This is a genomic window from Hyphobacterium vulgare (genome assembly GCF_042643335.1).
GTDB classification, from domain to species: Bacteria; Pseudomonadota; Alphaproteobacteria; order Caulobacterales; family Maricaulaceae; genus Hyphobacterium; species Hyphobacterium vulgare.
Window position 1 is genome coordinate 1 of the sequence record NZ_JBHRSV010000015.1, and the last position, 43,983, is coordinate 43,983.

The window sequence follows — 43,983 nt, forward strand, 5'->3', positions numbered from 1 at the left end:
ATGACGCCTCGCCCCCAAATACACACCGAGATCCAGGGCGATCGTCTCGTCGTTCGGGTCCCTGTCAGTTTTCGAAAATCCGGTGGCCGCAGGCAGATCATTGCGCCGCCACAAGGCAGCGCATTGCCGGCATCACACCAGCCCGACCAGACTCTCCTCAAGGCGATCGCTCGCGGACACCGCTGGCGTGATCTTCTTGAGAATGGCGACTGCTCGACCGTGAAGGCCCTGGCGCGCAAGGAACGGATCGCACCGTCCTACCTCTCTCGCGTGCTGCGGCTTACCCTCCTGTCGCCTGCAATCGTCGAAGCCGTCGTTGAGGGACGCCCTCCCGCCGGCTTGACCCTGACGAAGGCCCTCGCGCCCTTCCCACTCGATTGGGCTGCCCAGATGGACTGGTTTGCCTAACCCAAGCCTCCAGTTTTCGAGCCGGGTTTTCTCAGAAAGCCGTAGTGCCCTGAAATCGAACCAATCAGGCTGAATTCACCAGCGCTACGAATTATCGAGCGAAAACAGATCGCTATCCCGATCACCACAGACCGCGACACTATATTCTCCGAGTCCTCAGGTTTTGAGAATTTCGGCGAATTTCGCCTCTAAGCCCGAGCTTGTCGGGGTGATGTGAGTCCTTAGCCTGACCCGCGAAAGCCCGCGTGGCTTGGGGCCCGGCCTAGCGGTCGGTGATCTGTGAGACAGTTTAGGGGCGTCTAATGGCGGTGGATCGGAAACGGAAGTCGAACTTGTCCCTAGCGTCATGGCTTCGCTGAGCAAGCGTTTAGAACGCATAGCCCAGCGTTAGCCAGATGCGAGTGCGGTCGGCAGGACCGGCGGGTCCACCTTCGAAGAATGCTGCCGTTGCTTCGAGACTAAGCCCGCCGCCCAGCGGCATTGCGGCCGAAAAGTCGAGTTCGCGGCCGAAATTGAGATCGCCATCGTCCGAGGCGAAGTCGTGAACTGCACCGCTGACCGTGAACCCGTCGATCAAGGTGACAGGATAGCTGGCGCGCAGATAGACATCGCGCAGACCGGCAGCCGGCGTGGTCAAGAAGGCGTCGGCCCAGCCCTGGAATTTGTGCAGCGTGGCAAGCGGCGTCTGGAAGCTGGCCGAACCGTCTCCACCGAGCACTTCCATCCCGCCGGTCAGCTGGCCGGGACCAATCTGACGGCCGAGTTCCAGCCTTACGTAGTCGAGATCGAAATCTCCCGGCTGGTTGGCGTAATCGCTTTGCCGCGCATACTCCGCGCGCCACGACCAGCTGCTCTCCCCACCCGTCAGCCGCACGCCGAGCGTCTGCGACGACAGGCCCGGCGCGTTGCCGAAATTGAGCCACAGACCGTAAACGGCGATCGTACCGATACCGGTCCGTGAGCGAATCTCGGCGAGATGGGAATGACTTTCGAAATGCCCGAGCGGATGATCGGCGCCGAACACCCGGTTCACCCGGCCAATCCACGCATAGTCGAAGCCAACACGGCCCTCGCCGCCGAGTGTGAGACGAACCCCGTCATAGCTCTGGCTGTTCTGGCGGAAGCCGACCGTGCCGACGAAGCGTTGGTCGTCGATATTGATCCACTGCCGACCGAGTATGACCACTTGAGCATTCTCGCCTTGCCAGGACAGCTGCAGCCGGTTCAGCTCCGCCGCGTCTGGATCGGCGATGACCGGATAGCCCGGTCTTGCCGTGATCGTGTCGGAATAGGTGCCCGCGAGCCCGGCGATGAATTCGCCCTCGGCGAGCAGGTTCCACCCCGCGCGTTGTGGCGTCTCGAAACCCGCCCGGGCGCGCAGCGTCAGCGCATCGGCGGTATGCGCAAGCCCGTCCTGATCGGCCAATTCGTAGCGAAGGCGAAGATCGAGAATGATCGCGTCCTCCAGGGCAGGCGAGCCTGGATCGTCGGCGGCAAAAAGCGCGAGAGCGGAAACCAGAGGAAGCGCGAGCATGGGGAGTGTCCTTTTGTCCTGTTGGCATGAGCGATAACGCCGGTCAGTCAGGCGCATGTTGCGCTGGCGCAAAAGCGCTGCAGCCGGGCTGTGGCAATCGCATCGCCAGACGCAGTGAAAAGGACGAAGGCAATGATCGAAGACGGCAGTTCGGGTCCCAAGGCCTATTTCCCGGGACCCCGGTCGGAGAACGAGTCCTGGGTCCGGTCGGAATTCCAGGCCATTGTCGATGACTGGTTCGACTGGCGGCGCAACAGCTTGCCGGGCGACCCTGCGGCGATCGGCGCGGAGGAGCGGCTGACCCCGGGCTTCCTCGTCGAGCGCGAGCGGACCGCGCAGGCGCTGGCCGAGCTGATGGCTCTCCTGCGCCGGGAAACCCCGACCTATTCGCCGCGCTATGCCGGGCACATGGTGTCCGAACTCTCCCTGCCGGCCCTGTTCGGCCACTTCACGGCATTGCTGCACAACCCGAACAACACGTCGCGGGAGGTGTCGAAGATCGGCACGGTGATCGAGGCCGAGGCGATCGCCATGCTCGCGGAGATGGTGGGCTTCGATCCGGCGGTCGCGCGCGGGCATTTCACCTCGGGCGGGACGATGGCGAATTTCGAGGGCGTCTGGCGCGCCCGCTACCGGCTGGATCACTGGCTCGCCCTGGCGCTGTGGATCGCCGAGACGACGGGCGAGACGCTCGATCTCTTCGCGGCCGCCCATATGGGCTGGGCACGCTTCGCCGAACTGGTGTCACGCTACGAACCGCCCGCCGCCGAATTACGCCAGGCGAGCGCCGTGGCCGGAAATCCCGCCGACGTTTTCCGGCGGATCGGCGTGGCCTGCGGCCGGGATTATTCCGGCCCGGTGGTGCTCGTGCCGGGCAACAAGCATTTCTCCTGGCAGAAGGCGGCCAATGTCTTCGGTCTCGGCGAGGAGGCTTTCTGGAGCGCCGGGCTCGATGCGGAAGGCCGTCTTGACGTCGCCGATCTCGAACGGCGGCTTGAGGACGCCGCAACTGCCGGCCGGCCCGTCCTTGCCGTCGTCTCCGTGGCGGGCACGACCGAGACGGGCGAGATCGACCCGGTTGACCGGGTCTGCGATCTTCTCGAAAACCTGCAAGCCGGACGCGGCTGGCGCATCTGGCACCATGTCGATGCGGCCTATGGCGGCTTTCTCTGCACCATCCCGGACGGCCGCCACGAAGCCGTTCTCTCGCCGCGCGTACGCAAGGCGCTCAAGGCGGTTGGCCGCGCGGATTCAGTGACCATCGACCCGCACAAGCTCGGCTATACGCCCTATGCCTGCGGCACCTTCCTGGCGCGAGATGCCGACCGCTACACAGTCTCGGTGTTCGACGCGCCCTATCTTGAGCGGCCCCACCTGGCGCAGGATCTGTGGTCGGCGACGCTGGAGGGCTCGCGCCCGGCCTCGGGCGCAGCGGCGATGTGGCTGACCGGCCGCACGATCGGTTTCCGCCCGGACCGGTTCGGCGCCATCCTCGCCGGCACGGTGCGGGCGCGGCAGGTCTTCCAGGATGCCGTCCGCGCCGCCCTTCCCGATCTTCGTTTCCTCGAGCCTGCCGACAGCAATATCGCCTGCTTCTCGCTGGCTTCGGACGGTGAGGCCCTGTCATCCGCGAACCGCCGAACGGCGGCGCTCTACGACGCGGTGCGCGAGGACGGCGATTTCCACCTGTCGATGACGACGCTCCGCCGCCCCGGTCAGGCCGCGCAGATCGCGGCCCACGCCGCACGCTACGGTCTTGAGGACGACGACGACCGGCTGGTGCTGATGCGCGGCGTCTTCATGAACCCCTACTGGTCGAGCGCGTCCGTCAGCGAGCGCCTGGTCCCCGAATTCGTCGCGGCCCTGCGGCGCAGCATCGAAACCGTGGGAGCCTGATCCGGAGAAAAAGGGCCGCGGTTCGCACCGCGGCCCCTCAGTTCCGGATTGGCGGGCCAGTCAGAACCCCGCGCTGATCCGCGCATAGAGGCCGCGCCCCGCACCAGGGAGGCGGTCGCCCACCGCCACATCCCCGCCCGCGACACGGTTGTATCCGGCAAGATGGCGTTCGTAGTCCGTGTCGAGAATGTTTTCGATGCCCAGCGTTACGAGCACATTGTCCCGCGCATACCAGTCGAAATTGGCACCGAAGACCGCATAGCCGTCGGTCGGCTGCTCGTCATTGGTCAGCGAGACACGGGTTTGTTCGGCCACGAACTGCCCTTCCAGCGAGACGCTCCAGTCCGCCTGCTCATAGGTCAAATCGAGCAGGAGCCGCGCCGGAGCCATACGGTAGAGCGCATCGTCGATGTCGCGCCGTTCACCGCGCACCACGGAAGCCACCCCGTCGATCGTCCAGGAAGGCGACAGCCGCCATCCGAAATCGGCATCGATGCCGTAGAAGTCCGCATCGATATTGGCAAGGCGCAGCGGGGTCGGGTCACCATTCATCGCCGCGACCATCTCCACCGGGCTATCGATCACGCCAGGTGTGGCATCATAGGGCACGCCCTGGATGAAGCCGTCGACACGGCGTGCGAAGACGGTGGGGCGGAGGTAGACATCGCCCGTCCGGTAGTCGAAACCGGCTTCGATCGACCATGCGACTTCCGGATCGAGATGGAGATCCCCGACATAGACATTGCCGTCGGCGAGCCCGCCGCTGGCCTCGGTCGGCAACCACGCGAACCGTTCGACATAGCCCGGGACGCGGGTCTTCCGCGCCAGCGTCAGCCGCCAGGTGAGTTCGTCACCGGTCTCGCGCCAGAAACGCGCAACACCATCAACCGTCGACTCGTCGATGTCGCGGTCAGCGGCGTTGAAGGCATTGGCCAGCATGCGCGGTCCGGCGGGAAGCGCGGCACCGAGCACGGCCTGACCAGCCTCGTCGGAGTGACGGTCGGCGCGCAGGCCAAGCTCGCTGTCGATCCCGGCAATGACGCCCGTCCATTCGGCAAAGGCGCCGATCCTCTGGACCGTAACGTCTGGGAGGCTGGTGACCGAGAAGGCGGCATTGTTCGGATTGGTAATCAGCACGTCGTGCGCGCTGCGCTCGGCGTCGCCGCCCAAGCTCAGCGTGCCGCCGAAGGCGGGCAGGTCCGCTGCAGCTTCGAAGGCAAACCCGTCCGCCTCGGCCTGCGTGTAGCGGTGACGCATCAGGTCCGCGTTCGGGCGCTGACTGAAATTGTCCATTCCGTGGGAGACGGTGTTCCAGCCGGCACGGAGATCGAGCGTGATGTCGTTGAACGTACCGGCATAAGTCGCCTCCGCAACATCGTGTTCGACATAGTCGATATCCATCGCGAAGGGTGCGTTGCCAGTCTCGCCAACCTCGACCCGCCGCAGCGACAGACCGAAGGCGTGATTGCCTGAAGCGAGACCACCGCCCAGACCGTAGAGCGTGCGCTCGTGATGCGAGTTCGGGATCTGCCCGCCGGAAAAGGCGAGATCGCCACCTTGTTCGCGCGAGAAAAACAGTTCGAACCGGCGGCTCTCGGTCGCGCCGCCGGCAATGCCGCCGACTGCGTAGGAGCCATCTACGCTGCGCACCGCGGCGAAGCCTTCGGCCGTCGTGGACCAGTTATGCGATCCGGTGAAATCGATGCGGCGCAGCACGACATTCGTGCCGCCGCCGAGGCCTGGACCTTCGCTGACCGGGGCCACGCCGCGATCAACCTCGATGCGGGAAATCAGCGGCAGCGGTGCGCCCTGAAGCGGCGGATCCATCAGATTGGGGCCGCCGGAAAGGGTACGGGCGCCGTCGATCGTGACCGGGGCACGCGGACCGAAGAGGCCGCGATACTGCACCTGTCCGGAGATCGACCCGTTGTCGATCAGGGCGGCGCCGGGAAGACGAGCAACGAGACCGGCAGCGTCCACACCCGTCAGCGGGGCGGTTTCCGGCGTGATCGAGTCCTCGATCGCGATTTCGGTCGCCAGCCGGTAGCCAGTGACGACGATGATGTCGGTGATGGCTTCCGCGGGCGCGGCTTCCGGGCGGCGCTGAACGTGGTCGGTGGCTACGGCGGGAGCCGAGGTCGCGGCGAGGGCAAGCAGGGATGCTGCCCCCAGCAGCATTGCGCGTGAGGTGATCATGGGTCTTGTCCGCATTTTTAAAAGAAGGGATGCGGCGGCACGCGGGAGGGAGAAACGCGCCGCCGCGGCCGGTTATTCCTGCACCTGGGAGAGCAGTTCCGGCATTCTCTGGTTCGCCCGGGCGGGGTGGCGCACGGCGCGCGCCGCCTCGAGATTGGCCGTGTCGTCGCCGACCTGGATCACAGCGACCATGCCCAGCCCGTAGTGCGGCAGGCATTTGATCCCGTAGATCCCTTCCTGATCGAAGGTCACAGTCACCTCCCGGTTCATCGCACCGCGGAAGGTTTCCGCGCCTTCCGGCATCATGCTCGGAATGCTCTCGGCATTGTGGCTCGGGTTGGTCGGCAGGAAGGTTACGGTGTCGCCGGGTTCGACCTGCAGGAAGGCCGGCTCAAAGACCATCATCTGGCCGTCGGCCCCGCGATTGAGCATGTGGACCTGATGGTCCTCGGCGAAGCCCGCGGCCGGCACGGTGATCGCAATGGCGGCGGCGGTGAGAAGGGTCTGGAGTTTCATTGTTCTTGTCCGTTTGTCTGCTTGCTGAGTTTGCTTATTGGGGGAGGTGAGCGGTGCGGCCACCCGGAGGCTGACCCGCACCGCCAGGGGAGTTGGTCAGTGCCCGCTGCCTTCCACCTCGCCGTCCGGCGCGTGGTAGACATCCGGGTTCGGATCACCCTCGACATGGAGGACGCCGGCGAGACCGCGTTCGGCGCGCGACAGGGCGTGGTCGACGAGGATGTAATTACCCGGAACCTCGAGTTCGAAGTCGACGGCCACGGCGCCGCCGGGGGCGACCGTCACCGTCTGAACGTCGTAGATATTCTCCGAGGTCAGCGAACCGTACGGGTAGACGGTGTCGAATATCTCGCCGATCACGTGGAAGGACGAGGTCTTGTTGGGGCCGCCGACGCCGAAGAAGATACGGACGGTCTCGCCGACCTCGGCCTGCATCGGCCGGTCGCGGAGCGCGAAAGCGGAGCCGTTGAACACATAGTATTGCGGCTGTTCGTCGAGCAGCGCGGTCAGGCTCTCGGTCGCATGACCGGGCGTGCCAAAGGCTTCCTCGGTGTAGATCTCGCCCTGCATCACGTAGAATTCGCGATCGACTTCCGGCAGGCCGTCTTCCGGCTCGACCACGATCAGCCCGTACATGCCGTTGGCGATGTGCTGGGCCACCATCGGAGTGGCGCAGTGATATACATAGACGCCGGGATTGAGTGCCGTGAAGGTGAAGCTGCGCGTCTCGCCCGGGCCGGCCAGGGTCGCGGCAGCGCCGCCGCCGGGACCGGTCACGGCGTGGAAGTCGACATTGTGCATCATCATGCTGTCGGGCGCGTTGGTCAGGCGAACCTCGACCGTGTCGCCGACACGGACGCGCAGCATCGGACCGGGTACCTGGCCGTTGAAGGTCCAGTATGTGAAGGTCGTGCCGTCGGCGAGCTGGCCGACGAGTTCGACCGTCTCAAGCTCAACCACATGGTGCTGCGGTGCCGTCGCAGTGACCGGCGGGGGAAGGTCCGTCGGGTTCCGGACGATATCGGCCACCTCGGCGGCCTCCTGAGCCAGGGCCGCGGGCTGGAAGGCCATCGCGGCGGCACCGGCGACCACGGCGGTCGCGATACCGGCCAAGAGTTCGATGCGGAGTTTGCGGATATTCATGGTGCTCTCCTTGGATGAGCGGTTGTGATGACCCGTGACTAGACCCGGGCCGGACCGATCGAATTGCGCTGGCTCAAAAGCGCTGCGCTTTTTGCGGGATCAGGCGGCGAGACACCCGGCGATGCGGTAGGTCCGCCGCCCCGTGGCCACCAGCCGGCGTTCGCGCAGCCAGCGCGAAAACAGGCGCGACACGGTCTCGATGGTGAGGCCGGTATAGTCGGCGATTTCCTGCCGGCTCATCGGCAGTTCGATATCGCCCAGCGGGGTGGTCAGGCGGTCGGACAGGAGAAACAGGAACTCCGCCAGCCGCTCGGCCGCCGATTTCTGCCCGAGGAGGGCGACGTGCCGGCGTTCCCGGTCGAGCCGGTCGCGCATCTGGTCGAACACGAACTCGGTCCAGGCGCGGTTCTGCGTGAGTTCGGAGACCGGAATGGAGATGACCTCGATATCGGTCAGCGCCTCGGCGTGATGATCCAGTTCACCCTCGATCTGGAAATGCACCAGTTCGCCGGCGGTGACGATATCCAGCACCTGACGCCGGCCGTCCTCGAAGATCTGGAACACCATGACGACGCCCGAGACGAGCTTGACGAGATCCCGTGCGGGATCGCCGGCATGGTAGAGCGGCGTGCGGGCCTTGAGGCGGCGGGGGGTCTGAAGCGTCATGTCCGGGCTCCCGGGATGGTGTGTCCTTGGAGCTCACAAATGCCGCTTTATCCCGGTGCGCGAAATTCGGGTGAACGCGTACGGGAAAATCCCTATGCGCTCTCGGCAGCCGGTTTTGCAGGACCGGCAATCGCCGCGTCCAACTCCTCGACCCGGATCGGCTTCGCCAGAATGACGATGCCTGTCGCCCCGGCACTCAGTGCCGCGGCGAACCCGGTCTCAAGGCTGGTCACGATGATGGTTCTTGGCATCAGCGCCAGACGCCCGAGCCAGCCAAGAAAACCGCGAACATCATCGGGACGATCAAGATCAGCGATCAGGACATCGTCGGCAAGCGGCAGGAAATCGATCGCTGCGGACCAGTCCGTGTCATGGCGCAGCAGCGTGAATCCGCGCGCGGCGGCGAACGCCTCGAAGGCGTCGGCGACCGTGCCGGTCGTCTCGATCAGGTGCAACACGCGGCGTTTCATACCGGCCAAAATAGTCCGGCCGGCCGATCCGTGCATTGCGTTCGATCAAACCCGGCCGGGCCCGTCCGCGATCAATCTGACGAGGCCTGCGACATTGCGCACACCAAGCTTTCCGAACACCCGCGCACGGTGGATCTCGACAGTGCGCGGGCTGATGTCGAACTCGCGCGCGATTTCCTTGTTGGTCAGACCCCGGTTCAATGCTCGGGCGATTTCCGTTTCGCGCTCGGTCAGGGTGATGAAGGCCTCCTGCGAACTCACGTCGCTGTCCTGGGACAGGGCGCGCTCCAAGGCCGTTTCGATCACATCGGGCGTGAAGGGTTTCTCGACGAAGTCATAAGCGCCAAGCCGGACCGCCTCGACCGCTGTCGCGATATCGCCGTGGGCGCTGACCATGATGATCGGGAACGGGACGCGTCCAATCCGCCGGAGCACGTCGAGACCAGTCAGTACCGGCATTTTCAGGTCGAGAAAGGCCGCATCCGGCGTGAATTCGTCGAGTGATTCGATGAAGGCCAGACCGTGCGCGTGAGTGCGAATAGTCCGTCCCGGCGCTTCGAGCACGGCGGCGAGTGCATCCCTGACGGCGTCGTCGTCATCCGTTACGGCAATATGCAGCGTCTTTTGGGACATCCGTCAGCTCATCGGCAGTGCGAGACGGAAGCGTGCGCCGGACAGCGCCCCCGGTTCTGGTTCATCGAGCAGTTCCAGCGAGCCGCCATGCGACTCAGCGATCGTGCGGCAGATCGAAAGGCCGATCCCGAGACCGTCCTTCTTGCTCGTCACAAAGGGGGAGAACAGCCGCGGCCGGACCTGCGGGTCGATCCCCGGTCCATTATCCTCGACGTCGATCTCCGTCATGTCCTCTCTCAAACGCGTGCGCACGCGCACGGTTCGGTTTCCCTGTCCTGCAGTCGCATCCATGGCGTTGCGGATGAGGTTCACCAGAACCTGGCGGATCTGGGTCGCATCGGCATGGATCGTGATCCGCGATTGCGCCCGCGAAATGTCGATCGCGGTCCGCCCATCGACATCGGCGACGCTGCACAATTCCGCAGCGCCGGTGATGAGGTCGGCCAAGTCGATGTCGCGGCGCTCGTCATCGCCGCGTTCGACCATCTGGCGGATCCGCCGGACGATGTCGCCCGCCCGCTGCGATTCCTGCTGCGCGCGCGCGAAGAGAGAACGCGCCTTGGCCGGGTCGGATTCAAGCGCCTTGTCCGAGGCCGCAAGGAAGAGCGCGATCGCGGTCAGCGGCTGGTTCAGTTCGTGCGCGAGGGCCGTGCCCATTTCGGCGACGGCGCTGACCCGGCCCATGTGGGAGAGCTGCGCCTGTAATTCGCGCAGGCGGCGTTCGGCGGCCACGCGTTCGGTCAGGTCACGGACGATACCGACAAAGCGCCGGTCGCCGCCGGTCTCGAATTCGCCGACGCTGAGATCCATCGGGAATTCGGACCCGTCCTTGCGGAGGCCTTCGACCTCGCGACCGATCCCGATGATGCGTGCGTCGCCTGTCTCGATATAGCGTTCAAGAAAGCCGTCATGCCGGTGCGCATAGCGCGGCGGCATCAGCATCGAGACATTGCGGCCGATCACCTCGCCCGGCGCCCATCCGAAAATCCGTTCGCAGGCCGGGTTGTAGAGATCGACAATACCGCGCCGGTCGATGCTCATAATGCCATCGACGGCCGTCCCGATCAGGGCCTGAAGCTGGCCCTCGGCATGTGTTCCGCTGAATGGCATTCCGGCTGCACCTGCGCTTCGGCAATCTCCGCGCGCGCAGTTTTAACTTGTGTTGCCAGACGCGGTCCACTCCGCTTTCTTCAGACGCGGTCCTCCCATCTCTCGTTCGCCATGACCCTGGCAAGATCTGTGGCCAGCCCATCTTCCGGGATTCCATACTCCGCAGCGACTTCCCGCACCGTCATGAAGGGGGCCATCACGCAGCCCGGACAGGCCATGTGGTGTTTCACGAAAACCGGTACGGTTTCCGGCCAGCCCTGCATCAGGTCGGACACATTCATGAATTTCAGATCGTCAAGCATGCCTGTCTCCCATTTCGAGTGACGGCATGGCTAGCGCAACTTTTCCGGGCGCGACTTGATCTTGCGCAAATTCCGTTCACGCCTGTTCGGAAATTTCCACCAGACGGTGCGGGCGCAGGATGACGAGATGGCTCGATCGCCGCCCTTCCAGCAGACCTTCCTCGATCCAGGCCGAAAGCGTGCGGCTGACCGTGTGCAGCGTCGTGCCGGTCATCTCCGCGAGATCCTGGCGGGAGAGCGCGAAGGGGATTTCCACGCCCTCGGCGGTTCTGCGGCCCGACTGCCCGGCGATGCGCAATATGGTCGCGGCGATACGGCGTTCGACCTGCTGCGTCGCGATCTCCTGCAACCGGGCCTGCAATTCCTCGATCCGACCGCCCATCATCCCCATCGCCCGCATGGCGAGCGGCGGGTTTTCCTGCATCAGGACCATCATCCGGGCCGCGCTCCAGCTGAGAAGGGCGGTCTCCTCCACCGCGACGGGCGTGGCCGGATAGGGCATGCCCCGAAAGACAGCCACAGAGCCCAACAGATCGCCCGGCCCCATGAAGCGCAGGACGATATTCTTCCCATCAGGCGTTGCCTGATCGAGCCGCAATCGCCCCCACACCACGACATAATGGTGCGTGGCTTCGTCGCCCTGCTGGAAAAGCACATCCTGCTTCGCGAGCTTGCGCTCCTGCGCTTCCTGCGCCGAAAGCTCGATCAATCGAGGATCCAGCTCGCGGAAGAAGGGCGAGCGCGAGAGTACCGAGGTGCGTGATTGCGTGTCCAAACGTTCCTCCTTTCGAAGGCGGTGCTGATAGCTGCATTCCGGTCTGCAAAGTTTGCGTCAACGCAAATTTGATCCCGGTCCGGTCGGCTATCCGAAGAGGATGAGAACCGACACGATCCTGAAATTCGCGACCGAGCGGGTGCCGCGGTATACCAGCTACCCGACAGCGCCGCATTTCTCTTCGACAATTGATGCGCCGACCTATGGCCGCTGGCTCGCCGAACTCGACCCGGGCGAACCCGTTTCACTCTATCTCCACGTGCCGTTCTGCCGCTCGATGTGCTGGTATTGCGGCTGCCACACGAGGGCGACCCGTCAGAATGATCCGGTCGAGCGCTACGCCGATACCCTTCTGAGGGAGATCGACATTGTGGCGGCCACCGCCGGATGCCGACTTAAAGTCTCGCACATCCATTGGGGTGGCGGCAGTCCGACCTACCTGCCGGCCGACCGGTTTGCGACGTTGATGGACCGCATCCGTCAGCGCTTCGATGTGCTAAGCGATGCGGAAATTGCCGTCGAGGTGGATCCGCGGATATTCGACCACGCGATGCAGGACGCCTTCATCGCGGCGGGAGTTACTCGCGCCAGTCTCGGGATTCAGACGTTCGATGATGCGGTTCAGCGAGCCGTAAACCGGATTCAGCCGCCGGAAGTGGTAGAGGAATGCGTGGACATGCTGCGCGATGCCGGCGTGAGCGGGCTCAACTTCGACCTGATCTACGGCCTTCCTCTGCAATCGGTAGAGAACTGTATTTCGACGGCCCGGACTGCGCTTCAGTTCAACCCCGATCGCTTCTCGGTGTTCGGCTATGCGCATGTGCCGCACATGAAGCCGCACCAGAAGATGATCGCCGAGGCCGACCTGCCCGGCGCCGCCGCCCGTCTTGCCCAGGCCGACGCCATCGCAGACGTGCTGACAGCCCATGATCACGTTGCCGTAGGCATGGATCATTTTGCCCGCTCCGGAGACGCGTTGGCAAAAGCTCAGCGTGACGGCACGCTGCGCAGGAATTTTCAGGGCTACACCACGGACACCGCATCCGCGATCATCGGCCTGGGCGCTTCTGCGATCGGTCGGCTTCCGCAAGGCTATGTGCAGCATACTTCGAGCACGCATGAATGGGAGCGCCGTGTGGGTGAAGGCGAACTGCCAACCGCTCGCGGCTACCGCCTCACTGCCGAGGATCGGCTGCGCAGCGACATCATCGAGGAATTGATGTGCACAATGTCGGTCGATCCCGAACGGCACGCAGTCCGGCACGGGCGCGAATTGCCTCAACCTGATCTGGAGGCATTCGAAGCCGCCGGGATTGTGGTCCGCGACGGAAATCGGATTGCCGTTCTGCCTGAGTATCGCGCGCTTGTCCGGAGTGTCGCGGCAGCGTTCGACGGCTATCTGGCGAATTCGACCGCCCGCCACAGCGTGGCTATCTAGATAACGCTGAGGCGCTACGGCCGGGAGTGCGGACTCCCGGTCAAACCTCATCCCTCCGACCCGATTTGATTTGGCGCAAATCGCCCTTCCAGGCGGCGGTGTACAGCCCTGACATGAGACGGGTCACCCGGCCCGTCTTCTTGCATTCCAATGGAGGGAGACACCCCATGCAGGACCGCTCAATGCGCAAACTTTGGGCAATCCTGGCGCTGATCCTCATCGTTTCGTTCAGCTGGCTCGGGCTGATCGGACGTGAAATCCACCGTCAGGCACCGCCCATGCCGTCAGCCGTCGCTACGGCGGAAGGCGACGTCCTCTACACGCGCGAGGACATCGAGACCGGCCGCCAGGTCTATCAGTCGATGGGCGGCCAGCAGGTCGGTTCGATCTGGGGTCACGGCGGATATCTGGCGCCCGACTGGTCGGCCGACTGGCTGCACCGCGAGTCGATGGCCATGCTCGACGCCCGCGCCGAAGAACTTTACGGCGTCTCCTACGACGAACTAGACGACGGACGTCAGGCCGACATGCGCGTGCGTCTCCAGGAAGAACTGAACGCCAACACGTATGACGCCGAAACCGGTCAGATCATCATCTCCGGGGAACGCGTCGCGGCCGCGCGGCAGGTGGCCCGGCATTATGTCGATCTCTTTGGGGATGCGCATGAGCTCGAGGCGCTGCGCGAGGACTACGCCATCGCCAATGGTGCCATTCCGGACCTCGAACGCCGGCAAAAGCTGACCGCATTCTTCTTCTGGGCCTCCTGGGCGACGGTCACGCACCGGCCCGAAGGTGGCGTCACCTACACCAACAACTGGCCACACGAACCGCTGGTCGGGAACGCCCCGTCGGCGGGTAATATCATGTGGTCGATCGCCAGCATCATTCTTCTGATCGCCGGCATCGGTGCCCTCACCTGGTGGCACTCCGGACGCAAGGAAGAAGCCGCTCCGGTCCCGCCGGCCAGCGATCCGCTGACCGCGGTTGCCCCGACCGCCTCGATGAAGGCCGCCCGGAAGTATTTCTGGACCGTCATCGCCCTCTTCCTCGCGCAGATCCTGCTCGGCGCGGTGACCGCGCACTATGCCGTCGAGGGCCACGACTTCTACGGCATCCCGCTGTCCGACATCATCCCCTACGCCGTGACCCGAACCTGGCACACCCAGCTCGCCATCTTCTGGATCGCGACCGCCTGGCTCGCCACGGGTCTCTATCTCGCTCCGATCCTTGGCGGGAAGGAGCCGAAATTCCAGGCGCTCGGAGTCAACGTACTCTACGGCGCGCTTCTGGTCGTCGTCGTGGGCTCAATGGCGGGCGAATGGCTCGGCGTTCAGCAGGTCTTCGATCTCGACATGAATTTCTGGTTCGGCCACCAGGGCTGGGAATATGTCGATCTCGGCCGCTTCTGGCAGCTCCTGTTGTTTGCCGGCCTGATGATCTGGCTGGCCCTTGTCGGCCGCGCCCTGTGGCCGGCGCTGCGGGCGCCAGGCGAGGGACGGCCGCTGACCGTCATCCTCTTCCTGTCGACCATCGCCATCGGCCTGTTCTACGGCGCGGGCCTGACCTGGGGTCAGCACACCCATCTGTCGATGATCGAATACTGGCGCTGGTGGGTGGTCCACCTGTGGGTCGAAGGCTTCTTCGAGGTCTTCGCGACGGCGGCCATCGCCCTCCTCCTCGTCAAGCTGGGTCTCGTGCGTGCCCGTACTGCCAATCACGGCGTGCTGTTCGCCACGGTGATCTTCCTGACGGGCGGCGTGCTCGGCACGCTGCACCACCTCTACTTCGCCGGCGCGACCACCTCGGTCATCGCCGTCGGCGCGGTCTTCTCCGCACTGGAAGTGGTGCCGCTCGCCCTGATCGGTCACGAGGCCTATGAGAACTACCGCATGACGAAGGCGGCGAAGTGGGTACAGACCTACAAATGGCCGATCTTCTTCTTCGTCGCGGTGGCCTTCTGGAACCTCGTCGGTGCCGGCCTTCTGGGCTTCCTCATCAACCCGCCGATCTCGCTCTACTTCGTGCAGGGCCTCAACCTGACCGCCACGCACGGCCACGCCGCCCTGTTCGGGGTCTACGGCCTGCTCGGCATCGGACTGATGCTGTTCTGCTTCCGCGGCCTGTTCCCGAAATTCGCCTGGTCCGACCGGATGATCGGGACGAGCTTCTGGCTGCTCAATGGCGGACTGGCGATGATGGTGTTCATGAGCCTCTTCCCGGTCGGCGTGCTCCAGGCACATGCCAGCATCACGGAAGGGCTCTGGTACGCCCGCTCCGCGGAATTCCTGCAACAGCCGATTATCCACTTCCTCGTCTGGATGCGGGTGCCGGGAGACATCGTCTTCTCGATCGGTGCGGGGGTTCTGGCCCTGTTCGCAGGACAACTGGCCTGGGCGGGCTTCCGCCAGGGCCGCGCGAAACCGACGGCGCATCCCGCGCCGGCGGAATAGAGAACCGGGACCGGCCCTCCCCCCTTGTCCGCGGGCCGGTCACGGACACGTCACCCCCGGAGCGCCAACCCCGCTCCGGGGGTGATGCCCTTCAGGAGGTCATTCAATGACGGCCTTGAGGCTCACTTTCGGATTGGCAGGCGCAGTGCTGCTGCCGATCGGTATGGCGGGCGTTGTCCTCCCCCTCCTACCCGGAACGCCGCTCCTCATCCTGTCCGCCTTCTGCTTCGCCCGTTCATTTCCCGGGCTCGAGCGCAAGCTAGTCGACCATGCGCAAATCGGCCCGCCGATCCGGGCCTGGCGCCAACGCGGTGCCATTCCGCGGCCCGCCAAGGCTCTGGCCTGTGTCGCCCTGTCCGTCTCGATCCTTGCGATCGCGGTAACGCCGTCGCCCCAGCCGCTGAAAGCCGCGCTGACGGCCGGCCTGATGCTGGTCATGGCCTGGCTCCTCACCCGTCCGGAGCGCTGACGCGCCGGACGCGCACAATTTGCGCTGGTGCAAATCGCGGGCCCGTCCGCCGCTGCAGTCTTGGCCGTCTGATTCCCTCAGCCGGAGACCCGCGATGACCGAACTGCAGCAAATCTCGACCGATATCTGGGACATGAAATACCGCTTCCAGTGTCCCGACACGGGGGAGGCGGACCAGACGATCGAGGACACCTGGGACCGTGTGGCGAAAGCACTCGCGCGCTGCGAGGGGCGTGACGCCGCCCGCTGGCAGCGCGCCTTCCGCACCATCCTCGACGATTTCCGCTTCCTGCCCGCCGGCCGCATCCTGTCGGGCGCCGGGACCGGGCGAACCGTGACGCTGTTCAACTGCTTCGTGATGGGCACCATCCCCGACGATCTCGGCGGCATCTTCGACATGCTGAAGGAAGCCGCGCTGACCATGCAGCAAGGTGGCGGGATCGGCTACGACTTCTCCACCCTGCGCCCCAAGGGCAGCCTCGTCGCCGGTGTCGGCGCCGATGCCAGCGGCCCTTTGAGCTTCATGGACGTGTGGGACGCGATGTGCCGCACCATCATGAGCGCCGGCTCGCGGCGCGGTGCGATGATGGGCGTGATGCGCGACCATCATCCCGACATCCTCGCCTTCATCGACGCCAAGCGTGACGCGGCGCGTCTGCGAAACTTCAATCTCTCCGTCCTCGTCAGCGACGCCCTGATCGAGGCGGTCGACAAGGACGCCGACTGGCCGCTGCATTTCGGCGGCCGCGTCCACACGACGCTCAAGGCGCGCGAGTTGTGGGACGCCATCATGCGGGCGACCTACGACTTCGCCGAGCCGGGCGTGATCTTCATTGACCGGATCAACACCGCCAACAATCTTTCCTGGCTGGAGGAGATCGCGGCGACCAATCCGTGCGGCGAACAGCCGCTGCCGCCCTACGGGGCCTGCCTCCTCGGCTCGGTCAATCTCAGTCGCTTTGTGGTCGATCCGTTCCTCCCGGACGCGCGTCTCGACCTCGACGCGATCCGGACCTGCGTGGCGACCGCCGTGCGGCTGATGGACAATGTGATCGACACCAGCAATTTCCCGCTCGATCAGCAGCGCGAGGAAGCGATTTCCAAGCGGCGGCTGGGCCTCGGCATCACCGGTCTCGGCGATGCGCTGGCCATGTGCGGCATCCGCTACGGCTCGCCCCGCGCCGTCGAAGCGGTCGACACGTGGTTGGGCCGGATCGCCAACGAGGCTTACCGCGCCAGTGCGCTACTCGCCGCGGAAAAGGGGGCCTTCCCCCTTTACGACGCCGGCGAATATCTCAAGGCTCCGATGGTGCAGGCGCTCGACGAGGACGTGCGGGCCCTGATCGCCGAACACGGCATCCGGAACAGCCACCTCACCTCGATCGCGCCGACCGGGACGATCTCGCTCTTCGCGAACAACACCAGCGGCGGCGTCGAGCCCGTCTTCGGACACACCTTCAACCGGAAGGTCAGGCAGAAGGACGGCAGCCAGGTCGAGGAGGAAATCCAGGACTATGCCTACCGCACCTTCCGCGCGCAGTTCGGGCCGGTGGCGGCGCTGCCGGACTGTTTCGTAGAGGCCGACCAACTGACGCCGCGCGAACATGTCGTCATGCAGGCTGCCGCGCAGAAATGGGTCGACAGTTCGATTAGCAAGACGATCAACCTTCCGGCCGACATCCCCTTCGACGATTTCAAGGACGTCTATCGCCTCGCCTACGACCTTGGCTGCAAGGGCTGTACGACCTACCGGCCAAACGCCACGACCGGCTCGGTCCTGTCGAAGCCGAGCGAGACGCAGGCCGAAGCGCCGTCCCCGGCCGAAGCGTCGGCCCGCCTCGGCGACCGCCCGGTCGAACTGCCCGGGCAGACCTACAAGCTGCGCTGGCCGCACAGCGAACACGCCATCTATGTCACGATCAACGATCTGATCGAGGACAGCGGGGACAGGTCAGGCGGGCGCACACGCCGCCCGTTCGAGATCTTCATCAACTCGAAGAATATGGACCACTACGCCTGGACGCTGGCGCTGACCCGGATGATCTCGGCGGTCTTCCGGCGCGGAGGAGATGTCCGCTTCGTGGCCGAGGAGTTGGGTGCGGTGTTCGACCCGCAGGGCGGGGCCTTCGTGGGCGGACGCTATGCCCCGAGCCTTCTTGCCGTGATCGGCGGCGTCATCGAGCGGCACCTTGATGCGATTGATGGCAAGCCGGGTCCGGCCGCACCCAGCGGTGATCCTGAACCCGGTCCTGCAGCGGCAGATCATTCTCCCGCCACGCTGCCGGCCGCAACACTCTGTCCGAAATGCCATCAGCCCTCGGTGATCCAGCTGGAAGGCTGTCTCACCTGCACGGGGTGCGGCTATTCGAAATGCAGCTGAGCCTCAAGCGGGGGTCTGAACAGTGCGTTTGCGCTCAGACAAATCGATGGCCGCCGCCGCGTGCTTCAAGGAATGCGCATTCCGTGCCCGGCACGGGACGCGCCGCCACCTTAGAGGATGTGGAGCTGCGCCATGCTGAAACGCCCTGATACGTCCGCGCTGCGCCGGGCGATGCCGCAAGACCCGGTCGAGGCCCGGCGGAGCTATACCGGTCCGGCCCTGTTCAGTTTCGGCTTCAGGCCCTTCTTTCTCGGCGGCGCGATCTGGGGCGCGCTGGTCGTGCCGGTCTGGATCGCCGCCTGGGTACTAGGCTGGAGCAAGATCGGCGGCGTCCCGGCGCTCGCCTGGCATGTCCACGAAATGCTGTTCGGCTTCCTTGGCGCCATCGTCGCCGGCTTCCTATTGACCGCCGTACCCAACTGGACCGGCCGCCTGCCAGTGATGGGGGGGCCGCTGCTGGCGCTCGCCGCACTGTGGCTCGCCGGCCGCCTCGCCATGCTGGTCGGAGGTCCGGTCCTCCTCGTGGCGGTCATGGACGCCAGCTTCCTTCTCGTCCTCGCCGCCCTCCTGTGGCGGGAGGTGATTACCGGAGGCAATTTCCGGAACTTCCCCGTCTGCGGCCTCGCCAGCCTTTTCGCCCTCGCCAATCTCGGATTTCACGCCGCGATCGCCTTCGGGTTCGACTGGCGGCCGGCGCAGGGGGTTGCCATCGCCGTGATCGCGATGCTGATTGGCCTAATCGGCGGACGCATCGTGCCGAGCTTCACGCGCAACTGGATGGCCCAGACTGGGCGCACGCCCCTGCCCGCGCCTGCGGGCCGGCTCGACATGTTCGCCCTAGGCGCACTTGCGGCCTCGCTCGTCGCCTGGATCCTTTGGCCGTGGAGTGCGGTGACGGGCCTTCTCCTCGCCGCCGCCGGCATTCTTCACGCCGTGCGTCTCGCGCGCTGGAAGGGCTGGCGGACCGGTGCGGAAGGCCTCGTCCTCATTCTCCATGCCGGCTATGTGTGGCTGCCGCTGGCGCTGCTCCTGATGGCGGGCGGCATTCTTCTGCCCGGGCTCGTGCCGGCCAGCGCCGCGCTGCATGCGCTGACCGCAGGCGCAATGGGCACGATGACGCTCGCCGTGATGACGAGGGCCAGCCTTGGCCATACCGGCCGGGCCCGTACCGCCGACCGCACCACCACGGCGATCTATGCCCTCGTGTTGACTGCCGCAGTTGTCCGCGTGCTCGTCCCGATCGTCTTACCGCTCGCGATCGTTCCAGTCCTGGCCGTCTCCGCCGTGCTGTGGAGCGCCGCCTTCGGCCTCTTCGCGCTGCGCTACGGACCGATGCTGGCGAAGCCGCGGGTGACACACGATTGAGCGTGCCGGTCTCCGAAGGGAGGCACACATGAAGGAAGGACTGAACCGGCCCCCAGGCTATGCGGGTTTGATGGAGATGATGACCCAGGCGATGGCGATCGACCTCAACCGGCACGTCGCCACCGGGACACTTGCGCAGAGCACGATCGACCGGCAATCGCCGCGAACACCGCCGCCAGCCCCCAGCCGCGGGCGTGTCAGCGCCTCCTGTCCGATGCCGACGCAGCACTTCCGCCGGATTTCTGCGTCAACCGCCAGATATTTGCGGGACTCGTTATCGTAAATCAGAAGAGCCAGTGAGAGGGGTAGTGCGAGTGTCGATCCCTCGGATCGCGTATTGAAAACTATGCGCTATTGACCTCGGTTCGGCCGCGACCACTCAGGGTCTCAAGTTCTCGAAATAGACAAAGGACAAACGGGGCGCAGGTCCTGGCCAAGCCGCTAATGCCCCGTTTCCTCTGACAATGTCGCTCTTTGAATTTGGAGCCTCTCGAAAGCCTCGTATCGATCTTCCATCTCAGGCGGATCGCGTTCGTCGTTGGCAATCTGCCTCAACCACGGGCCGACCCGGAAGGGATCGGCCGCGGAATAGCGACATCCATCAAGTAGCGCCTGAGCTTCCGGAGTCCCCTGTTCGATGTACCAATGACCACCTGAAAGCTCCGCCCATAGCGTCAAATTAAGTCCGAGATGCATTCCATGAGGTATCGCCGAACCATCTTGAAACTCGCCGGCTTCGATCACGTCCAACAATCTTGCTAGTACGTCATCAGTATAAGGGGCCGAATATTCCTGCCCCGGGTTGTTTGCAGATTGGATCGTTAGCCCTGGCGCATTAAACTGGGTGACATACCCCAGTGAGAGTAAGCTCGCGCATGACCCATACAGCGCGGCCGCAATTTCCTCATAGATATATGCGGCGCTGGGATTGTGCTCGGCACGTGGATCATGGCGCCCCCGTCCTAACATCTCGATGCTTAAATGATACCGCTCATGAACGGGGTCAGATATTTCCTGTGAAACTAGGACAGAACTTACGCGGTCGGCTCGCACAACGAGTGAAAGCACCAGAGGATCGACGTCGGTCCGAGTGAATTGCCATTCGCGATTAGTCGGTGAAGCCGCGCTCGTTATAAAAATTTCGAAATGATGACCCGGTTGAATAAGAATTTGGGATTCAATCGCAATCAGATGATCCGCTTGTGCGAGTGCTTCAGCGTAGTTTTGCGCAACGCGGTCGGGCAGATCAGAAAATATTTGGACACGCGTATCCCCAATCTCGGCAGTTCCATTGAGTGTAGCGGGGAGCTCTGAGTTTTCCTCATCGCCAAAACGTAATGTCGCGGTGGAATAACGATATTCTGACCGCGTTCTTTCAACAGTGACGGCGTGAAACCGCGACCCTTCGACGCCAGGGCGCTCCCAGATTGGTATGTCCTGATCAAATGCAATCGCTGGAGCCGACACGACCGCGAGACACAAGGCGGCAGCACGGGTGAAACCGTGCTGCCTTGACCCAATCGTTCTACGCATCAAAGGCACGCGTCAGGATCACCCCACTGTGGACTTCCGCCACCACAGGGCTCCATCCAAACGTTCGTGGCCGTGCCGATTACCTGTGAACCGTAGTTAACTTCGACGGTTACAGTATTCACTCCCGGATGTGTGGTCACCGGGATCGAGGCCGCCGTTACGGTTACGTTGTATGCTGTCACGGTTTGGCTGGCGAGCCATGTTTCGATCGCGCCTGGATTTGACGCAGTCGCGATATTGCCAGACCGGGTCCACGGGAACGATGAAGCTGCGAGCGTATTGCCCGAGCTGTCCGTGAGAAGAACGGTCATATTACCGCTCGTCGGCAACCCAACATCAGTTCCAGTAAAGTCGAGGGTGAAGTTTGCAGGCGTGGTAGCCGCTGCAAGCGCATAGCCCGACATTCCGATTCCCAAAGGTATCGTCACGGTCGTGCCGCAAAATTCAATGCCGCTCGATCCACCCTCACATGGAAAACCAACTGCGGGGCTGTTCCGATTGTTCCCGTTATCGTCGGTGCATCCAGCGAGCGCCGCGGCACCGAGACTCAACAAAGCCAGTGGTACTTTCATGCCCATCTCCTGAGGTTCTGACAGATGGAATAAATGCACGCATTGCGCGAAATTTCAATCAATGCGAGAATTTTTGATCTCTTCGACCTTTACGCTAATCTGACGAGGCGGAAGCTCACTTTGATTGCACAGTCGATTCGTCGACATCGAGCCGTCCGCGCTTGATTGGATGGTCCAAGTTGGTCACGCAAAGACACGTTTCGCGCCGCGACACTCCAACACGGTTTCCACCAATTCAGCTACGAGTCCGATTGGTTCGTCACGGTCTCGATCATCTGAACGATCGAGCGACGTACCTTGGGATCAGCACGTTCCAGCGCAGTCAGCACACGCTGTGCGGTGTCGGGATCGAGACCCTTCAAAGGCTGAAAGATCGGCTCTCCAGGCTCGAATGCGGCCGGATTATCGTAGAAAAATCCGAGCGGTTTCCCGAGTGCCTCAGCGAGTTCAACGAGGCGACCCGCAGCAATGCGATTGCGCCCGAGCTCGTATTTCTGGATCTGCTGGAAGGTGAGGCCGAGCTTGTCTGCAAGCGCGGTTTGGGTGAGACCCGCAAGCTTTCGGGCAATGCGGATACGTTCGCCCAACTCGACATCAAAATCGGTGATAGCCCGCGGATTATGTTTCGCGGATTTATCCGACCCCGTCGCCGCCATTCCCGACCTCCGGGTCACACAGGGCGATTTTGCCGGTGACCTTGTTCTTCAAAACAATCTGATATCGATGCGTATAAAGACAAGCGCAACGGTCTGTCAGTAGCACGCTTCGAGGTCCCGTGTCTCCAAAGCGCACGGTGAAGTCACCGTCGCTCGGGAAGATGGCAAGGCCCTGCCAGGTCTGTCCGCCAAGCTCAAACTCCATGAACTCCCAATCGGGATCGGCCGAGGCGAAGATGAAATCGGTCTCGACCGTCGTCCGGAAATTCCCGGCCGCCTCGCCGATATAGGCCTTGTGACCGGCAACGAGGACCCCGTTTTCGAGAAAAGCGGATGGATAGACCTGCACCACGACCTGCCGGACATCCCGGCCGGTATATCCAAGGCTCTGAAAAAGGGCACTGGTCGCATTATCCGTCATCGCGTTCCTCTCCTTCACTGAGTTCCGCCACGCCGGCAGGGTCGTTTTCGTTCCAGAATTCTTCAAAGAAGGGACGGCGAAACCCACCCGCCTCGGCGGCCAGGCGCAACCCTTCCGCGGCGCCATCCTCGCCAAGCCGGGCCCGCAACATCGCTTCGACCGCAACCGCGCGGCGGTCCCGGACCTCGGCGCCTTGCGCAACATGATCAAGCCCGGCGCGCCAGGCCCGTTCGGCCTCGCTGCGCCGTCCGAGTGCGGCGAGCGCATCGCCCTCTAGAAGACGTGCCTCACCCGCATAATGGCAGCGATACTCCCGTCCTTGAGCGATCTGACGTTCCATCGCGGCGAGAGCACGAAGCGCGAGACCGAGTGCGTCTTCGGGGGATTGCCGCGCAAGAGCGACCCGGGCAGAGACGAGATCGAAGGAGGCGTGATCAAAATCCCGGTCGTCCTCGGCCGTGCCGGCTTCGCCTTCGAGCCGATAGCGCTGCGCGGCCGAGATGCGGAGCTGGGCCTGGGTGACGCTACCTTCGGCGAGTTCGATCTCCGCGAGGTCGCGCATGGTCGCCATGTAGTGACGCCGGGTCGGGGCGTTATCGGGCGCGAATTCGAGTACCTCGCCAAGCGCCGTTTCGGCGGCATCGAGATGGGTTCGCGCCTCATCGATCTCGCCGAGATCTAGAAGAACGGACGCAAGCGCCCGATGCGCTACGCCGACGAGCTGCAGCGCGCCATAGCTCGATGGATTGGCGGCGCGTTCCTCGAGATAGAGCGCGAGGGCGCGCTCTCGCGTCTCCCGCGTGCGCTGAAGTTCGCCAAGGCTCCGCGCCGCATCGGCGCGCCAGGCATAGGCGTTGGCAAGATCCCGTCGCGACGCGGCTCCTGCCGCGAGGAGATCGTCTTCCCGCAGCGTAATCACCTCGCCAAAGAGCGTGTCCGCGTCGTTGAACTCACCGCGGGCCAGCGCCACGGCCCCGGCATTGGTGAGGGAATAGCCCCGTTCAGCCCGGTAGACGGGGTTGGTCGGGTCGATCGCATAAAGCTGCTCGGCAAGGTCGCGATAGGTGGCAAAGGCTTCTGCCGCGGGCGGGAGGTTGAGCTGGAGGAAAGCCGCATTTCCGACCCAGAAGACTGATTGGGCGTGATCATAGATGCGATCCGGATCGTCTGGCTGCCGCTCCAGAAGTGCTGCGGTATGTGCCGCCGCCGCCTCGAACGCCGTCTCCGCGCCAGCGACATCGCCATGACGTAAACGCGCATCTCCCACCGCATGGAGGAGGCGTGCTTCGAGCGACAATTCATCATCGCTGGCGTTTACATCGCTGATTGCAGCGAAGTCGGCCAGTAGTCCTTCGCCCAACGCCCGGAACACCGCACGGCGTTCTTCGGCGGGGAGTGTCTCCTCCAACGTGGTGAGCCAGCGCACGGCCTCGAACTCGGCCTCCTGGCGCGCCACGAGAAGTTCGCTTCGTTCAGACCTCAGATCGAACGCAAACACGCCAAGCCCGATCGAGAGGACGGCGAACCCGGCCGCCGCCGCCCAGCCGGCCCACCCCCAGCCAATCCTGCCAGCAGACGCTTGGCCTCGCTCTTGGAGCGCTGATACTTCGCCGTGGCCATCGGTCAGAAGACCTGGGCGCTCGCTGATCAGCTGCGAAACGACCGTGTCGGCGTCCTTGCCATTCATCTCAAGGACGGCATCCGGCTTGGCCGGCTCGATTGGGGCGAGACGGTCATCCGCGCCGCGCTCAAACCTCAAACTGCCTGGATAGATCGCGCGCTCTGCGATCACTGAGCCCGCGCGGACCAGGATGAGGTTTTCGCGGCCGCGGGACTTTATGAAGGCGCCCAGACGCACGGAGAGTGGGAGGTTGTCGCCCACACCAGGGGAAAGGAGGAGACAAAGATGTTCAGGCAGGTCCGTGTTTGAGACCTCACCGGACGCGATCTCGACATCGGTGAGGATGCCGCGTCGGTCAAAGGCCGCGAAGAGGCGGTGGGCAGCCTGGCGTGCACTGGGGTCTGCGAGAATAAGGAGGGTCGGGCGTTCAAGCTTTGTCATGGCCCTAATCCTCTCGCGTGCGACGCGGCAGGGGAATGATTTCGGCCGAACCCTCTTCGGCGCTGGAAGCCTCCGGGCGAACAAGGCGCACGATGGCGCCGGCAAGCTCGTGGCGCTCGGCGGGGGTCATCGAGGCGGCAGAATAAAGAAGTTCGGCATAGGCAAGCTCGAGCTCTGGAAATTGTCCCGCCGAGGTGATCTGGAAGGTCGAAAGCGGGACGCGCAGGATGCGCGCGATCTCCAGAAACTCCCCGAAACGAGGCTCTTCCCCGTGAAGGAGTTCGGAAAAGCGTTTTAGCCCTAAGAACTCCACGAGCTCTTCTTCCGCTTCAAGCCCGCGATAGGCGGTCAGCATCTCGAGCACGTCGGAGAAGTGCGCGCCTGGCGAACCGGCGAGCCTCCAGTGTGCGTCCGTCAAATCCCCACCCCTCCTGCCCGTCAATGCGCCGTGAAGACCACTCCCGTCCCCACGCCGATTTGAGACCGCATTAGAGGGGCCGCCATCCATACCGTCAACACGCAAACGAAAGCATCGAAATTCGATTCGACTAATGCGTGTATTTCTGACAGCATCTGAATCGCGCGGAGCCGTGACGGATCCCTTCGGGTCACCGGCGCGCGCGCCCAAAGTCGGTTCGCCTGCCTCGCTTCCGCAATAGTGCGGTAGTGACCGACACCTCAGCAGGAGCGGGATCGCCGCCTCAGGAGCACTCCAAACCCACCTTCCTGGGGGGCGATCCCGTCTCCATGCTAGACGGGGATGATCTCCGGAGCGACGTCTCCGGTCGGTGGAGGGGGAATCGCGAATGTTGCGGGTCTTTCTGGTTTGCCTTGGCGTTCTCATCGCCGCACCGGCCTTCCCGGCCGACCGCGTCATTCCCGCTGACCGGGTAGTGACGGGCGTCACACTGCGCGCAGGACCCTCGACCGAGACCGAGGCACTTGGCCTCCTCCGTCCTGGTGAGAGTCTCGACTATGAGGGCTCAGTCCCGCGCTGGCACCGGGTCCGGACGGGCGATGGACGCCTCGCCTATGTTAGCGCTGGCTGGAGCGAAATCGTCGCCGATCCGGACGCGGCGCTCTACCGCTTCCACGTCGTTGATGTCGGCACCGGGCTCGCCCTTATTCTTGAAGGCGAGGACGTGCTCCTCGTTTATGACGGGGGCAGCAATGACGACCGGCGGACAGGACCGAACAACCGGCTTTCGGCCTATTTTGCCGCGCGCCTGCCCGGCCGGACGGTGATCGATCATGTGATCTTGAGCCACCCTCACCGCGACCATGTTGAACTCCTGCCGGACCTCTTCGTCTCACACGACGTTCGCCATGTCTGGGATTCAGGTCGGATCAATTGCACATCGGGCTATGAGGCCTTCCTCGCCGCGGTCGCCGCCGAACCGGGGGTGAGCTACCACACCGCGCTTCAAAACTTCGGGACGCATGAGGCGGTGTTTGATGCCTCGGTCTGTCGCAGCCCGGACACTCCGCCCGCCTCCTTCTCCATTCCCGCATCCTCGCGGATTGATGACGCGCCGATCGCGCTTGGCCCCGGGGCGAGCCTGGTTTTTCTCCATGCCGACGGCGCCCCTCATCCGAGCCCGAATGAAAACAGCCTCGTCGTCCGGCTCGACCTTAACGGAACGCGCATCCTCCTCATGGGCGACGCTGAGGCTGGCGGACGCCGACCGCCAGGCGAAGCGCCCGATTCTCACTCGATCGAAGGCCTGCTCCTTGAATGCTGCGCGGCCAGCCTCGACGCCCACATCCTCATCGCGGGCCACCACGGCAGTCTCACCTCCTCGCGCGATGCCTTTCTCGATGCGGTTAGCGCGGAGCACTTCGTGATCAGTTCAGGTCCGACCCGGTACGGCTCGGTGGTTCTGCCCGATGCCGAAATCGTCGCCTCGATGGAGGCCCGCGGCACGCTCTGGCGCACCGATGTCGAGGACGCGGCCTGCGCGGAAAACCCAGACAAGATCGGCAGCGACGCCGACGGCCGCGCCGGCGGGTGTGATCACATCGTCTTCGAGATCGCGCCGGACGGCTCGGTCACGGCCGGATATGCGCGCGCAGGAGAGTGACGCCTCCAACCTTAGGCACGCGGACTGGACACTAGGGTGACATCATCCCGGAGTGGGAGAAGGAGACGGGCATGGTCAGTGAGATCGACACGGTCTCGACCGAGCGGGATGAAGCTGAAGAATCCCGCAGCGATGTCGCAAAGGCGCTTTCCGGCACACTTCAATCCTCGAAGTTTGAACCGGATGGCATGGCGCTCGCCTGTTCGGGCGGTGGATACAAGTCAGGCGCCTATCAGCTCGGCGCCTTCATTCGGATGAATGAGCTGGGGATGCTTCCCAAGCTCAAACGCATCACCTCGGTCTCGGGCGGTTCGATCACCGCCGCCTTCCTTGGCCTCCAATGGAAGGACCTAGACTGGAAGGACGGTGTCGCGGCGAATTTCGCAGACGTCGTCACAGCGCCGCTAACCCATTTCTTCACGACGGTCACGCTCGATGAACCCAATATCGTGCGCGGCCTGGTCCCCGGGCTCAACGCCGGAGAGGGCCTTATCGCGGGATACCGAAAGCATCTCTTCGGCGACGCGACGCTCCAGGACTTTCCAGACGATGAGACCGCACCGCGCTTCACCCTCCTGGCGACAGATTTTGAGCTCAACACGCTCTGGCGTTTTTCTCGGCACTATGCCGCGAACTACCGGGTCGGGCGGATTGATCGTCCAGATTTCCCGCTCGCCCAGATGGTCGCGGCGTCTTCTGGCTTCCCACCCTTCTTCTGCCCCATCAAGCTCAACCTCAAATCCCAGCCCCTTACCAAACAGGGCGGCGAGGATGCGCACCATGCGCGCTATACCGAGCGCTCCCTCCTGGCCGACGCGGGCATCTATGACAATCTGGGGCTCGAACCCATCTGGAAACGCTACGGTGTGCTGCTTGTCTCGAACGCGGGCGATCCGGCCTCCGCCGACACAGAGCCGCAATGGTGGGGGAAGACGGCGCGGCGCGCCCTCTCACTCGTTCACCGCCAGGCAGAGAACAATCGCGTGCGCTGGCTCATCTCGCTTGCTCAGGCCGGAGAAAGAAAGCTCGCCTACTTTCCCCTGCGTGGAGATGTGAGCGACTTCCCGGCTGGGGGTGCCTTCTCCCTGTCTAAAGTCGATGCCGAAAGCGCAAGGCAGGAGGGTGTTCGCCTCAAGGCGATGAAGGCTCCGAATTTCGAGCGCCTTGTCCGGCATGGCTATTCAATGAGCAACGCGGCGATCGCGATGTACCTGCCACAGCCTCAGGCAAAAGCGCCGCACTGGCCGATCCTGCCGCTTTAGGGTCATTGGGATTAGACACCATGATCAGCCTCACAATCTCACCGATCATCGGTCCCCTAGGAAGCGGCGTCACTTCTGTGGTGCCTCGAGGCCGTTCGACTGCGTTCGTCCATTTGGGCAAACCCGAGGCTCAAGACGAACTCCGTGACTGGCCTCCGGGGGACCAGTTCAGGCATTGCGCGCCGCGCGCTCAAGCGGCACTCCGGGCCCCTCGCATTATTCCGGCTCAGTCATCCACCTCGGTCGCAGGAACTTTAGATCCAGCGAGTTTGGAGTCGCAAAGATGAACCGCTTTTTCTGTTCGCCGCCGGGTGGAGGGCCAATCGACGAGCCGGGCAGCAACCGATTGATTGCCCGTATCGACGAGATCGAATCCTATCCTAGGGACGAAGGCGAATTCACAGCTTTTCTTGGAGCGGTCGAGACGCGTTTTTTGGAGAAGGACGAAATCTCTCGGCGTGACTGGCAGGAGGCGCCAATCTCGATACTGCGCGTCGAGGTCGACAAAGAAGCTCATGATCCTCTGTCCGAGGCCTTGCGAGAACAACGAAGAGAAGGAAGCTTCTTCAACATTGAACTGGGCGCAGGGAGGGGCGAATCCTCGGTCTTCCAGCATATTTCGCTCTTCGATGAGGGAATCCCTCGTGCGATCTATAAAGCGGTCCCGATAGACGGCCTAGACGCGGACGTAGTTCGGGGTAAACATGATCTCAGCGATGTTGAAGAAGCCGATCAGGAATGGCTTGAGGATCGCCTTACGCGGTTGGACTCACAACTTAGGACCGCGAGAATATACGATGTCGGACAGGGAAGCTGCGCCGCGCTTCTGACTGATGGTGGGAAGCCGCGGCTGTTCCTTGATGCCGGTCGGGGTGTCCTGGCGAATACACGGACATTCGACCGGGAGTGGTTCTGGCATGACGAGCCCACGCATATTTGTGGTGGACACGCTGGTCTCGTCCTCCTGTCACATTGGGATTGGGACCATTGGGCCTATGCGGCCAAGGAGGGGCTTGAGTGTTTTCAGGAACGGATTTGGATCGCGCCAAAGCAGGAGGTGTCTGCCATTCATCGAGCGTTTGCTGCGCAGCTCGATAATCTCCGGCTATGGCCCACTAGCGCCTCAGAAATCAGAACCGCGACGCTCAAAATTCTGAAGGCGAATGGAACGAGCCGGAATGACTCTGGCTTGGTGACGGTTTGGGCGCCGACATGGGCAAAGGGAGACGGCGTGCTCTTTCCCGGTGATTGCGCTTACGGAGCATTGCCTGGGGGGCTGGCCTCAGGGAAGTACCACGCTGTCGTCGCCTCGCATCACGGCGCGGAGAGCCGCCCCGACCACATAGCGCCGCCCCCCCATAGTTTGAACAGTCAATGGATCATCTCAAGCGGGGCCCGAAACACATTCGGGCACCCCACGCGCGCTGGACATCGCCAGTTCACGAAGTCTGGATGGTCCTTTGGCCAGCTTCGGATCACCAGTCGTCAATCGGAGCCGCGTTGGCCTCGCTGCATCGGCGACATCGACATCCGTTGACGACACCACAACCACTGGCTCGGTTTCAGGTTCGACCCGCCTAGTGCGAAGAACAAATAAATTCGAGTAAAAATTGAATTCCCGCCTTTGGGATTGCCTTGCCCATATCTGCAGCAATAAAAACTTTTTCGTTATTGAAGAGGAGCGAGCATGTCTGAAATTACCTCAGCTGAGATAAACGATGAAGAAATGCTGCGCATGACGACCGACATCGTCGCGTCGTTTGTTGCGAACAATTCAATCCCGTCCGAGTCGTTGCCGGAACTGATTCGCAATGTTCATGCGACGATGAATGATATTTCGGGCACCGGCGCGAAGCCGGAAGTGAAGCAGAAGCCGGCCGTTCCGGTTTCGAAGTCCGTCACCGATGACTTCATCATCTGCTTGGAAGACGGCAAGAAACTGAAAATGCTGAAGCGTTATCTGCGCTCGCAATACGACATGTCGCCGGAAGACTACCGCCGCAAGTGGGGCCTGCCCGCCGACTATCCGATGGTCGCGCCGAACTATTCCAAGCGCCGCTCGCAGTTCGCCAAGCAGATAGGCCTCGGTCGTGGCGGCAAGGCAGCCAAGAAGAAGTAATCGGGTCGTTTCAGACCTTGATACCGCGGCCGGGCCCAGTGCCCGGCCCTAATCTTTAGCGCTGCCACTCAGCAAATTTTGCCAGGCCGGAGCCCCACCGATCGCAAATCACCGCTTGCGCCTTCAGTGCTGACCTACAGAAAGTCCGACTGGACAACTCAAGCTCTCCAAATGATCGAAGATGCTCTGGTCGCAGCGCATTTCTCATTTCCGAATTCCCCTATCCCCAACTTCTTCTTTTCGCTTCCCACTCAACCACTGGTCGGGCATCTTGCGCGAAACACAGACGCTGAAAGATGGACGGGATCAAGATGAAGCTGGCGTTCTTATTGCTCTCGAGCCTGGTCTGGGCCTTAGACCCACCCGCGTTAGCTCAAGGCACGGAATTCCAGGCGAATATTGAACTGACCGACCGATCGCTGGAGCAACTCGGTCGCGGCGGCAGAACACGCGTGATCGTTCAGTTCGAGCACGATCGCACGGCGTTCGACGGCCTTCTGCCCAACGAGGCGGAGCGCGCAGTGATGCGCCAGATCCAACAGGAGCGCGAGGCGGTCTTTTCTCGCGTCTTTGGTGTCAATTCATTGACGTTGGCGACAGGTGAACAACCACGGCTCGCGCGAACTTATGATTTTACGCCGGCAGCTTTGATGTTTCTCACCCGCGCTGAGATTGAGGCGTTGGCGTCAGATTCTGGAGTAGACCGGATTGAGACGGACAGGCTTGAGCGCGCACTGCTTGACGGGTCGGTGGCCGAAATTGGAGCCAACCTCCTCCATCAGGCCGGCATAGACGGGACAGGCGCCACAATTGCAGTTCTTGATACTGGAATTGACTATGATCATCCGGCCTTTGCCGGACGCATTTCAGCCTCGGCATGCTTTTCAAGCACGGTGGCGGAGGACGCCTCACTTTCCGCCTGCGCCGGAGCGGTTGCGAGTGACACAACGACACCCAGGGCAGCCAGTTACTGCTACGACAGCGAAATACCTCTAGCCGAGTGCTACCACGGAACACATGTCGCGAGTATCGCAGCAGGCGCATCTGCCGAGGGTTACCCCTATTCAGGAGTTGCTCCCGGAGCGAACCTCGTTCCGGTACAGGTGTTTTCCGAGTTCGGAGGCAACCCTGAAATATGCGGCACCCAGACAAGGTGCGCATTGTCGTACGTGTCCGATCAAATTGCAGCGCTTGAGTGGATCTACGCCAATCGCGAGACTTTAGGCGTCAATGTAATCAATATGAGTTTGGGCGGTGCCTTGGAGCCGGGCAGCTGCAATTCCGACCCGCGCACGGGCATCATTTACCAGTTGAAAGTCGCCCATATTGCGACGGTCGTCGCGGCGGGCAATGACGGGGACCGCGGTCGCATGACGACGCCTGCCTGTATCACGCACACCGTCTCTGTTGCGGCGCGCGGGATCAATGGCCAGGTCGCCCAGTTCTCCAATGTCTCGGTCCTAACGAGGGTCGCCGCACCCGGAGAAAATATCAGCGCTGCGGGCCCCTCATCGACTTCTCCGCCGGTCACGACCCAATCGGGGACGTCAATGGCGGCCCCCCACGTCGCCGGTGCATTCGCGATCGCCCATTCCCTTTTCCCAAACCTGAGCCCCGACCAACTCCTCCTACCCATGATTGAAACGGGCACGCCGCTCGTCTGGAGAACAAATCATGCGCCAGTGCCTTCCATACGACTTGATCTGACCATCGCGGCGCTTTCAGCGCGGCATGGAAGCGATGAACACTCACATGTTTCGCCGGAAGGTTCGATGACCCTGTACGGACCGCCAGGCCCTGGAAGCGCCGTTGGCAGCGGACAGTTCACGATCACTAACAATGGTAGCGATGCGCAGAATTGGACGGTTTATTCCGAAGCGAGTTGGCTAGCATTCTCAACTGCGGCACCAGGTTCCGACGACGAGGCAGAACCGCGCCTTTCAGGTATGATTGCGGCTGGAGAGTCGATCGTGGTTCATGCTCGTCCGACCGGAAATTTCTCGGAAGGGCGGAATAATGCGCTCGTAATTTTCCGTGTCGGCGAGCAGGTTTTTGCACGTACAATCTTTGTCGAAATCTCCGAATACCGCCCAGCGAATGATCTCTTTGCGAATGCACTTCCAACCGGATTGATTAAGTTTACGTATCAGGACGTTTCACTGGCTCATGCTTCCCTTGAAGCGGGTGAGAGCCACCCAGACGGTGCAACCAATTCGCTCTGGTATTCCTTTGTGCCGTACGGGACCCGGGTTTACGCACTTGAAACGACGGCTCGGTCTTCGCGTGTTTATGCCAATGGCCCCGCCAATCTGAACGCATACAGCCTCGTCACGGAAGTCGAAGACATACCGTCTTCGAGAGTAAGAGTTCAGTTCGACGCTGTCGCCGGGGAGCGTGTGTATATTGCGCTTGCCGATCCAACGAGAACCGAGGTCGATTTCCAACTCGATGAATTCGGTTCCGGTGATGCTGTCGCAAGCTCCCCCTTCCACGCTATTCGACTTGATCACGGTTCTGGTCTTGTCGATCGACGAACCCGTTTTACGACGCGGCCGGGCGAGAGCGAACCGCGACAGGGGCAGAGCTTTGCTCATCGCGCTTGGTTTGTGTGGACCGCGCCTTACACCGGAACCCTGTCGTTGAGCGATGAGGGGCAAGGCGATTTCGTCGCTACAGCACTCGCGGTATTCCAGCGAACCGACGGAGCATGGACGCATGGCCCCGATGACAGTTGGGATCTACTCGAACCCATCGGCCATCTCGACATGCCCTCCACCCCGCCAGGCGAGGGTGAGGCTCCGGCGGTCAGAGAACTTCAAGTCTCTGTCGAAGAGGGAAGAACATACTGGTTCAGGGTCGGATCCAATTATAGTTCCACTTGGCGCTTTCGATATGGTCAACCGCGCCTCGACGGGCACGCGTTACGTAGCGCCGTTCTACCAAACTCTCGGCGCGTACTTTTGGGCCAAACCGCCACGGCGTTCATGACCGTGATCAATCCGGCACGCTTCGGAACGGAAGCACGTAATTGCCGTGTCGCGGCAGAAAATATCGATGATTCGGTTGTGCTTGAATATCGGCTAACCGATTCCGCAAACCGTGCGTACGGACCAATAAATCCGCTATTCGATTTACCGCCTGGGGGATCACAATCCCTGGTTTTCAGTGTGCGATCGTCCTTTCCAGCCAATACGGGGCCGGCGTGGAGGTTCTTCTGCGACAATCTTGTTGCTCTCGAGCAACCACGCGGCGCGGATGATTTTCGAGTAAGGACTGCGACCGTCCCAGACGCGGACATTATTGCAATTGCATCCACACCAAGCGGGGACGGAATAATTGGGCTTCAGTCTACCGGCACACGCGCATTCGCAGTGGCAGCGGTGAACATCGGGGCAACTTCGGCAAACGTTGAGGTCCGTCCATCCGAATTTCCGTTCGGATTCGGAGCACGAACAGAGATTTGTGAAACAAACCCAAGCACCGGACTCTGCGTATCGCCGCGAGGGCCTCGAGTTGTTGTCCCAAGTTTTGCAGCAGAACAGGTGCGCACATTCACCGTCTTCGTTAACACGAGCAACTTCTCATCAGATTTCAACCCATCTGAAGATCGAATTCGGGTCGAGTTTCATCCCCAGTTTGAGTCAGGAGAAACGCTCGGACGGACGTCTGTGGCGTATCGGGTACTCAATTAATTTCTGACAGGGCCTCACGCCAGCGCAATAAGCGATGGGCAATTGGTTCACAGATCAGTGGCTGACGAGGGTGTTGCGCCCTACGTCTATCTGAACTGCGTGTTCAAGCGCTGAGAGATAGCCAAGTTGGCGAAGTCCTACCTGTCAGAAGCGGGCGAACTTACCACCCGAGAGATTGCCGCCCGCATCATCGCAGATAAGGGCATGGATACGTCAGGCGCGGTGCTACGAAAGACCGTGGCCTATCGGGTTGTTCAAGCCCTGCGCCTCCAATGGAAGCGGGGAACGATCGACAGTCCCGGCAAGCGGGAGAATGTTCGGGTGTGGCGGATTCCGCACACAAAATCTTGTGAACACACCGTGAACATCGGCAACCGTTGACTCCCTACGCGGGAATCAGTCTCAATGTTCAGTTGAGCGTAAAAAGCGAAGCCGCCGAGTGCGTTAACACCGGCGGCCCCACGCTTTTTGCGTCCCTGCCTCTTTCCCAAGGACGGGTTGCAGGGTCCGCTGGAATTCACCTCCGAGCTTAGGAATCGGGAGTCAGCTGTCAAGCCCGTCCAGTTTCACACTGGCTCAGAAAGGGCCTAACCATGCCTGACGCATATGCGATTACGTTCCGCTTCAAGTCGGACTCGACCTACTCGGAGCGTCTCGAAAGCCTTGAAGAACTGATCAAGGCGGAATCACCCGGCAAGTGGTGGCGCGAAACCACGTCGTTTTACCTGTTTCGCAGTTCCAAGTCCGCCGCCGATCTGATCAGCCACTTCTATCTGAAGTCGAAGTTCGACGCCACGAAGGACATTATGGGTGTCATCAACCTCTCGCGTAAGGACCACGCACATAAGGGCACGTTCACCGACGCGGATTGGGAGAGCATCCTGAGCAACCGCTAGCGCGGCATCTTGTGCAGGTCGATCTCTACCCCGCAGAGACGGGCGAATAGAAAGACGAGGCGCACACGCGCCTTGCGGTGGTCGATCATGTGATTTTCCTTGGTTGTGGCCCGGCTTAGTGCCGGGCCTATTCTTATGCGGCCCGCTGCCAGTAGCCGGCCCATGCACGGCTTACAGGCGAAGCCATCGCAAGACCGATCACGCGCCCGGCCAGAGCGCCGTTGCTGTGGCGGCGGTGATCTTCTTTCCAAGCCGCCTCACCTGCATTCCGGTGCAGGTAGCGCGTCATTCGCTGAGCCGTCACGACCAGCGGCTGGACGGTTGTTGAATTGGCTCGACCGATCTCGCAAACTCAAGCCGCGCAAACTTCGAGAGCCCGTAGACCTTTCAACGCCAAGTTCCGACGTCTGGGTCCCATTTACCCCGCAAACCTTCTGGCCGGCCCAAGCCAGTGATGATGGGACCGAAAAAGGCGCGCAATTCGGCCTGGAGTTCAGGAAAAGTCGGCGGCTGAAATGCCGGAGGGGTCCGCCGCAGGAAGCCCGACCAAAGACCGCGTTCTTCAGCGATCACAGCGAACGCTTCGGTGAGACCAACCGGCATTTCAGTGGGTGTGGCCGTCTCGCGGCGGCGCAGGGTGCCACCCACTGCCTCGACGACGTTCGCCATGTCGAATGGGAACGTACGAGTGGTGACCCAGATGTCGTGGAAGTCTTTGATTCGGCCGTTAGTCTCGCCAAACTTGATCATCGCTTCGAACTTCTCGGCGACGACCGTTTCAGGCGGATACATCAGGATGTTCGCCGGCGGGAGATCGGGGAGCAGGCCGGGAAAATTCTCTCGCTTGGGTTCGGGATAAACGTGGTCCCCGAAGCCGATATCGATCTGCACCGGAATTCTGGCGCCCGCCAGCTCGCCGGTCAGGCTTAGACGCGCGCCTTGATATTTGTCGTCCTCACGAGCCGGTTCGACCTTAAGCGTCGTCGGGTCGAAGACCATTCCGTCCTCGTGAACCTCGATCTTGCAGATCGCCGAGAAGAGCTCCATCAGCGCGGCAGGATCCGGATTCCCCTGGCCCAGGAGATCGAGATCCCCCGTGGGCCGGAAGACGTGCTTGGGCCATGTCACGAACAGCATGGCTCCCTTGAGAACGTAGCGGTCGGCCGCCTCGGTCTGGCTCAAGCGAAAAAGGAACCGTTCGATGGCAAAGCGGGTCAGCACCCGTTGGAAATCATCGCCATGCTGCTTGGCATGGTTGAGAAGCTTGGCGCGGATCGAAGCGGCGGGGTTCTTGAGAGTCTTGTCGGTCATTGCATGGCCTTGATAAAGGGGGCTATCTGATCGGTGACTCGGTCGATAGCGGCGAACTTCATGAGTTCAGCGGGGGTGGTTTTTCGTTGCCGCAGGGCGTCCCGCAGAGCTTCGATCGCCACATCCTCCCCGACGTGGCGGCGGTGCTTGAAACAATCGGCGACGGTCTTGGCGACGCCATAGACCGGCACAGACACCCCTTCGACGTCGAAATGCTCGATCCCGGCACTCATGGCATCGCCCGTAGCGCGCACGATCTCAAGTCGCAGACCTTCGGGGTTCGGCGTGCGCGCCTTATGGGGAATGGTCATCCAGACGGCGTGGGGAAGCTGGGTAGTCAGCTCGTGCCGCCGCAGGGCGCTGATCAGACTGACAACCCCATTGGGCACCAGACGCGCCGCTTCGGCAAGGTTGTGGGCGACATCCTCGCCGACACGATCCGGAATCTGATAAAGTCCGCGTCCAAGGCGCGCCAGATCCCCAGAGTCGGTCAGGCGCTTCAGATAGACAAGCGGAATGCCGGCAGCCTTGAAGTCGCGCGCGCGCGCAATGCCGCGATCGTGGACCAGAGCCAGGGCGCGCTCGCGATAAGTTCTATGACCATCAGACATGATGTTACCTATTGTCGGCAAAAATTCCACAATTGTCGACAAAAGAGAACGGTTGGATTTTCTTTTCTGAGGTCATATATTTCCTATGATCATGAGCGAGTCTAGCCCCCCCCATGACCTGACGCCAAAGCAGGTCCGTGCCGCGCGCGCCCTCCTGGCTTGGTCACAGCAAGACCTTGCCAAAGCGGCGGGCGTCGGAACGTCGACCGTCGCCGACTTTGAGCGCGGATCCCGCACACCTGTCGCCAACAACGCCCAGGCCATCCGGACAGCCCTGCAGGGCGCCGGCGTGAGCTTCTTGGCCGGCGGCGCGATCATAGGCCCGGCCGTTCCTGCCTTCGCGGGCGCGCCCGCCCCGGGCACGCCGGTGCGCTGGGTCAGCGCGCAGGATCTTTCGGAATGGGGTGATCGGACCGACGGAGCGGTCAGCCTGCCCACACTGATCGCCAAGCTCGTCCAGGCTTCCCTTGATCCCAGCCTCGTGCTGCGTTTTCCTTCGGACGAGGGCGTGCGACATCCGGGCTGGGACGGCATCACGACTGCGAAGGTCGGTAATAACTATGTCCCAAAAGGCCGGGCTGGCTGGGAACTTAGTGTTCAGCGGCGGAACGTCCAACAGAAGGCCGAGGGCGACTACGTGAAGCGAACTGCTGACCCGGGCCAGCTCGATCCGACCACTGACGCCTTTATCTTCGTAACGCTCCGGCATTGGCCGCAGAAAGACGCATGGGCTAAGGCTCGGCAAGACGAAGGGCCGTGGCGCGAGGTCCGGGCCTATGACGCGGATGACCTCGTCCACTGGATCGAACAGCACCCAGCCGTGGGACTCTGGATCGCCGCTCGACTGAACAAGCGGCCGCCCGGCACGCGTGAACTCGACGAAGTCTGGGAGGAGTGGTCGCTCGCGACCGAGTGGCCGCTCACCGAGGATCTGGTCCTCGCTGACCGGAGCGAGGACTCCGCCGAGGTCCTGCGCTGGCTCCGCGGCGACCCGTCCGTGCTGTCACTGCAGGCCACGACGAGCGACGAAGTGGCCGCGTTCATCCATGCGACCCTGTCTGAGCTGCCGACCGACACCGCAGCGGCATATCGGGCGCGCACGCTTGTCGCCACGACACCCGATGCTGGCCGCGAACTGATGTACGCCCCCGCACCCCTGGTGCTACTGCTTACTGAGCCCGACCCGGGCCTGGCGCGCGCGCTCGTCAAAAGAGGACACTTCGTACTCCAAGCCTATGATGAGCGTCTGACCAGTATGGGCGAGATTCGCACTCTGGCCCGCCCCTCCCGCGATGGCATCTCCGCGGCTCTCGAGGCAGCGGGAATGGCGGAGCCGCGCGCCAGAGCGCTGGCCCGCGATAGCGCTCGCAACCTGGCGGCCCTCCGCCGGCTCATTCCCGGCGCGCCGGGACGGCTGCCTCGTTGGGCCCAAGGGTCGCCGTCAAAGGCGCTGCTTGCGGCGCTACTTGCCGGGGGATGGAGCGAGGACTCCCACGGAGATCGGGCGCGGCTCGCCGATCTCGCGGATCAACCCTACGACGCGGTGATCGCAGAACTAACCCCTCTGCTTGGCGCGATAGACAGCCCTGTGCAGAAGATTGGACAGGCTTGGCGCATTGCTTCGCCGTCCGATGCCTGGTTTCTTCTTGCCCATAATTTAACGCCAGCGATGCTGAGCCGCTTCGAGACGGTAGCGCACGCGGTGCTGGGCGCCGCCGATCCCCGGTTTGAGATGCCCCCCGATGAACGTTGGATGGCTGGTGTCCACGGTGTCCGGCCAGATTATTCGGGCTTGCTGCGACACGGTGTGGGTCAAGTCCTCATCCTGCTGGCGCTTTGGGGCGACAAGGCTGTCGCCATCTCCGACGCCGCCCGGCGACCGGACGCCATCGTCGCCAAGCTGCTTCGTGGCGCCGACGCGCAACGGTGGTGGTCGCTTTCCAGCGACTTCCGCCTTCTGGCTGAAGCATCCCCTGAGGCGTTTCTCAACGCGTTGGAAGACAGTCTTGACCAGGATGAGCCTGCGATCAGTGTCCTATTCGGGCACGATGAAGGCGGCATCTTCGGGTCAGAGCATCTGTCGGACCTGATGTGGGCGCTGGAGGCTCTGGCTTGGTCGCCTGATTGGATGCCCCGCGTTTCCCAAGTACTGGCGCGCCTACACGCTATCGACATCAAGCCACGTAAGTACGTCAACGGCCCTATGAATAGCCTCAGGGAAATCCACATCCTTTGGCTTCCGCAGACCTACGCGACCCAAGAGCAGCGCATGCGCGCACTCGACCTTATCCGCAAGCGCGATCCTAACACTGCTTGGGAGCTGATGCTCAAGGTGCTGCCGAGTGGTCACGACTTCTCGACACCCTCGCCTCTACCACGCTGGCGCGACTTTAGCGTAGACAAGCCCGAAGTTGTGACGTGGAGCTTAATCGGGCGCGGCGCAGCAAAGATTACCCAGCGTCTCATCAGCGATGTGGGTTCCGACGCCAAGCGCTGGGCCGCACTTCTGGAACGTCTGAATGACCTGTCTCCGGGTATGGAGTCTGCACTGGCAGGGCTCGAAGAGGTAGAACCGGCCATCGCGGATGAAGCAGGGCGGGCCATTCTTAGGGACAGTCTGCGTCGACTGCTGCATCGTCATCGGGAGTTCCCGGGTGCCGACTGGTCGCTGGACGAGGCCGTGCTCGACCGCCTGGAGGGCGTCTATGAACGGCTCGCGCCAGCGGACCCAATAGAACGGTTCGCCTGGCTCTTCGAAAACGGCGTAGCCATGCCTCGGCCGACCACTGAAGGCTGGGAAGCTGAACAGCGCCAGGTTGATGCTGCTCGGGTCGACGCCGTGGAGGCCGTGTTTGCCGATGGCGGCGCCTCTGCCGTGCTGGCCCTGGCGCGGCTGGTCGACACTGCCGGCTACATCGGCAAAGCACTCTATGACGCCGAAATTGCGGTCGAAAAGCTCGACCATCTACTCGAGGTAACAGTACGGAGTGTCGACGCAAACGCCCGCGATGTCGCGCACGGCCTCATCAATTCGATGTTCCGCGACCGCAAGGAGCCCTGGGCTGCGGCGCTCATCGGTCGCGCTCAGCGCGAAGCTTGGGGCGAAGATGCCCTCATCACCATTCTGCGTGCTCTGCCCGCGTGCCAGTGGACGTGGGACCAAGTGGCCGCAATCGGTAGTGACATTGAGAAGACCTACTGGCGGCAGGCACCCGTTATCTGGATCGACGGTGATAGCAAGGCGGTTGCCTACGCCATTCGTCAGCTGGTCGATGTCGGCCGCGCCCGCCACGCTCTGGCCCTGGTTGGTCGCCGAAATAAGGACATCACTCTTCCGTCACAGCTCCTGATGGAGGTACTGGAGCAAGCCGCCAAGCAGCCGATTGAAGGTGACGTCGGTAGCAACGAGGCGACCATGTTCCGGCACTATGTCGCTGAGACCCTTACTGCTCTGGACGAACGCGAGGACGTTGATCGCAACGCGCTCGCGACGCTGGAATGGAACTATCTACAGGTTCTGGAACATTCCCGCCGTCCGGCAAAGGTTCTGCTAAGCGAACTGGCCGAGCAGCCGAAACTGTTCGTCGAGATGCTCAGTGCAATCTTTAGAGCCGATGAGAATAGCGCGGTCGAAGACCCGGAGCCCGACGATCCGGAACAAGCCCGCGCAGTCGCCAGCCAAGCCTACCGCCTGCTAGAACTATGGGACCATATACCGGGTCGACGCGAGGATAATACCATCGACGGGGAAATCCTTGAAAATTGGGTCAGGGAAGCGCGAATGCTCGCGAAGACCGCAGGTCGAGCGGACATCGCGGATAGCAAAATCGGGCAGATGCTGTCCGCCTCGCCGGTGGGCGCCGACGGGAATTGGCCCGCAGAGCCAATCCGCGAGGTCCTTGATCTTTTTCGTAGCAAGCCGATGCTTGAAGGATTCCGTGTTGGCAAGCTCAACCGCCGCGGCGTCACCACGAGAATGCCTGGAGATGGCGGTGAGCAGGAACGCGTGCTCGCCGCGAAGTATCGGGCTTGGGCGCAGGCCATTATCTTCGAACATCCGCACACGGCAAAGGCGCTCGACGAAATTGCGCGCAGCTACGAGTTGGATGCTAAACGAGAGGATGAGGCGGCAGAGCTTCTCGACTGGCACCACTAAGTATCGGTTTCCGGGGCGAAAGACGGCGTGACAGCACGGGAAAATTTCGCGGCCCGATCGACATCGCTCTTGAGTAGCGTGCGATCCGACTTGCGAAAGAGAATAATGGATGCCCCGTCCCAGATCCGAAGATCAACGCCTGAGAGGAAGCAAGCGAGATTCGAGCCGGCGGGTCACATGCAACCGATTACGCACTGTTTACGCTGATCAACCGGCAAACCGAGTGGGTCACACATTGGCCGTTTAAGTCCGTCGACTTGGACCACGCGCTTGATGCGTACCGTTCGGGGCAATATGCGGACGCGGCGCGATCTAATGCTTTAGCTGCGAACTCTGCGCACCACAGAGTAACTACATAAGTTGGCATGACGATTGGAAAGGCGCGACTGTGCCATGAGTATTAACGACCTGTCTGCCAGCGCTCTTTCAGATCGACCCCGCTTCGAGTTTCCCTACGCGAACGCTGAGAAATTCGATATCGGCTATGAACTCGACTTGAAATGGATCGAGCAGCGGGTTGATGCCCTCTCGGCCGGCGTGAAGCCGCTACCTCCACTTGAAAACTATGCGTATCAACTTGGCTTTTCCGATACTTGGCTATTGAGCCAGGTGCTGACCGAGGCGACCGAAGAATGCCTCCGCTACCGAGCACAATTTGAGCAGTCATCCGGTCGGAATGACCTCAAGATTATTCGGCGCCAGCTTCGTTCAGCTTTGAAGCAGTTGAAGCAGTTCCGCGAGACGATTGCCGCGTTGGTGCGGTCTGAAGGTTCTACCGGCTTCAACATGTCGGCGCCGTCGACGTGGCGAATCGTCAATCAAACCTACGCCGCAATTTTGTCGGCTGCGCACATCGTCGATGATGCCCATGAGCGGGTGACACGATTTGAGACAGGCCGCGACCCAAGCGACGCGGCACGTAACATCGCACGCGCAAACTCTTTTCCAGGCGCAATCGAAAATATCGAGTGCTCTCTTACCGAAACGCTCCGTCAGATCGATGCGATGATCCCGAAGGGTCACTCCCGGCAGTACTGGAAAGCTGTGAACGCGGAACAGATTGTCTTGTCTTGGCTCTCCAATACGTGCGGGTTCGAAGTGACTTTCGAGCAGCGACTACCACACGGGCGCAATCGGAGCCGAGAGTTCCTTGCCTCAGCACTTGGGTCCATCTGGGGCGGAGGCACGACTCTCGCCACACGCGAGAAATACGTCGCAAGCGCAAGTCGGCGGATCCTCCTTACATACAAAAACCGTGACTCTCTGCTGTCCGAGCGCCCAACGCTTCAGGCTGCGCTCATTGACGCCCAAGCCGAGATTACGGATATCCCCTCGTCGGACACATGGGATCTGCTTGTCTTGCGCCAGCTTCGACAGGAAGAGTGGGAAAAGCGTCTCAAACGATATCGTCAACCTCCTCGGTTGACATCTGGCATGCGGCGACTTGCCCGCCATGGCTCGGAGCGATGGCCTATCCCATTGGAGCCGTGAGCAGATTTTGAATGTAAACCCCACCCTCGACAGAATCAGGGGTCAAAGTTGACACTCTGATTTTTGGCGTCTTGTCAAACTGACACCCCATCCGATTTCGTTTCACCCTTCTCTCCAAGTTCATCTGGTGAGGCCGCATTCGGCTAACCCGGAGCTTCGTTGAGAGGAGTTTGGCCCATGCCGAAACGAATAGAATATGAGATCCGGGATTCGCGCTGCTTCCCGCGTTCTCAGCATGACGTACTTCTTCACATTGCTCTTCGACTGGGAAGAAATGGAACCGCCTGGCCGAGCTACGCCACCCTGGCCGAGGACACGCGGTTATCACGACGCACGGTGATGCGCGCCGTAAAAGCGCTGGAGCGCTCACAGGTCCTCAATGTCGAGCGCACAAGCCGCGGCAATGTATATTCGATCGACCGCGACGCACTCGAGCTTCATAAGGAACTCACGCACCGGGCCAATGCCGCCGCTCGTGTTCGCACACAGCGTCGCCGGCCAGCCCGCAACCCCTCCGGTCGCGTCCTCCATTGTCACTCCCCGGTGTCAGGGCGTTCCGCGGCCGGTGACACCGCGACACCCAAAGAGAAAGAATCAAAAAACAAGTTCAATCAGGGGCCGAACGATCTCGAACTCCTTGAGCTTCTCGAACAGCGTGACGGAACCGGCGCAGAACGGGCCTTCGAGAGGGCGCTTGGGGTATTGGGTTTCCAATCCCTTCTCCAACACCTCACCCGTCACGGTCGTCCCCTCATCAGAATTCTTATCGATCCGAACCGGGACGATCGAACGGGAGCATCCGGACTTTTCATCGTCTGCTTCGACGAGTTGCTCGCAAATCACCCGGATCTGCCGACCGCGCTTGAGAGGATGGGGTTTGACGAGGATGCGCACTGGCCGATGGAAGCCTTCCGTCGAAGGATGAGCGAACCGGGTCTTCCCGAGATTCTGCCGGCGCCCGCCTCAAGAATCGAAGGTAAGGGGCATGCCCGATGACCGCTCGCCGGAAGGATCAAGGCGACGGGTCCGCTTGCAATCGGTGCGCGGGTCCTACCGGGCCGAGTTCCGTATACGGGGGAGCTGAGCGCTCGATTTCGCCAGACACACAGGATCGGGCGATGGTTGACAGTTTACAGTTGACAGTTGACGTCCAGGCCCGCGCCTCGGTCGGGCCCAACGCCCTGGCGGTCGAGACGCTCTCGCCGCGAGAACGAATCTCCGAGATCGGCCAGATACTTGCGGTCGGCCTCATCCGCGCGACTTTTTCGGCAAATACCGCTCCCGGGACTGGACTTCGGCGTGATTTCGAGCGCTCGTCAGAAGAGACAAACTCATGACGAGACATCGCGATCCCTTCCCCGAACTGAAG

36 protein-coding genes and 1 pseudogene are annotated in these 43,983 nt (G+C 62.3%); 18 read left to right on the forward strand and 19 right to left on the reverse strand.

Annotation, left to right across the window (positions count from 1 at the left end; genetic code table 11):
- On the forward strand, positions 1-408 hold a 408-nt coding region (locus tag ACFOOR_RS07920; protein ID WP_380214231.1), incomplete at its 5' end, for a hypothetical protein.
- A gap of 367 nt (positions 409-775) precedes the next feature.
- On the opposite strand, the gene ACFOOR_RS07925 is transcribed toward ACFOOR_RS07920, so the two are convergent.
- Positions 776-1,942, reverse strand: coding sequence for a hypothetical protein (locus ACFOOR_RS07925; protein WP_343165618.1), 1,167 nt, complete (start codon positions 1,940-1,942; stop codon positions 776-778).
- 132 nt (positions 1,943-2,074) lie between these two features.
- Here ACFOOR_RS07925 and ACFOOR_RS07930 point away from each other — a divergent pair, with 132 nt between their 5' ends.
- Entirely contained in the window at positions 2,075-3,838 is a 1,764-nt protein-coding gene (locus tag ACFOOR_RS07930; RefSeq protein WP_343165617.1) for a pyridoxal phosphate-dependent decarboxylase family protein, read from the forward strand.
- A gap of 60 nt (positions 3,839-3,898) precedes the next feature.
- Here ACFOOR_RS07930 and ACFOOR_RS07935 read toward each other — a convergent pair whose 3' ends face one another.
- From ACFOOR_RS07935 to ACFOOR_RS07975, 9 genes are all read right to left on the reverse strand, one after another.
- Positions 3,899-6,034 carry a TonB-dependent receptor gene (locus tag ACFOOR_RS07935; RefSeq protein ID WP_343165616.1) on the reverse strand — a complete coding sequence of 712 codons (2,136 nt, stop codon included), beginning with the start codon at positions 6,032-6,034 and terminating at the stop codon, positions 3,899-3,901.
- A gap of 72 nt (positions 6,035-6,106) precedes the next feature.
- Positions 6,107-6,550, reverse strand: coding sequence for a pseudoazurin (locus tag ACFOOR_RS07940; RefSeq protein WP_343165615.1), 444 nt, complete (start codon positions 6,548-6,550; stop codon positions 6,107-6,109).
- A gap of 96 nt (positions 6,551-6,646) precedes the next feature.
- Positions 6,647-7,693, reverse strand: a complete 1,047-nt coding sequence (nirK, locus tag ACFOOR_RS07945) for a copper-containing nitrite reductase (RefSeq protein ID WP_343165614.1) — start codon at positions 7,691-7,693, stop codon at positions 6,647-6,649.
- Between the two features lie 99 nt (positions 7,694-7,792).
- Positions 7,793-8,359, reverse strand: a complete 567-nt coding sequence (locus ACFOOR_RS07950) for a Crp/Fnr family transcriptional regulator (RefSeq protein WP_343165613.1) — start codon at positions 8,357-8,359, stop codon at positions 7,793-7,795.
- Between the two features lie 92 nt (positions 8,360-8,451).
- Positions 8,452-8,829 (reverse strand): hypothetical protein, encoded by a 378-nt coding sequence (locus ACFOOR_RS07955; RefSeq protein WP_343165612.1) that lies wholly within the window; start codon positions 8,827-8,829, stop codon positions 8,452-8,454.
- 45 nt (positions 8,830-8,874) lie between these two features.
- Positions 8,875-9,462 carry a response regulator transcription factor gene (locus ACFOOR_RS07960; protein WP_343165611.1) on the reverse strand — a complete coding sequence of 196 codons (588 nt, stop codon included), beginning with the start codon at positions 9,460-9,462 and terminating at the stop codon, positions 8,875-8,877.
- 3 nt (positions 9,463-9,465) lie between these two features.
- On the reverse strand, positions 9,466-10,572 hold the full coding sequence (locus ACFOOR_RS07965; RefSeq protein ID WP_343165610.1) for a two-component system sensor histidine kinase NtrB: 1,107 nt from the start codon (positions 10,570-10,572) through the stop codon (positions 9,466-9,468).
- 80 nt (positions 10,573-10,652) lie between these two features.
- Entirely contained in the window at positions 10,653-10,874 is a 222-nt protein-coding gene (locus ACFOOR_RS07970) for a DUF1858 domain-containing protein (RefSeq protein WP_343165609.1), read from the reverse strand.
- Positions 10,875-10,950: 76 nt separating this feature from the next.
- Entirely contained in the window at positions 10,951-11,649 is a 699-nt protein-coding gene (locus tag ACFOOR_RS07975; RefSeq protein WP_343165608.1) for a Crp/Fnr family transcriptional regulator, read from the reverse strand.
- Between the two features lie 100 nt (positions 11,650-11,749).
- Here ACFOOR_RS07975 and hemN point away from each other — a divergent pair, with 100 nt between their 5' ends.
- The 6 genes from hemN to ACFOOR_RS08005 all read left to right on the forward strand — a co-directional run bounded on the left by hemN (position 11,750) and on the right by ACFOOR_RS08005 (position 20,034).
- Complete coding sequence (gene hemN, locus ACFOOR_RS07980; protein WP_343165607.1) at positions 11,750-13,087, forward strand: oxygen-independent coproporphyrinogen III oxidase; 1,338 nt, start codon at positions 11,750-11,752, stop codon at positions 13,085-13,087.
- Positions 13,088-13,254: 167 nt separating this feature from the next.
- A complete protein-coding gene (locus ACFOOR_RS07985; RefSeq protein ID WP_380214238.1) occupies positions 13,255-15,537 on the forward strand; it encodes a nitric-oxide reductase large subunit in 2,283 nt (760 codons plus the stop codon).
- 106 nt (positions 15,538-15,643) lie between these two features.
- Entirely contained in the window at positions 15,644-16,006 is a 363-nt protein-coding gene (locus tag ACFOOR_RS07990; protein WP_343165605.1) for a YbaN family protein, read from the forward strand.
- A gap of 94 nt (positions 16,007-16,100) precedes the next feature.
- Positions 16,101-18,386: an adenosylcobalamin-dependent ribonucleoside-diphosphate reductase gene (locus tag ACFOOR_RS07995; protein ID WP_343165604.1), complete on the forward strand. Its 2,286-nt coding sequence runs from the start codon at positions 16,101-16,103 to the stop codon at positions 18,384-18,386.
- Positions 18,387-18,518: 132 nt separating this feature from the next.
- A complete protein-coding gene (locus ACFOOR_RS08000; RefSeq protein ID WP_343165603.1) occupies positions 18,519-19,751 on the forward strand; it encodes an NnrS family protein in 1,233 nt (410 codons plus the stop codon).
- A gap of 28 nt (positions 19,752-19,779) precedes the next feature.
- Positions 19,780-20,034, forward strand: coding sequence for a hypothetical protein (locus ACFOOR_RS08005; protein ID WP_343165602.1), 255 nt, complete (start codon positions 19,780-19,782; stop codon positions 20,032-20,034).
- A 158-nt stretch (positions 20,035-20,192) separates the two neighbouring features.
- Here ACFOOR_RS08005 and ACFOOR_RS08010 read toward each other — a convergent pair whose 3' ends face one another.
- The 6 genes from ACFOOR_RS08010 to ACFOOR_RS08035 all read right to left on the reverse strand — a co-directional run bounded on the left by ACFOOR_RS08010 (position 20,193) and on the right by ACFOOR_RS08035 (position 25,413).
- On the reverse strand, positions 20,193-21,284 hold the full coding sequence (locus ACFOOR_RS08010) for a hypothetical protein (RefSeq protein ID WP_343165601.1): 1,092 nt from the start codon (positions 21,282-21,284) through the stop codon (positions 20,193-20,195).
- Positions 21,284-21,856: a hypothetical protein gene (locus tag ACFOOR_RS08015; RefSeq protein WP_343165600.1), complete on the reverse strand. Its 573-nt coding sequence runs from the start codon at positions 21,854-21,856 to the stop codon at positions 21,284-21,286. The genes ACFOOR_RS08010 and ACFOOR_RS08015 overlap by 1 nt, the downstream gene beginning before the upstream one ends.
- 239 nt (positions 21,857-22,095) lie before the next feature.
- On the reverse strand, positions 22,096-22,512 hold the full coding sequence (locus ACFOOR_RS08020) for a helix-turn-helix domain-containing protein (RefSeq protein WP_343165599.1): 417 nt from the start codon (positions 22,510-22,512) through the stop codon (positions 22,096-22,098).
- Positions 22,490-22,933 carry a hypothetical protein gene (locus ACFOOR_RS08025; protein WP_343165598.1) on the reverse strand — a complete coding sequence of 148 codons (444 nt, stop codon included), beginning with the start codon at positions 22,931-22,933 and terminating at the stop codon, positions 22,490-22,492. The genes ACFOOR_RS08020 and ACFOOR_RS08025 overlap by 23 nt, the downstream gene beginning before the upstream one ends.
- Positions 22,923-24,995: a hypothetical protein gene (locus ACFOOR_RS08030; protein WP_343165597.1), complete on the reverse strand. Its 2,073-nt coding sequence runs from the start codon at positions 24,993-24,995 to the stop codon at positions 22,923-22,925. The genes ACFOOR_RS08025 and ACFOOR_RS08030 overlap by 11 nt, the downstream gene beginning before the upstream one ends.
- A 4-nt stretch (positions 24,996-24,999) precedes the next feature.
- Complete coding sequence (locus ACFOOR_RS08035) at positions 25,000-25,413, reverse strand: hypothetical protein (protein ID WP_343165596.1); 414 nt, start codon at positions 25,411-25,413, stop codon at positions 25,000-25,002.
- 388 nt (positions 25,414-25,801) lie between these two features.
- Between ACFOOR_RS08035 and ACFOOR_RS08040 the strand changes: the two genes are divergently transcribed.
- From ACFOOR_RS08040 to ACFOOR_RS08070, 7 genes are all read left to right on the forward strand, one after another.
- Positions 25,802-27,076, forward strand: coding sequence for an MBL fold metallo-hydrolase (locus ACFOOR_RS08040; RefSeq protein WP_343165595.1), 1,275 nt, complete (start codon positions 25,802-25,804; stop codon positions 27,074-27,076).
- Between the two features lie 71 nt (positions 27,077-27,147).
- Entirely contained in the window at positions 27,148-28,338 is a 1,191-nt protein-coding gene (locus ACFOOR_RS08045; RefSeq protein ID WP_343165594.1) for a patatin-like phospholipase family protein, read from the forward strand.
- 283 nt (positions 28,339-28,621) lie between these two features.
- Positions 28,622-29,875 (forward strand): hypothetical protein, encoded by a 1,254-nt coding sequence (locus tag ACFOOR_RS08050; protein WP_343165593.1) that lies wholly within the window; start codon positions 28,622-28,624, stop codon positions 29,873-29,875.
- A 150-nt stretch (positions 29,876-30,025) separates the two neighbouring features.
- Positions 30,026-30,457 carry a MucR family transcriptional regulator gene (locus ACFOOR_RS08055; protein ID WP_343165592.1) on the forward strand — a complete coding sequence of 144 codons (432 nt, stop codon included), beginning with the start codon at positions 30,026-30,028 and terminating at the stop codon, positions 30,455-30,457.
- A gap of 296 nt (positions 30,458-30,753) precedes the next feature.
- Positions 30,754-34,149 (forward strand): S8 family peptidase, encoded by a 3,396-nt coding sequence (locus ACFOOR_RS08060; protein WP_343165591.1) that lies wholly within the window; start codon positions 30,754-30,756, stop codon positions 34,147-34,149.
- Between the two features lie 126 nt (positions 34,150-34,275).
- Positions 34,276-34,530, forward strand: coding sequence for a hypothetical protein (locus ACFOOR_RS08065; protein ID WP_343165590.1), 255 nt, complete (start codon positions 34,276-34,278; stop codon positions 34,528-34,530).
- Positions 34,531-34,742: 212 nt separating this feature from the next.
- Positions 34,743-35,045 carry a hypothetical protein gene (locus ACFOOR_RS08070; protein ID WP_343165589.1) on the forward strand — a complete coding sequence of 101 codons (303 nt, stop codon included), beginning with the start codon at positions 34,743-34,745 and terminating at the stop codon, positions 35,043-35,045.
- Between the two features lie 133 nt (positions 35,046-35,178).
- Here ACFOOR_RS08070 and ACFOOR_RS08075 read toward each other — a convergent pair.
- The 3 genes and pseudogenes from ACFOOR_RS08075 to ACFOOR_RS08085 form a co-directional block, all read right to left on the reverse strand.
- Positions 35,179-35,328, reverse strand: a pseudogene (locus ACFOOR_RS08075) (IS1595 family transposase); the annotation flags it as partial.
- Between the two features lie 104 nt (positions 35,329-35,432).
- Positions 35,433-36,356, reverse strand: a complete 924-nt coding sequence (locus tag ACFOOR_RS08080) for a nucleotidyl transferase AbiEii/AbiGii toxin family protein (RefSeq protein WP_343165588.1) — start codon at positions 36,354-36,356, stop codon at positions 35,433-35,435.
- Positions 36,353-36,967 carry a type IV toxin-antitoxin system AbiEi family antitoxin domain-containing protein gene (locus ACFOOR_RS08085; RefSeq protein WP_343165587.1) on the reverse strand — a complete coding sequence of 205 codons (615 nt, stop codon included), beginning with the start codon at positions 36,965-36,967 and terminating at the stop codon, positions 36,353-36,355. The genes ACFOOR_RS08080 and ACFOOR_RS08085 overlap by 4 nt, the downstream gene beginning before the upstream one ends.
- An 85-nt stretch (positions 36,968-37,052) precedes the next feature.
- On the opposite strand from ACFOOR_RS08085, the gene ACFOOR_RS08090 reads away from it, so the two are divergent.
- The 3 genes from ACFOOR_RS08090 to ACFOOR_RS08100 all read left to right on the forward strand — a co-directional run bounded on the left by ACFOOR_RS08090 (position 37,053) and on the right by ACFOOR_RS08100 (position 43,610).
- Positions 37,053-41,123, forward strand: a complete 4,071-nt coding sequence (locus ACFOOR_RS08090; RefSeq protein WP_343165586.1) for a helix-turn-helix domain-containing protein — start codon at positions 37,053-37,055, stop codon at positions 41,121-41,123.
- Positions 41,124-41,516: 393 nt separating this feature from the next.
- Positions 41,517-42,614 (forward strand): hypothetical protein, encoded by a 1,098-nt coding sequence (locus ACFOOR_RS08095; protein ID WP_343165585.1) that lies wholly within the window; start codon positions 41,517-41,519, stop codon positions 42,612-42,614.
- Between the two features lie 177 nt (positions 42,615-42,791).
- A complete protein-coding gene (locus tag ACFOOR_RS08100; RefSeq protein ID WP_343165584.1) occupies positions 42,792-43,610 on the forward strand; it encodes a helix-turn-helix domain-containing protein in 819 nt (272 codons plus the stop codon).
- Positions 43,611-43,983 lie beyond the last annotated feature (373 nt).

Excerpts from the sequence above, each read along its gene's own strand:
- ACFOOR_RS07925 (WP_343165618.1), bottom strand. The coding sequence starts at position 1,942 with ATGCTCGCGCTTCCTCTGGTTTCCGCTCTCGCGCTTTTTGCCGCCGAC.
- ACFOOR_RS07930 (WP_343165617.1), top strand. The coding sequence starts at position 2,075 with ATGATCGAAGACGGCAGTTCGGGTCCCAAGGCCTATTTCCCGGGACCC.
- ACFOOR_RS07935 (WP_343165616.1), bottom strand. The coding sequence starts at position 6,034 with ATGATCACCTCACGCGCAATGCTGCTGGGGGCAGCATCCCTGCTTGCC.
- ACFOOR_RS07940 (WP_343165615.1), bottom strand. The coding sequence starts at position 6,550 with ATGAAACTCCAGACCCTTCTCACCGCCGCCGCCATTGCGATCACCGTG.
- nirK (WP_343165614.1), bottom strand. The coding sequence starts at position 7,693 with ATGAATATCCGCAAACTCCGCATCGAACTCTTGGCCGGTATCGCGACC.
- ACFOOR_RS07950 (WP_343165613.1), bottom strand. The coding sequence starts at position 8,359 with ATGACGCTTCAGACCCCCCGCCGCCTCAAGGCCCGCACGCCGCTCTAC.
- ACFOOR_RS07955 (WP_343165612.1), bottom strand. The coding sequence starts at position 8,829 with ATGAAACGCCGCGTGTTGCACCTGATCGAGACGACCGGCACGGTCGCC.
- ACFOOR_RS07960 (WP_343165611.1), bottom strand. The coding sequence starts at position 9,462 with ATGTCCCAAAAGACGCTGCATATTGCCGTAACGGATGACGACGACGCC.
- ACFOOR_RS07965 (WP_343165610.1), bottom strand. The coding sequence starts at position 10,572 with ATGCCATTCAGCGGAACACATGCCGAGGGCCAGCTTCAGGCCCTGATC.
- ACFOOR_RS07970 (WP_343165609.1), bottom strand. The coding sequence starts at position 10,874 with ATGCTTGACGATCTGAAATTCATGAATGTGTCCGACCTGATGCAGGGC.
- hemN (WP_343165607.1), top strand. The coding sequence starts at position 11,750 with ATGAGAACCGACACGATCCTGAAATTCGCGACCGAGCGGGTGCCGCGG.
- ACFOOR_RS07985 (WP_380214238.1), top strand. The coding sequence starts at position 13,255 with ATGCAGGACCGCTCAATGCGCAAACTTTGGGCAATCCTGGCGCTGATC.
- ACFOOR_RS07990 (WP_343165605.1), top strand. The coding sequence starts at position 15,644 with ATGACGGCCTTGAGGCTCACTTTCGGATTGGCAGGCGCAGTGCTGCTG.
- ACFOOR_RS07995 (WP_343165604.1), top strand. The coding sequence starts at position 16,101 with ATGACCGAACTGCAGCAAATCTCGACCGATATCTGGGACATGAAATAC.
- ACFOOR_RS08000 (WP_343165603.1), top strand. The coding sequence starts at position 18,519 with ATGCTGAAACGCCCTGATACGTCCGCGCTGCGCCGGGCGATGCCGCAA.
- ACFOOR_RS08005 (WP_343165602.1), top strand. The coding sequence starts at position 19,780 with ATGAAGGAAGGACTGAACCGGCCCCCAGGCTATGCGGGTTTGATGGAG.
- ACFOOR_RS08010 (WP_343165601.1), bottom strand. The coding sequence starts at position 21,284 with ATGCGTAGAACGATTGGGTCAAGGCAGCACGGTTTCACCCGTGCTGCC.
- ACFOOR_RS08015 (WP_343165600.1), bottom strand. The coding sequence starts at position 21,856 with ATGAAAGTACCACTGGCTTTGTTGAGTCTCGGTGCCGCGGCGCTCGCT.
- ACFOOR_RS08020 (WP_343165599.1), bottom strand. The coding sequence starts at position 22,512 with ATGGCGGCGACGGGGTCGGATAAATCCGCGAAACATAATCCGCGGGCT.
- ACFOOR_RS08025 (WP_343165598.1), bottom strand. The coding sequence starts at position 22,933 with ATGACGGATAATGCGACCAGTGCCCTTTTTCAGAGCCTTGGATATACC.
- ACFOOR_RS08030 (WP_343165597.1), bottom strand. The coding sequence starts at position 24,995 with ATGACAAAGCTTGAACGCCCGACCCTCCTTATTCTCGCAGACCCCAGT.
- ACFOOR_RS08040 (WP_343165595.1), top strand. The coding sequence starts at position 25,802 with ATGTTGCGGGTCTTTCTGGTTTGCCTTGGCGTTCTCATCGCCGCACCG.
- ACFOOR_RS08045 (WP_343165594.1), top strand. The coding sequence starts at position 27,148 with ATGGTCAGTGAGATCGACACGGTCTCGACCGAGCGGGATGAAGCTGAA.
- ACFOOR_RS08050 (WP_343165593.1), top strand. The coding sequence starts at position 28,622 with ATGAACCGCTTTTTCTGTTCGCCGCCGGGTGGAGGGCCAATCGACGAG.
- ACFOOR_RS08055 (WP_343165592.1), top strand. The coding sequence starts at position 30,026 with ATGTCTGAAATTACCTCAGCTGAGATAAACGATGAAGAAATGCTGCGC.
- ACFOOR_RS08060 (WP_343165591.1), top strand. The coding sequence starts at position 30,754 with ATGGACGGGATCAAGATGAAGCTGGCGTTCTTATTGCTCTCGAGCCTG.
- ACFOOR_RS08070 (WP_343165589.1), top strand. The coding sequence starts at position 34,743 with ATGCCTGACGCATATGCGATTACGTTCCGCTTCAAGTCGGACTCGACC.
- ACFOOR_RS08080 (WP_343165588.1), bottom strand. The coding sequence starts at position 36,356 with ATGACCGACAAGACTCTCAAGAACCCCGCCGCTTCGATCCGCGCCAAG.
- ACFOOR_RS08085 (WP_343165587.1), bottom strand. The coding sequence starts at position 36,967 with ATGTCTGATGGTCATAGAACTTATCGCGAGCGCGCCCTGGCTCTGGTC.
- ACFOOR_RS08090 (WP_343165586.1), top strand. The coding sequence starts at position 37,053 with ATGATCATGAGCGAGTCTAGCCCCCCCCATGACCTGACGCCAAAGCAG.
- ACFOOR_RS08095 (WP_343165585.1), top strand. The coding sequence starts at position 41,517 with ATGAGTATTAACGACCTGTCTGCCAGCGCTCTTTCAGATCGACCCCGC.
- ACFOOR_RS08100 (WP_343165584.1), top strand. The coding sequence starts at position 42,792 with ATGCCGAAACGAATAGAATATGAGATCCGGGATTCGCGCTGCTTCCCG.